This window comes from Limnohabitans planktonicus II-D5 (genome assembly GCF_001270065.2).
Taxonomy (GTDB): Bacteria; Pseudomonadota; Gammaproteobacteria; order Burkholderiales; family Burkholderiaceae_C; genus Limnohabitans_A; species Limnohabitans_A planktonicus.
Genome location: NZ_LFYT02000031.1, coordinates 1 through 49,291 on the forward strand (window position 1 = coordinate 1; position 49,291 = coordinate 49,291).

Consider the following 49,291-nt stretch of genomic DNA (forward strand, 5'->3'; position numbering starts at 1 on the left):
GCAAAGCGCGAGGATGTTTACGCTGCTGCCCGACAGGCCAATCCGAACCGATGGTCCGCAACTGCACGCAATTGGCACCCGGTCAACGAAGTCCACCTCAATCCCCATACCCCTAAACCCACGGAGAACAAAAACTTACGAAAACCAGCCTGAACCACCAAAATAAATGCGACAACTAGCTTGAAAACGGCCGCCCGCAGGCCACCGTCCCGCACCCCTTTGTCCGCCCGGTAGGTCGGCACTCGAAGAGTCCGACGTCGTGTGCAGCGCGCCCACATTGCCTATTCGGGCTTGGGGTGTGTGCGGGCACATGTCGGGGTCTTCGACCACCGACCTACAACATGCCCGCAGTCACCATACCCAGATCTCCGTAGCCCACCGTCCCGTCACCCCGTTGTCATGCCCCGTAGGTCGGCACTCGCAGAGTCCGACGTTGGCTGAAGGCTCAATCGGCGAAGGGGTCTTTGAGCACCACATCGCTGACCGGATAAGCCACGCAAGGCAGGATGCAGCCTTCGGCTTTTTCTTCGGCGGTAAGGCCCGGCCAGTCCATCTCGTAGCGCACCTGGCCGCTGATCAGCTGGCCGATACAGGTGCGGCAGCTGCCCGAGCGGCAGGAACTGGGCCATTGCAAACCGCCTTGCTCCATCGAGTCGAGTAGAGACTGCTCGCGCCAGGCGTCAAAACTGCCGCCGTCGGGCTCAATGCGGGCGTTGAAAAACGGCAAGTCCTGGTGCATGGTCAGGTCGGTCCTTCAAAGATCAGTTTCCAGGCCGCGCCTTCTTTTTGCCAGTAAGTGCGCAGGTATTGGTGGGCCTGCAGGTTCTTCTGGTTGGGGTCTTTCATGGTCACCACCAGCGTGTCCTGCGCATCTTGCCAGCGCAGCACGGACACCAGCTGCAGGGGCTTGTTTTTGTAATGCCCCAGGGACAACTTGACCAATTTGGGCCACCAGTGGTCCAGATCCAATTCTTCGCGCTGAAAGCGGCTGCTGTAGTGCTGCTTCAAGACTTCGGGGTCGAGGCCGTTGCGCGCTTGCAGCCACTGGTCCAGCGTGGGTTTGAAATCCGCATAAAGGCTGGCCGTGCCACCGGCAGGAGCCCATTCGAGCTTGTCGGCAATGATCACGGGGGTCATGCGCAGGCCGGGCAAATTCAGCAGCTTTTCCATTTCAGGGTTGGCCAGCACCACGCAACCATCGGTGGATTCGGGTGCCCGGGTGTATTGCGCGCTGGGTGTGCCGTGCAGCCAGATGCCCGAGCCAGTTTTGTTGCGCATGATGTCGATGGCGCTGGGGTAGTTCAGCGTCAAGGCACCCACGCCAAACAAATCAGGCAAGGTGGCACCGGGCAGGTTTTTCTGAATGAAGTACACGCCCAGTGGGGTCTTGCCATCGCCCTCCTTGAGCTTGCCCACCCCGTTGATGCCTACGGAAACATAGGTTTCCTTGAGCAGTTCGAGCCGGGGCTTGCCGTCGTGCCCGGTGCGGTTGGCAAACCAGTAGAGACGCGAGCGCGAGGCGTCCACGGCGGCCACATAGGCTTGCTGGGGGTCAATATAGGTCAGGGCCGCCGGAATTTGTCCGTGCAGGGTGTGGGCCTCGGGGGGGCTGAGTCTGCGTTTGGCTTCCAGCACCAATTCTTCGAGGCGTTTGAGGGCTGAAGGGCGGGTCTCTTCATCGATCTCCTCGCCGTGAATGGGTTGGCGTGAGCTGATGTTGAGCAAGTCCGCATAGAGCAGCTGCCCGAGCTGGAAATTGGGAAACTGCGCGGCCAGGCTGGCTGCCGTGGCCAGGGCCTGGCTGCGCTCGCCCTGGCCCAATTGGGCGTAGATGCGTCTGACCAGGGTTTCCGGGTCGGGGCTGGCGGCGGCGGGCTGCTCTGGGCCAGGCTCAAATTCAATGCGCCAACGCATGGGGCCTGAGGTGGCTTGGGCGTTGGTCAACTCGATGGTGGCGTCAGGACCACCGTGGCGGGCCGCGACCCACCATGCAGCCAGGGCCAGGGCGCTCACCAGCAAGCTCGGCACAACCCAGCGCAGCAGCTTGGACCAAGCCAAAGCGTATGGCGCGGCACGGCGGCGGCGCTGCTTCAATGCCCTGAGCCAGCTCAATTGATGGTCTCGCGTGCAATCAGCCAGCGTTCACCCTGCTTGACCATCTCCAGCGTTTTGCGGCTGTTGCCCTTGAAGTTGTCTGATTCGTAAATTTGCTGAAATTGTGCCGTGGCCTTGTTGCCGTCGACGTCAATTTTGAGGTTGTTGGCCACCACAGAAATGCTTTTCTTGGACACGATGCGCACCTGACGATCACTTTCCCATTTGGCGCGTGGCTGCCGCTCAGCCCCGGTAAAAGTGCTGGTATAGGCCGCAAAGTAGCGAGGCATGTCTTTTTGGCTCCAGGCCTTGGCCCAGGCTTGCACGGCAGCGCGGACTTCGGCTTCCTCTGTTTTGGCGGCGGGACTGTTTTTGACCGCCACAGGCACCGCCGCAGCCGGGGTGGCTTGCGGTGCGGTGGCGGGGGCGGCTTGTTTGGCGGGTGCTGCCACAGCGGAGGGGGCAGCTTTGGGCTGCGCAGGGGCAGCTGTGGATGCCGTGGGGCTGGGTTTTGCAGGCATCACGCTCGAGGCCTGAGTGGCGACCGGGGCAGTTGCTACCACTGGGGCCACCACCGGAGCCACCCCAGGTGTCTGGGCGGGGGCTGAGGCGGGTAGGGTGGAGGCAGTCGCTGCTGAAGGGCCAGTTGTCTGTACACCGGGTTTTGTTGGCGATGGCGTCACCGTCGCAGGCAGGCTGCTGGCGCTGACTGGGCTGCGTTTGTCTGGCCCGATGCTGCCCAGCAAAGTCAGCTGTGGTGCGCTGATTTTGGCCTTGGGGTCGGCTTGCAAGGCCTTGGCATACGACTGTTTGGCCAACTGGCTGTGCACATCGGACAGGTTGCGGTGCGCGGCGGCATAGCTGGGGTGCGTTTGCAGGGCTTTTTCGAGGAAATTGCGAGACTCTTCCAGACGACCTTTGGCGGCAAACAGCACCCCAAGGTTGTTGTAGGCCTCGGACAGCTCAGGATGCGTTTCTGTGATTTTTTTGAAAGTTTCGATCGCTTTATCGGTTTGACCTTGTTGGGCCTGGATGACCCCTTCCATGAACTGGAACTGAACTTCTTTGGGGTTGGCTTGGCGCTCTTGTTGCACCAGCTTGAGTGCCTGCTCCAGTTGACCTGACTGAATGGCTTGCTTGATGGATTCCTGGCCCAGGGGCACTGCTTGTACCAGTTGTGCACCCATCAGTCCCAAGCCCAGTGCGGACCCGTGCACCCAATACTTTGATGGGCGTGGGATGGCAGATCGAAACTGCAAAAAGTGAAAAAACAACATGACCAAGCCAGCGATTTCTTAAACCAGAGATTTTAGCCAGTGATGACCTGTTCTGATTTGAATACTTTTGAACAACTTCGGCCTTGCGTCTGTTCTTTTTAGAGAGCTTGGGCGAGGGCAGGCCATCAATTTTTCCGAGCCACCCAATAAGTGGCCCCCTGGGGCCCATACCGCTCAGCGTGGGCCACGTTGCGTGCCAGATGAAATGCATCGCCTGGGCGCAAATGCCGGGTCTGCCCGTCTACCGTCAGCCAAAATTCCCCTTCGGTGACCAAGGCTTGCACATCAAAAGGGTGGGTGTGGGTGTCCAGCCAAGTGTTGGCCTCCCAGCGGCGCTCCAGCACTTCGTCAAAACCAGAGGCTTTCGCCGTTGAGGAAAAGGTGTCGAAATCGGGTGAGGTCATGGCCGGATTCTATGCAGCACCCCTGTGCCTGCATGAAACCCGCGTGACAGCCCCGACTTGGGGTGTTCTGCTTTTCAGTGGGCGGGCGCTGCGGACACGAAAGGTGGCTTTGCGGACCAAGCGGTCGGCAAGCTGAAAGACATGGGGGCGGCGCTAAACGGGTGCGCAAATGCCAATTCTTGCGCATGCAGCAGAAGCCGGGGGCTGAGCGCTTTGATGTCGGGCGGCGCATAAAGTGAGTCGCCCAGCATGGGGTGGCCAATGCTTTGCAGGTGTACGCGCAGTTGGTGGGTACGGCCCGTCACCGGCTCCAGTTCGACCAGTGTCGCGGAGGCACTGCTTTGCAAGGCGCGCCAGCGGCTGCGGCTGGGCTTGCCATCGGGGTGGATGATGTGAATGGGGCGGCGCTCCCAGTCGAGCAAGATGGGGCCGTCGATCGTGCGCCAGCCGTCTTCGTCCACAGTGGCCGTGGCCTGCGTTTGCAAGGGCTGTCCTGCGACCACCGCGACATAACGTTTTTTGACCTGCCGTGTCTCGAACAGCCGGCTCAGGCGGCGCTGTGCTTCGATGCCCCGGGCCATCAGCAGCAAGCCTGAGGTGTCCTGGTCCAGGCGGTGCACGATGAGCGCCTCAGGGTAGATGTCTTGAACGCGTTTGGACAGGCAGTCTTGTTTGTCCGGCCCACGGCCAGGCACTGAGAGCAAGCCGCTGGGTTTTTCAAGCACCAGCAGGTGCTCATCGACGTGGATCGGGGTCATGTCAAAAGGATCAGGAAACAACAGGCATGAGCAAGCGACCCACTGAAGGCGGGCGGCCAGACCTTGGCGGACAAATCAGGAGGGTTTTTTGCCGCGAGGCGCCACAAAAGTGGTCGGGGGCATGGGGCGGTCAGACGTCAAAGTCTTTGGCGGGGTGGTGTCTTTTTTTGGCTTTTTGGCCATTTTGTTGCTGCGTTGTTCGCCTTTGGCCATGGTGGCTTCCTCGGTGGATATCCCGGTTTGAGATGCTGTCGATGGTACGCCACAAAGCAAGCGAGTCATTCTTGCCGGGGCAGTATTTGTAGGTCGGCGGCCACAGCGCCAACAGGGGTCTGTGCTGTAGCCCACAATGCCAAGCAGAAGTTGACGACCTACGGGGCTGTGCCAAATTGGCGTCGTGCCAGGGTCCCCCGTAGGTCGGTGGCTTCAGCCCCGACATGCAGCCTGTGCCACGCCCGCTATGTCGGACCTGAAGGCGCCGACCTACGGGGGCGTATTTGGAGGTCGGCGGTCGAAGACCCCGACAAAGGCGTCAGCCCACCGGGTGGGCTGACGGGGCGATCACTTCACCTCGGTGACGAACTGTTCGACGGGACGGCGTACCTTTTTCAGGCCGACCAACCAGTCGCCTTCGGCGCGGTAGCCCAGTGGCACGATGACCACGCTGCGCAAGTTGCGGGCAGCCAGGCCCAGGATCTCGTCCACAGCGGCAGGCTCGAAGCCTTCCATGGGCGTGGCGTCGACTTCTTCAAAAGCAGCCGAGATCAGAGCAGCGCCCAGACCGATGTAGGCCTGACGGGCAGCGTGCTCAAAATTCACCTTGGGGTCGCGGCCGGGGTAATTGGCCAGCAGCATCTTGCGGTAGTTTTCCCAGCCTTCGTTGGTGCCACCGCGCTCGGCGTTGGTGAAGTCAAAGTAAGTGTTGATGCGCTCGGCGGTGTAGTTGTCCCAAGCGGCAAACACCAGCAGGTGCGAACCTTCGGTGACCTGGGCCTGGTTGTAGGCCTTGGGCTGGAGCTGGGCGCGCACGGCGGGGTTGCTGACCACGATCACCTCAAACGGCTGCAGACCGCTCGATGTAGGGGCCAGGCGGGCGGCTTCGACGATGCGGTCTACTTTGTCCTGGGGCACGACCTTGCTGGGGTCCATCTTTTTGCAGGCGTAGCGCCACTGCATTTTGTTCAGCAATTCGGACATTTTTTCCTTTTTGGGTGGGTGAAAACGGACCATTTTGTCGCAAAGATCAATCCACCGTCTGCCATGTGCCTGTTGGCAGGTCACGCAGGTGATACGGGCCAATGGCCGTGCGAATCAGGCGCAGCGTGGGCAGGCCCACGGCGGCCGTCATGCGCCGCACCTGGCGGTTGCGCCCCTCGCGGATGCTCAGTTCTAACCATGATGTGGGGATGTTTTGGCGCTCTCGTATCGGCGGGTTGCGCGGCCAGAGGTCAGCTGGCGGCTCCACGGCCTGGGCACGCGCGGGCAGGGTGGGGCCGTCATTCAGCGTCACGCCCCGGGCCAGGGCGGTCAGGGCTTTGTCGTCCACCAAGCCTTCGACCTGCACCAGATAGGTCTTCTCCATTTTGAAGCGCGGATCGGCAATGCGCGCCTGCAACTGGCCGTCGTCGGTCAGCAGCAGCAAGCCTTCGCTGTCGGCGTCCAGCCGCCCGGCCACGTACACGCCGGGCAGGTCGATGTGGTCCTTGAGCCCGCGCCAGCGCCCCTCGGGGGTGAACTGGCTGAGCACGCCATAAGGCTTGTTGAAACGGATCAGCATGAGGAGAGACAGGGGGGCAGCTTGGAGGGCGTGAGCGTAGCAGGTCGTGTGCTCTGAGGTCTGCAGGGTGGCTTCAATTTGCATCTTGTGGCACAAAGCCCTGCTGGCGATCAGAAGCTGGTTGACCACAATCCTTTCGCTTGCAGGGCAAGCTCCCACAAAATGCGCCCAAGGGGCAACACACTGCTCGGACTGCATCGGGCCGTAGCCATCATGTGTGGGTTAGCATCCCCCGCATGAGCACCCAATACGAATGCCTGAAAAGCGCCGACCTGTATGCCGAAGCCTTTGGCATCGCAGCCCCCCTCAACTTGCTGGACAAAGAAGTCTGGCCGCGCAAGCAGGGCTTTTTCATCCGCAAAGCGGTGTTGTCCAGCCCGGTGACTGATGAGTCGTCGCAGCCCGCCACGCCCGAAGCAGACGCGTCAGCCCCTGCACCCCAAGCAGCGCCGCTGGTCATGGAACTGGCTCAGGGCCAATTTGGCCTGGTGCCCACTTGGGTGAAGTCGACTTCGGACGCCAAACTGCGCTCCACCAAGTTGGCGGTCACTCGCTACGAAACCATGAGCACCTCCACCAACACCCGTGACACATGGCTCAGCGGCCAGCGCTGCATCATCCCCATGCAGGCGTTTTTGGAAGACGACTGGCGCAGCGGCAAAGCCGTGCCCACCCGTATCGCCCGGGTGGACGGCAAACCCATGGGCGTGGCCGGCTTGTGGGAACACTGGGCCAAAGACGGCGAAACCATCACCAGCTTCACCATGCTCACGGTGAACGCCAACAGCCATGCGCTCATGAACCGTTACCAGCAAAACGGCAACGAAAAACGCATGCCCGCCATCCTGAACGAAGGCAGCTGGGCCGCCTGGCTCAGCGCGCCAGTCGACAAGGCGCGCGAGTTCATGCGTGCCTATCCTGCCCACTTGTTGCTGGCCAATCCGGTGCAGAAAAGTAAAACTTAAGAACTGCCTATTCAATGGGCAATGTGTCCCAGGGCAAGCGGGATAAGGGTTTGCGAGGAAATCCCTGTGCTTGTCCACAGCTTCATGCACAGACGCACGGGACAACTTGCCAAGCGTCAGAGGGCTCTTTTTGTTGATCCGGCCCTGTGAAGTTTTCAATGCTCAATGATGTTGCAGGTCGGCGGCTTCAGCCCCGACATGGATCAGCGCCGAAGCGGGCTGTGTCGGACTCTGCGAGTGCCAACCTGCGATGGCCGTGTATTTGTAGGTTGGCGGCTTCAGCCCCGACAGGTATCGGTGCCAAAGCAGTCAGTGTCGGACTCTGCGAGTACCGACCTACAAGGGCCGTGTATTTGTAGGTCGGCGGTCGAAGACTCCGACAGGTATCGCTGCCGAAGCAGGCAGTGTCGGACTCTGCGAGTGCCAACCTGCGAGGGTCGTGTATTTGTAGGTCGGCGGTCGAAGACCCCGACGTGGATCGACGCCGAAGCAGGCAGTGTCGGACTCTGCGAGTACCGACCTACAAGGGCCGTGTATTTGTAGGTCGGCGGTCGAAGACTCCGACAGGTATCGGTGCCGAAGCAGGCAGTGTCGGACTCTGCGAGTACCGACCTACGAGGGGTGTGTATTCGTAGGTCGGCGGCTTCAGCCCCGACATGGATCGGTGCCGAAGCAGGCAGTGTCGGACTCTGCGAGTGCTGACCTGCGAGATGACATGTGTCACGCATTTCAAATTTCAGCGTGCCTGATCAAGAGGGCCTCTCAGAGTGAGGCCGCCAGCGCTGCGAGTTGGTCAGTGGCGATGCCCCAGCCGATGTGAAAGCCCATTTGGTCGTGTGAGGCGCAGTCTTCTGCGCTCCAGTGCCGGGCGCGGGCGGTGTAGCGCGTCTGGCCACCTTCGACTTCAAAAGTCAGCACGCAGGTGAAAAACGGTTTGGCCGAGGGTTGCCAGTCGCCCGTGTAAGCGTCAGTGAACACCAACCTCTCATCGGGCAACACCTCCAAATAAACACCCAGGTTGGGCACCTCGGTGCCGTCTGGGCCTTGCATCGTGATGCAGCTGGCCCCGCCGGGGCGCACATCCATCTCGGCGTGGATGGTTTTCCAGGGCGGCGGCGTGAACCACTGCACGATCAGTTCAGGCTCCGTCCAGCAACGAAACAAGTTGTGGCGCGGCACATCGATCAGCCGCGTGAGCACCAACTCACGGGTATCGGCAGCGGGGGAATTTGCGGTCATGAATGGCATCCTGTAAGGGGTGGAAGGCGGTGGACAGGCGGCTGCCTGTTGAACAGGCACAGTGTGCCAGACCGCATGGAATCAGGGTTTGCGCGGATGTCCACGGCCTTGTCCACAGCTTCATGCACAGACGGACGGGACAACTTTCTTCACAGCGTCTGCCGGTACCGCTCCAACATCTGTGCCTGCGTTTCGGCTTCAATCTCTTCGCCCTTGAAGGCACGAATCTGATCGCGCATCATCTCGCCCATGCTGGGCAATTGCACCCGGTCGGTGTGGCGAGAGGCGTCCCACAGCTGTGATCGCATCAGCGACTTGCCGCAGTGCAGATACACCGACTCCACCGACACGCGAATCGCCAGTGCTGGGGTGCGCCGGGGGTCTGCACACAGCGCCAGGTCGGCCGGGTCGGTGGACAGCACGGCGCGGCCATTGACGCGCAAAGTCTCGTCAAAACCCGGCACCAAGAACAGCAAACCCAGCCGCCCAGTGGCGATGATGTTCTCCAGCGTGTCCAGCCGGTTGTTGCCAGGCGCATCTGGCACCAAGAGCGTCTGCGCGTCGAGCACCTTCACAAAACCCGGCTCACCCCCGCGAGGCGACGCGTCCATGTGCCCGTGCGCATCGCTGCTGGCCAGCACCACAAACGGCGACAAGCCAATGAACTGCATCGCATGTGCGTCGAGTGCCGGGATTTCCTTTTTTAGCGAACGCTCACGGGCGGGGCCGAAGAGCTGGCGCAGGGCGGGGAGGGTGGTGATGTGTGTGGCGGTCATGGGCGGGTGCTGTGTTCAGGCGAAATACCCAAATTGGGTGGGTTCATGCCCAATTTGGGTTGGTTGAGCGCGGGGCACGATCCATAGGTGGTTGCGCTTTTGCGAAATCGTTTTGATCCGGCGGTGGATTTGACGGCATGAGACAGCTCATAAAGCCGAATTGCTGAAAGTTCCAACCCATTGGGCCAGCAGAGTGCACCGGCATCGACAAAACACCTTGAAAAATAAGCCGGGTCACGCAAAGCCTCCAATAATGGGCCTTGATGGTCGGCTAAGTACCGGGCTCCATCAAAAACGCCCTGCGTAGGGTGGCTGAAGGTCAGTTCCAACTGATGGGCTGCAATGGTCTTTACGTCAAGCAACTTCATCACGGTCGGCTTCTTGTATGCGGTCAAGGGCTTCAAAGTGTATGCGCTTTGAGCACTTGCATGAGCACTTTGGGCTGTTGCTCCGCAATCGTGATCAGGGTCTGCGCTGCGCCGCTGGGTTGTCGGCGACCTTGCTCCCAGTCTTGCAAGGTGCGCACAGAAACGCCGAGCAGGCTGGCGAATTGGCTTTGAGAGAGGCCGGATTTCAGCCTGGCCTTGACGACGGGTGGTACGTCAATCTTGGCGACGACTTTGCCTTTGCCAGCTTTGATGTCGCGCACGGCTTGCAACAGCTCCGCGCCAAGGTCACGTTGGGCGTCGCGTTCTTGGAGTTGTTTTTCAGTCAGCGGCATTTTCAAGCTCCTGTTTCAATTGCCTCAAAACATCGGAGGTGATGTTGTCTCGCACCGATTTGCCATAAATGAGCATCAACCAGACTTCCCCGTTGGCCGTACGGTTGAAGTAGATCACGCGGCTTCCGCCGCGTTTGCCCATGCCCGGCCTCGACCAGCGAGTTTTCCGCACGCCACCCGATCTCGGCACCACGTCACCGGCTTCGGGATTGAACGCGATATGCGCGAAGAATTCATCTTTTCTTTTTCTGTCCAATAGTCAGACCATTGGCTTTGGAAGAGAGGCGATTCGACGATGGTGAGCATGCGTGAAATCCTGTGTGATCATACGGCTTTGCCGTATTTTGTGACAACGGTAAGTCGCCATTTTCAGTGAGCTAAAACCCCGACCCCAGCTCACTCAAAAACGCCCGCTCCTCGGGCGTGGACGGGCGGCCGAGGATGGCAAAGATTTGGAATGAAAGGGTGGGGGTAGCGGCCAAAGCGATTGATGATGGCTTGGTGGCGCTGCTCGAAGCGCAGGGTGTCTTCCATGCGCGGTTGCGCAAACAAGAGGGCGGCTTGGGTGTGCACCAGGGCGGATTCGCTGTGCATGTAGGGCATATAGGCAAAGCTGCGCTGCGCCAAAGGCAGGCTGCGGTCTTGCCCACTGGCCACCAGCTCTTGCGCCAGCGCCAAGGCCAGCGCGTCTTGCGCAAAGGCTTGGGGGGTGTCGCGGTACACATTGCGCGAGAACTGGTCGAGCACCAAGACCTCGGCCAAACGCCCCTCGGGCGTGGTGCGCCAGCTCATGCCGTTTTGACTTGGTATTTGGCAATGACTTCATTCAAGAGGATGGCTTGCACCTCACCCCGGCGATAGGCCGAAAGACGTGATTCGGCCTCTTGTGCCCATTGCGCATCCAGGGAGTCGTCCCGCTCTTCCAATGTGTCCAGTATCTGATCGACCATAGCCATGCGCTCCTCGGGGGGCAGTTGTAATCCTTGATCGCAGAATTGTTTGGCGGTTGGCATGTGGGACTCCAAAGGGCGATGGGAAAGTCAGTTTAGCGAAGCTCAGCGCACATGGAAATTTAAGCCGTTATCTGAACCAAGTTACGCAGCATGGTCGCATCACAGCGCGAGGGTTAAAACCCCGACCCCGGCTCACTCAGAGACGAAGGAATCGAGCTGAATTTTCAGTGTGGGCAGGGCTGTTTGCAACGTGTCCCAAACCACGGCCAGGTCGATGTCGAAATAACCGTGTGCAATGCGGTTGCGCATGCCGCGCATGCTTCGCCATGGAATTTCTGCATGCTCTGCGGCAAATTCAGGGTGCTGGTCCATGACCTTTGTGGCCGCTTCACCCAAAACGATCAAGCTCATCACCACCGCCTGCTGGGTGCGCTTGTCCTGCTCGAAATCGGGCTGCGCCATGCCTTCTGTGAAGGCCTGTGCGTCAGCGATCGCTTGGCGCATGTGGCCCAAGTAATCGGGCAAACGGTTGATCTTCATAGCGGGCGGGCTTCTTGCATCACCGCATCCCGAAACTTGGGCGGCAAGTCTTTGGGTGTGAGCACATCCACGGACACACCCAACAAGGTTTGCAATTCGTCTTGCAAGCCACCCAGATCAAACAGCGTGGTGCCGGGCAGAGGGTCTACCAACAAATCCAAGTCGCTGCCATCAATGTCATCGCCGTGTAAAGCCGACCCAAACACGCGCGGGTTCGCCACGCGATAACGGGCTGCGGCTTGGCAGACGGCGTCGCGGTGTTGGCTGAGTGCTTGGGATGGTCGCATGGGGTGTAGTTTAAAGCGATTGACCAGCGCTGCCCATTCAAGGGAGATGGCTCAAAACCCCGACCCCGGTTCACTCAAAAACGCCAACTCCTCGGGCGTGGACGGGCGGCCGAGGATGGCGTTGCGGTGGGGGTAACGGCCGAAGCGATTGAGGATGGCTTGGTGGCGCTGCTCGAAGCGCAGGGTGTCTTCCATGCCTGGTTGCGCAAACAAGAGGGCGGCTTGGGTGTGGACCAGGGTGGACTCGCTGTGCATATAGGGCATGTAGGCAAAGCTGCGCTGCGCCAAGGGCAGGCTGCGGTCTAGCCCACTGGCCACCAGCTCTTGCGCCAGCGCCAAGGCCAGCGCGTCTTGCGCAAAGGCTCCGGAGGTGTCGCGGTACACATTGCGAGAGAACTGGTCGAGCACCAAAACCTCGGCCAAACGCCCCTCGGGCGTGGTGCGCCAGGCAAACAACTCACACCGCGCAGCCGCGGCCAGCGTGGCGCCGAAGCGGGTGCGGATGGCTTCGTCCAAGGCGGGGTCTTTGGCGAAGTGGTGCTTGGGGGTGAGTTCGGTGAACCAGAAGTGGAGGATGGAGTGGGGTTGCATGTGAACAATGCTCCAGCTGCAGGCGGCGCTGTCGAGAACGCCAGCGCTGTCGCGGGCATGGCTGTTCAGTCAGGGGATTGAAGGGCGATCAAAACGCGTTGGGCGGCGGCGATCAGATCGGTGACCAGGCGTGCATCGACATCCATCATGCCTTCGTACTCGCCCAGGTTGCGCTTGTTGTGACACAAGTCCAGCACCCGCCAAACCTCAGGCCCCAGCCCCAGTGTGTGGGGCAATGCCTGAAAGACGATGTAGCGGTTGCTCGGGCGAAAGCCTTTCTTTCGCAATGCAGCCAAACACAAGGCGTGTGCAGCGTTGTAGGCCAGATCAAAGCGGCTTTCCAACGCCAGTGTGGCGCTGGCTGCATCGATCAAGCGGGTGCTGCCCGTTCGCAGCAAGCCTGCGATTTCGGCGGCGTCGGGTGGCTCAGCTTTGAGCGAGCCGCTGGGGCCGCTCAGGTTTTCAAGTGGGGTGGGTGGGCTCATGTTGCGGTGACTCCTCCTGGCCGATCAGCCATATCTTTGGCTGTTGCATCACGCGGTTGATGAAGGCATTGTCACCCAGCTGGCGGGCTTTGAAGTCGGTTGCTGAGTAAATGGCAGGGTTGATTGGGCGCCCAAGTGTTTGGCTGGCGGGCTCCAGCACCGCAAACACATCGCCATAGCCCAGCGTGTCGCTGACCAGCAGCACATCCACATCGCTGGCGCTGGTGTCTTGCTGCTTGGCCATGGAGCCAAACACAAACGCCAGCGAAATTTGCGCCGCAATCGGCAAAAGTGCCGTACGCAGCACATCGGCCAGACCCATGGTTTTGAGCACCAGAGCGCGCAACTCGGCAAACACGGGCGAAGCTGCGTTGGCCTGAAAGTGTTTTTGGTTGCCCTGTTTGCGCACCGTGAGCAAACCCGCTGCAGCCAGATCGGCCAATTCGCGCTGCACGGCCCCTGCGCCCGACTGAGCCAAGCCAATGACTTCGTTGGTGTAGAAGCTGCGGTCCGGCGCAACAAACAGCACGGCCAGCACGCGCTGACGCACCTTTGAAAACAGCGCGTCGGCGATGGAAGAGGTGATTGAAGTGGCATTCATACCCATAATGGGTTTGATCATACCTTATTTGGGTATTTTTTGGAGTGTCAGAGCATTTGAGTTGTTAGGAGCTAAAACCCCGACCGTCTGCGTATAGCGTGTGGGTTTATTGTTTCAAGCCACCCGCTTCAAAGACAGCTTGACGGTGTAACCCAACTTCGCCGCCACATTGACGAGTGCGTCGAGCGTGAATTTGTGGGTGCGGCCCTTCACCAGATCGTTCATGCGCGGTTGGCTGATGCCTGCGCGTTGTGCGGCCTCGGCTTGGGTGATGTCGAGTTTGAGGATGACCTTGCGGATGTGCGAGACCAAATCGGCACGCAGCAGCAGGTTTTGTGCTTCGGGTTCGGCAAAGCCAAGGTCGTGAAAAACGTTGTCGCTGCCAACGACCATTTTCAGTTTGTTGCTCATGACTGTTTGCCTGCCTTTCTTGTGTTCAGCAATGCTTTGTAACGGTTGTGCGCTAACTCCAAATCGGGTGCGGCGGTCTTCTGTGTCTTCTTGACGAAAGCATGAAGCACATAGACCGCCACTGAAAACTTGGCCGCGTAAATCACTCTGTACTGGTTGCCTGATCGCACCCAGATCTCGAAAACGCCAGCGCCCACGGTCGTCATGGGTTTGAAGTCGCTGGGCATCAAACCGTTTTGAATCTGTCGCAACTCCGTACCCACCATGGCCCGAGCTTCATCGGGGAATTCTCTGACCGCATTGAGACTGGTGCCTAGCCAATGGATGCGTTTCATTTTATATCCGTTTTGATAATTTAGGGTGTTGCAATTGTCTTAACAATAAACGATTGGCTTGGGTCCGTCCAAGGCTAAACCCCCGACCCTGGCTCACTCAAAAACGCCAGCTCCTCAGGCGTGGACTCGTCACCAGCGACTTGCGGGCCAAGTCGTCGAGCGAGCGGCTGTGCACATCGCGCCGAAAAATCGACTCGTACAAGGCTGTGTGCTCGCCGTCGGCCAGATAGGCTGTGGCCTCGGACGGCAAGCAAAAACGCCCCGATTGCAAACCGGTGGGTGCCAACAACAGGCCGTTGATTCGCACGCTGGTTTTGCGCGCACGCGTCAGCTGCACGCGGTGAAAGGTCTGGCCCGGGGCCAGCTCAAGAATGGGTGGATGCAGGTCTTTGAATTCCATGGAAAGAGGCAGTCAATGCCCCTCTGCCGTTGCCAGATCGATCACGCGCTGGGCGGGTGTGCCTTGCTCCAATGCGGTGCGGGGTGACTGGCGGTCGAGTGCCGGGTGCGGGCTTTCCAGGAAAGCCAGCAGTTGCCAGCCGTCGGTCGAGGCCAAGGCAGCAGCCATGGGCGCGATGACCGGAAAGATGAACGGCTCGAACTGCCAGCGGGGCAGCTTGTAGCCCCGGCGCAGGTGCGACACGCCAATGCAGCGGCCGCTTTTGATCCAGGCGTTCATGGTCACGCGGGTGGTGCCCGACAGGGTGGCTGCTTCGTCGGTGGTGATCATGTCGGCAGCCTGGATGCGTTGCAGCCGGTACTGCGCCCCAAAGCGCAGCAGCGCCTTGGTTTGTGCCGCTGAGGCGTAATAGTCTTGCCCGTTGTCTTTGTCTTGGGGAATTTCAGGGGCGGCCGAAAGGGGGAAGGTGAGCGTGTTCAAGGTGTTCTTCCTGGTGCACCCGCTTGACCAACAAAACGGGGTCAGCACCCACGATGCTGGCCCCGTGATTTTAGGAAAATTCGTAAAGTTCGTTATCTTGTTGAGATCGTTTCTGATCACGCAGCGGCTTTGACGGCATGAGACAGCTCATACAGGCGAGCGGCTGAAAGTTCCAGCCCGTTGGGCCAGCAGAGTGCACCGGCATCTACAAAGCATCTCGAAAAATAAGCCGTGTCACGCAACGCCTCCAATAATGGGCCTTGGCGGTCGGCCAAGTACCGGGCTCCATCAAAAACGCCCTGCGTATGGTCGCTGAAGGTCAGTTCCAATTGATGGGCTGCAATGGTCTTTACATCAAGCAACTTAATCACGGTCGGCTCCTTGTATGCGGTCTAGAGGTTCGAAGTGTTGGGCTTTTTCCCAATTATTGAGCAGTTCCGTTTGGTGAAGCAGGCACCAGTCTTTCACAATGCTGGCTACTTTTCGTGGAAGCTCGCCTTGCGAGATCAAGCCGGTTTCAATCGCGACCTAAGCCTCAAACCCTTGGTACTCCAGATGGATATGCGGTGGCGGGTGATCATCGTGCCACATGCGCACGATGATTCCGAAGAAGATGGCAATCGTTGGCATGGATCACACTCCTAAGCGCGGGAGGCACGCCGCATCAATCGACTCGGGGTGTTGGGCAATGGCGGGATGCATCGGGCAAGTTTAGCGAGGTTCTGTGGCCAAGGGTATTCAGGCCGATGTCAAAACCATGATGATCTTAAAACCTCGACCCCGACCCCGGCTCCCTCAAAAACGCCAGCTCCTCGGGCGTGGACTCGCTGTGTCAATAACCCGGAAGTAAGCAAAAATCCAAGTCCACTTAGAATGTGCAGAATTCTGCAATGTCATAGGAGCCGGTCATGGGTTTTTCTGCCAGCGATGTCGTGCCATTCACGCAAGCACGCTCCCATCTGTCCGAGCTGGCCGACCAGGCCAAGGCCGGGGCAGAGAAGATCATCACCAAAAACGGCGAGAGCTACGTCGCACTGATCGACTCTGACCGACTCGACTACTACCACCGCCTAGAGCGCGAACGCATTCACCTGCTGCTGATCGACGACGCCAAGCGTGGCTTGGCCGACATCACCGCAGGCCGCACGTTTGAAGCGGACGCCGCGCTGGCCCAGCTGCAACAGCAGCGCAAGACCGCCATCAAACTCCCTGCCAAGCAACGTGGCTGACCCGTTGTACCGGGTCGAGCTGACCGCCAGCTTCCTGGAGCGCCTTGAATCCATTGAGGCGTTCCTGGTGGAGGCTGACGCTGGCTTTGCGTTCGATGACTTGCTGGCCGAGCTTCGCGCCACGGTCATCCCGAACCTGCGGCGCTTTCCGCGCATGGGGCGGCGCTACCTGGCCAACCCGCCCCAGTCGACCGAGGCGCTGGCGCTGCTGGCGGCCATGCCTGCGGGTGCGCCGGATGCGCTGCGCGAATACCTGCATGGCGACTATCTTGTGCTCTACGCAGCCATGGAAGCCCAAGAGACGGTTTACCTGCTGTCCATTCGGCATCACCGGCAACTTTCGTTTGATTTTGCGCGGCTGTGGCCATCGGCACCTGAACGCTAGGGCAGTGTTTTACGATCAGTTGGCATCCATACCGATGACGCCCTGTCGCTTGACCTCGTTCAAAGTCTTGCCCGATGCTGTTTTCCATTCGACCCAGCCATTAGCTGATCGGCCCATGACTGCCATGGCGGCGGTGCTGGGGCTTGAAAACAGATGGTCGCGTGTGAAAACCAGCAGAGATCCAGCACTGCCAGCGATTTCGGTCAGAACGCCTTCCGTAATCAACTGGCTGCGCATGCGCTCGTGAGAAGTTCCCTGAATTGAAGGAACGATCTCTACTCGCCCCTTCGAACCTTTATGCACCACAAAACCTTCTGTGGTGTATTCGCCCACGCCGTCGGCCCCCGAGCCCTTGCAATAGAACAATTCGACGATGCCTTTAGCGGTTGTGGCACTGGTCAAGGGTTCAAAAATGGGCTGGCCCAATGTGGCCAACAAAGTGGCTGCGGTTTCGTGAATCTCATGACAATCCGCTTGCAAAGGAGCAGGTGTGTAGGGCTGCGATCCGGTGTTGCCGTTTTCCAGACCATATCGTCCTGCCTTGGTGGCTTCTGCAATAGCCAGCCATTCCAAAAATAATGCATGCGTTTGCGTCAAGCTGTTGGTCAGCGAGATGACCACGAAAGCGCGGTTCCAGAAATCTTTGTTCTGATGGTGTTGCTCCAAGCGCTTGCCCACACTGCCTGACTGTCCGATATAGGTACGAGGTAAACCCGCCTCAGACAATTCGCCCATCAAAAAGTACACGCCCACTTGCTGGGCCTCTGGCATCTTCAGGAAGTCGGTCAGTTGGCTGCGCGGCACCTCGATCACACGAACAATGCGCGTTGTGATCTCGGCCACGCGCATGCCGCGTGGGTCGCCGGATGGGAGGAAAATTTGGATGGTTTGAGGACGTGAGCTCAATTCACTTGCCCCAACTATCCTTCAACCCCGTAACCCGGCTAAACACCGGTTTGCTCCCCGCCACATGATCTAAGCGGTCCGCCACAAAGTACCCAAAGCGCTCAAACTGGAACTTCTGGTCTGGCTGCGCCCCGGCCAGTGACGGCTCCACATAAGCGGTGACGACCTTCAAGCTGTCCGGGTTGAGCGATTGCAAGAAGTCTTTGCCGCCTGCATCGGGGTGCGCTTCGGCAAACAGGCGGTCGTACAGGCGCACTTCGGCTTGCACGCCGTCGGCCACGCTCACCCAGGTGATGGCGGCTTTGGCTTTGACGCTGTCTGCGCCGGGGGTGCCGCTCTTGGTGCCGGGGATCACTTTGGCGTGCACTTCGGTCACTTGGCCTGCCGCGTCGCGTGCGCAGCCGGTGCATTCGATCACGTAGCCGCCCTTCAGGCGCACCACAGCGCCGGGGGACGTGGACCCGTCAGGGTTCACCTTTGGGGGGCTCAGGCGTTTGTAGCCCTTGGGCGGCACTTCTTCAAAGTCTTCGCGCTCGATCCACACTTCTTTGCCGATCAGGAACGTGCGGTCGGCTGGGGGCGTTTGCCCTTCGGCAATGGCCGAGTGAGGCAGGGCGGGTTGGGTGCAGGCTTCGGTGTAGCCGTCGCTGCCAAAGGCCTCGGCCCAGTTGGTCAGCACGAGCTTGACGGGGTCGAGCACGGCCATGCCGCGGTGGGCTTTGTTTTCCAGGTCTTCGCGCAGGCAACCCTCAAGCGTGCTGTAGTCGATCCAGCTGTCGCTCTTGGTCACGCCAATGCGGTCGGCAAACAGGCGCAGGCTCTCGGGCGTGTAGCCCCGGCGGCGCAGGCCCACTATTGTTGGCATGCGTGGGTCGTCCCAGCCGCTGACGTTGCCTTCATTGACCAGTTGCGCCAGCTTGCGTTTGCTGGTGATCACATAGGTCAGGTTCAGGCGGGCAAATTCGTATTGTTTGGGGCTGGGCGCGGTCAGCAGCTTGCATTCGCACAGGCGCTCCATCAGCCAGTCGTAAAACGGGCGCTGGTCTTCAAACTCCAGCGTGCAGATGCTGTGGGTGATTTGCTCCAGCGCGTCTTCGATGGGGTGGGCAAAGGTGTACATCGGGTAGATGCACCATGTGTCGCCGGTGTGGTGGTGGGTGGCGCGGCGGATGCGGTAGATGGCCGGGTCGCGCAGGTTGATGTTGGGCGAGGCCATGTCGATCTTGGCGCGCAGCACGGCGGCACCGTCGGCCAGCTGGCCGTCACGCATTTCGTGGAATCGCGCCAGGTTTTCTGCCACGGTGCGGCTGCGGAATGGGCTGTCCACGCCGGGTTTGCCAAAGTCGCCCCGGTTGGCACGCATGTCTTCCGCGCTTTGTTCGTCCACATAGGCGTGGCCGGTTTCGATCAGCGCTTCGGCTGCGCGGTACATGAAGTCGAAGTAGTCGCTGGCTTGGTAGGGCGCGGCGCTTCCGGCAGTTTGCCCCAATTGCGCCCAGTCAAAGCCGAGCCATTTCACGGCGTCGATGATGCTGTTGACGTATTCGGTGTCTTCTTTTTCGGGGTTGGTGTCGTCAAAGCGCAGGTGGCACACGCCGCCGTATTCCTTGGCCAGCCCGAAGTTGATGCAGATGCTTTTGGCGTGGCCCACATGCAGGTAGCCGTTGGGCTCGGGCGGAAAGCGAGTGCGGATTTTGGCCGGATCGGGCTGGCCCTTGGCGTGGTGCGCGGCGTCACCGGGGCTGCCTGCCCAGCGGCGGCTGGCGTAGGTGCCAAGTTCCAGGTCTTTTTCGATGATTTGGCGCAGGAAGTTGCTGACTTTGTGGTCGGCGGTGGCGTTGGTGTCGGGAGCTTTGGGGGTGGGGGCGGTCATAGCGCTTGATTTTAGAGGCTTGCCGCAGGTGATCCGTTACGGTTGGACACCAATGTCAAGCGCCGGGTGTGCTCCTCGGGGGCTGGTCAAACGCTAAAGGGGCAGGCGGGAAGTTGCCGCTGTTCATTTTGGAGAATTTGCATGTCCATTCATTTGTTCAACACCTGGGGCCGCAAGCTGGCCTTGTGGGGTGGCCTGGCGCTGGGTTTGGCCCAGGTGGGGTGCGCCCACCCGGTGGTGATGGAGCCGCAGGTGGTGGTGTCTTCGCGCATGGGCTATCCGCCGGTTTATGGCCGGGTGCATGTGCCCGGCCCCGTGGTGGTCATGCCACAGCCTCGGCCCATTTACATGCCACCGCCTCCGCGTGTGGTGTACGCCCCGCCCGTGTATCGACCAGCACCGGGGTGGGCGTATGGAGGGCGCTACGACGAACGGCATGGACACCACCGCCATCAGCATGGACATGGGCGCGGTGATGGGCGTGAGGGATGGCGCCGATGAGGCGCATGCCTGTAGGTCGGTACTCGCAGAGTCCGACGCTTGTCCGCTTCGGCGCAGGCCCCACGTCGGGGTCTTCGACCGCCGACCTACGAATACCGTGGCTCCCGTAGGTCGGCACCTTCAGGTCCGACGCTTGTCCGCTTAGGCGCAGGCCGCATGTCGGGGTCTTCGACCGCCGACCTACCAATACCGTGGCTCCCGTAGGTCGGCACCTTCAGGTCCGACGCTTGTCCGCTTCGGCGCAGGCTGCACGTCGGGGTCTTCGACCGCCGACCTACGAATACCGTGGCTCCCGTAGGTCGGCACCTTCAGGTCCGACGCTTGTCCGCTTAGGCGCAGGCCCCATGTCGGGGCTGAAGCCGCCGACCTGCGGAAACACTTTTATTAATACCCGGGTAATTTAATTTAATCCGGGCATAATTGGTGTTTTTGCGATTGAAAGCATCGTTTGAGCCCGCCGAGTCCTGACACATCCCCTGTTGATTTCATCGCTTTTGAAGGCAGCCGTTGCCTGGCCCGTGGCGGTTTGGCCGAGGTGGCTTTGCGGGTGAAGGCGGCCACTGAAGCGCGGCCTTTGGCGCGCTTCATGGTGTTCAACGCTTGCACCAGCGAAGTGCTGGATTTTGACCTGCGGGGCACGCCCCAAGAGGTGTTGGCGCGGCTGGCCGTGTCCCATCCTGCAGCGCTTGCTTGCGCCGCAAGCCCGGCCGACAGCACGCCCCCCACAGACCTTGCAGGTGCACCGGGTGCAGAGACCCCAAGCGAAGACACCAGCTCGGCCAAGACAGGCCCAGGCCGGCCCAAGCTGGGCGTGGTGGCGCGTGAGGTGACTTTGTTGCCGCGCCACTGGGCCTGGCTGAGCAGCCAGCCCGGCGGGGCTTCGGTGGCTTTGCGCAAGTTGGTCGAGCAAGCCCGCAAAGACAGCCAGTCACAAGACCAGCGCCGCCTGTCGCAAGAGGCCACTTACCGCTTCATGTCGGCCATGGCGGGCTGCCTGGAAGGCTTTGAAGAAGCCGCCCGCGCCTTGTTTGCCTCAGACCGCCCCAGGTTTGAGGCCTTGACGGCGCCTTGGCCGCAAGACATCCAAATCCATTTGCAGCACCTGGCCCAAGCGGCCTGGATGCCTTCCGACGTTCCCCATTCCCCGGAGTTGCCCCATGCGTGAAAAGTTTCGTTCCCGAGAGGCAGCCATGCCTTTCATCATGTTGGCCGTGTTGCTCGACATGGCCGCCATTGGCGTGATCATTCCGGTGCTGCCTGCGCTGGTGGGCAGTTTTTCGGGCAGCCAGGCCGATCAGGCCTATTGGTATGGCGTGGTGGCGGTGGCCTTTGGGCTGTCCAACTTTTTGGCAGCGCCGGTGCTGGGTGCTTTGTCTGACCGATATGGGCGCAGGCCGGTGTTGCTGCTGGGCTTCATGGGCCTGGGCGTGAGCTTTTTTGGCACCGCCATGAGCACCACGCTGTGGGGTTTGATTGCGGTGCGCACGCTGGGCGGTGCCATGCAGGCCAATGCGGCCATTGCCAACGCCTACGTGGCCGACATTTCTGCCCCTGAAGAGCGCGCCAAGCGCTTTGGCTTGCTGGGCGCCATGATGGGCCTGGGCTTCATCGTGGGGCCGGTGATGGGCGGTTTGCTGGGGGCGATTGACCTGCATTTGCCCTTTTATGTAGCCGGTGGCCTCACCTTGCTGAACGGTTTGTATGGCTACTTTGTGTTACCCGAGTCGCTGCCCGCCGCGCAGCGCAAAGCCTTCAGCTGGCGCTCGGCCAATCCGGCCAGCTCATTGCGCAAGCTGGGGCAGCTCAAGGGCGTGGGGCCTCTGGTGGGCGTGGTGGCCTTCAGCGCTTTGGCGCAGTTTGTGCTCTACACGGTTTGGGTGCTGTACAACAGCTTCAAGTTTGGCTGGGGCCCCAGTGAAAACGGCTGGTCACTGGCTGTGGTGGGCATTGTGGCGGTGCTGGTGCAAGGCGTCTTGATGGGCCATTTGCTCAAGCGCTATGCGCCGCCCAAGCTGGCCATCATGGGCCTGGTGTCGTCGGTCATCGCCTACACGCTGTGGGGCGCGGCCACCGAGGGCTGGATGATGTACGCCGTGATTGCCTTCAACTTGCTGGGTGGCACGGTGAATGCCTCGGTGCAAAGCATGATTTCATCGGCCGCCGATAGCAAGAGCCAGGGCCAGACCATGGGCGCGGTCAGTGCGCTCAGCAGCTTGATGGCCGTGGTGGCCCCCATGCTGGGCGCGCCCTTGCTGGCCATGGTCTCGCACTTGCCCCAAGGTGATTGGCGCATTGGTGCGCCGTTCTTCTTTTGTGCAGTCTTGCAGGTGGCGTCGCTGGCGCTGGCGGTGATGCACTTGCGCAGGCATCGACGCCTCCACTTGGCCAGTACCCACGCGGCTTGAGCCTCGGGTGCCATGGATCAAGCGCTGCTGGGCGCTGATCCACGCACCGCGCCGGATTTCAGCGCGGTGTGGTTGGCTTCAAGGCTCCTTGACAAACAAGGGAGAGCGGGGGCCGTACAGCAAACCGTCAACGCGACCTGCTTTGAGCAATCGCTGGCTGGCTAATCCGGCCATGGGGTGACTTTGGTCCGAGACCGTGCCAATCACCTGCTTGACGATGGCCGCAATGAGCAATCCGGCCAAGCCGCCTTGTTGCTGGTTTTGTTGTTCAGCCGAGCTGGCGGTGGCTCTGCCGGTCCACAGCAGTTTGTCTGTTTTCAGGTCAACCAGTCGGGCCTCGGCGGTCACCGTGGTGGCACTGTCCAGCACTTTGTAAACCGTGCCGTATTGGGTCATGGTGATGTAGAGCGCAGCGTCGGCACCAAAGATTTCGCGCAGCTTGGCGCTTGGCAGCGCGTGGGCATCGCTCGCTTCGGTGATGCCGTTTTCCTTGAAGGTTTCATCCACCAGCGTGACGGGCATCACGTAGTAGCCGGACTCTGACAAAGGGTGGGTCACCTGGGCCAGCATGCTGTAGCTGGCTCGAACTTCAGGCGTCTTGTTCAGGGGTGGCAACACCAGAATGGATCTGGGTTTGCTTTCCTTCAAATGGGTGTAGTCGAAAGCCGTTTGGGGTTTGCTGGCGCAGCCACTCAGCAATGCGATGGACATGGCCGTGACCATCAGCCGGATTGAAATTTTCATGCGTATTCCCGGGGCTCAGTTTTTCTTGAATTTGCGAAGCAGAAAATCAATGAAGCTTTCTGACTCCGGGAATTGCTGTTTTTCAGCTTCCAGGTGCATCTGGAATCGGCCCATATCACCTTGTTTGCCATACAGAAGGCCCATGTGGGCTTGGTAGCCAGGCGGTATGGCTTTGCCGCCTGCACGCATTTTTTCCAGATCGTCGGCCATCAACTTGGCTTGGGTGTCCAGGCTTTCGCGGTCACCGCGAAAGTAGGTGTCGATGTTTTTTTCGTAGCCGTTCCAGCCGTAAAGCGGAGGGACGGCCGTTTTGTTGGCACAACCGCCCAAGGCCAATGCGGCCACAAGGAACGTGAGTTTGAAGGTGGTCTGCATGCTGTTTTTCAACGCTCTGGACGCCATGTGCCCTTGTCCATGTTGCCCACGAGGGTGTTCACCGCGTCGCGGATGGCCAGATCCAGAACTTTGCCGTTCAGCGTGGCGTCGTAACCTGCGGTGCCGCCAAAGCCAATGATTTCACGTTCAGACAAGCTGTATTCACCCGCACCTTGTGCCGAATGGACCACCTCGGAGGTGAGGGTGTTGACGATGTTGATGCTGACTTTGGCATAAGCAATTTGTGTTTTGCCACGTCCCAAAATGCCAAACAACTGACGGTCACCCACATCTTTGCGACCAAATTCGGTCACATCGCCTGTGATGACGTAGTCAGCGCCTTTGAGGCTTTGGCTTTGTTTCTTCAGTGCAGCTTCTTGCTTGATTTCAGACATCACACTGCGGTCCAGCACATTGAAGCGCTGCGATTGCTGCAGGTGCGTGACCAAAATCGTTTGTGCCTGGCTGCCCATGCGGTCTTCGCCGTTGGAGAACACGCCGCGCATGAAAGATGAACGGTTGTCAAACTTGCCCACGGACACCGGCACTTTGGCGGCCGTGCTGGGGATGGCTGCAGATTCCACTTTTTGAATGGGCAAGGTGCGAGCGCCTTCTTGAACGCAAGCGGTCAGGCTCAAGGCGGCCAGTGCAATGATGGTGATTTTTTTCATGTGGGGAGGTCCTCGGAAAGATGGAAATTGTAGGAGGGATGAGTTGAATTAAAACTTTAGTGATGATTTATTCTTCAATGATCAAGGCCTTGGTCACTTGCGAGGCGTGGCCTTGCCTTGATGGATCGTCTGCCTGCGCAGCCGATGAGTGCCGTGTGCTTGGGGCGTCAGGGCCGCTGGCGCAGCACCATGTCGTCGCGGCGAATTTCCACGTCAAAGTGCTTCAAAAACGCCTGGCCCAGCAGCGCTTGGTCGGGCTGCAGGCCGCTCAGGCCCACGGTGACGCTGGTGTCGTTGAGCACCAGGTGCCCCGCCCGCACGGGCACGCTGCGCACCAGTTGGCCGGGGCGCTGGCCGTTGGCGGTGTGCAAGGTGATGCTTTGGCCTGCAGGCAGCCCGGCCTGGGTGGCCAGCGCCTGGCTCACGCTCACATGGCTGGCCCCGGTGTCCACCAAAAAGCGCACGGGCTGGCGGTTGACTTCGCCCTCCACATGAAAATGCCCGTCGCGCTGGCGCGGGATGACCAGATCGCCCGAGCTGAGCGCATAGGGCTTGAGGCTGGCTTGGCGGTTTTGCTCGATGCGCTCAAACACCAGATACAACACCCCGGCCACAGCCAGCCACACGGCGGCGATGGCGAAGGCGCCAAGGCGGGCGGTTTGATGAATCGAGGGTGTGGGCATGGGCGGGGTGAGTGAATTTTTTTGGGGCCGTTTTGTTCAGCCCTGAGCGTAACCTGTTCATAGGTGAGCTGCGATGCCCCCCTTATTGATCCGGCACGATGAAGTTTGATTTTTTTGCACCATCAACTCGTAGGTCGGCAGCTTCAGCTCGGACGTTGCTGGGTTCGACGTGGGTACTTGTCGGAGCGGAAGCTGCCGACCTGCAAAACTTATTTGCCGCAAGCCGACTGGCGCATGTGCGCACCATTCTCCTTTTATGCGGTCTTGCAGGTGGCTTCAATGGCGCTGGCGGTGATGCATTTGCGTCGCCACCGCCGGGCGCGTTTGCACCACGCTTGAAGCGCCTTCACTTGATGAAGGGACTGCCAAAGCGTGTGTCGGTGTTGAGTGTGGTGTCGGTCAGTGTTTGCAAAAAGGCCACGATGTCAGCTCGCTCTTGCGCTGTCATGCCGATACCGCCTACGGGCAAGCGGTTGTCTCGCTCAGGCCCCGCTTTGATACCTGTCGCGTAATGCGCCAAGACTTGCTCGAGGGTGCTGAAGCGGCCATCGTGCATGAAGCGTCCTGACAGAGCGACGTTTTTGAGCGAAGGGGATTTGAAAATGATGGTCTCGCCCTGGTCAAGCCCATTGCTTCTCGAATTGGCATCGAGCGCAAATGTCGGTGCTTGGTGACAAGCCGCGCAACCTTTGCCGCCATTGTTGGGGCCCTGAATGAACAAAGCGCGACCTCTGTCTTCAGATGCCGTGAAGCGATCCGCAGCAGGAATGTTGTTGCCTGCCAATGAGCGCACAAAGTTTTGTTGGCTGTTGACATTGCCATTGCTGGCGTACACCACGGCATAGGCGCGGTCCCACTTGCTGTTGGCGGAGATCATGCTGCGCTGAAATTGCGCCAGCGCGTTTTGAATGCGCGTTTCGGTAATGGCGGTATCGCCAAACACCCATTTGAACAATTCGGGGTAATAAGGCAAGGTTTGCATTTTTGAAACCAACGCGCTCAAGCCGCCGTGCGTGGCGTCAAAACCCATCTCTGTGGCGTTTTGAATCGGGTCGGTCGCCTGGTCTTCTATGCTGGTGGCGCGTTTGTCCCAAAACATGCTCTTGCCCTGGTAGAAGGCCACATTGCCCAAACGCATCGCGTGCGCTGTGGTGAGCCCTCCGGCAAACCCGGTGCTGAACTGGGCTTGATCGACGAAACCATTCGCTTGGCTGTGGCAAGAAGCGCAGGATTTGCTGTTGTTGAAACTCAAACGGACATCGTTGAACAACACGCGTCCGAGCGTTGCACCTTTGTCTGTTGTGACATTGGAGGGTGTTTGGTTGCTTGTGGCCAAGAGGTTGGCGTCGTAGTGCGCAAGCAGTGTGGGAGTCGCGTAATTGAGAGGGTTATTCAAATCCAAAGACGTGTAAGCAGTGACGCCTGGGTAGAGATTCTCAGTAGCCGTGTTGTTGCTGGTGCTGGTGCTCCCGCCGCCGCCACAGGCACTGAGCACGAAGCTGGCGATGACACAAAGCCCCCAAGACAAACGCTTGGATGACTTCTGGGATGGTTCAAATGGATTGTTTTTCATTGATGGATATGTCAAATATCATCAAAATGTAAACAATAACAATTCATTGAGTGTGAATGTTTAGTCAATTAATGCAGATTTTTGGTAGTGCTGCCCCATTCATTCATGCAACTGATTGACGCATACAACACGACGGTAGCCCTGACCATGCGCGAACTACCGGGCTTCACATTGCTTTGAACAAATGCGCGTAAAGCCGACTCACGGCCAGTCGGTCTGGCTGACCTTTGAGGCGCAAACTCAGGCGCCCCGATTCGTCTCGGGTGACAGATTCGATGGCGGTGGCGCGGACCACGCTGCCCCGGTGGATTTGCCAGAACACTTGTGGGTCCAGCCGCTGCATGAGTTCCTTGAGTGGGGTGCGCAGCAGCACTTCTGCGCCGTCGGTGGTGAACACGCGCACGTATTTGTCGGCCGCTTCCAGGCGCAGCACATCGTCCACCGGCACCATGCGCAGTTGGTTGCCCACGCTGGCTTGCAGCAGCTGAAGCAGTTGCAGGGGAGGCTCGGGTTTGGTGGCTTCGGTGGACGCGCTCAGTAAGGCGCGCAACTGCTTCAGCACCGGGTCCAGGTTGGCGCTGGTGTCGGGGCCGGGTTGCCGCTGGCTCAGGGCGTTTTGCAGCCGCGACACGGTTTGCGCCAGCCGGTCGGCACGAACGGGCTTGAGCACGTAGTCCACCGCCTGCGCATCAAACGCGGCCAGGGCGTATTGGTCATAGGCCGTCACAAACACCAGCAGCGGAAAGGCTTGGTGTTCGTGCCACTCTTCGGCCAGCTCGGCGGCAGCTTCCAGCCCGCTTTGGCCGGGCATGCGGATGTCAAAAAACAGCACATCGGGGCGGTGTTGCAGTGCCAGCTGCACGGCGCTCAGGCCGTCGCCAGCGGTGGCCACGATGTGGATGTCGGGCCATAAGGCGCGCAATTCATTCGCAAGGGTTTGCGCCAGCAGCGGCTCGTCTTCGGCGATCAGGGCGGTGGGGGTGGTGTTCATGCGATGAAGGTTGTTGCAGTCGTGTAGGTCGGTGGCTTCAGCCCCGACATGAAGCCTTTGCCGAAGCCAGCCATGTCGGACCTGAAGGTGCCGATCTACGAAGGAATGTCTTTTGTCGGACTGAAAGGTGCCAACTGACGAGACAAGGCCTGTTGCAGGTCGGTGGCTTCAGCCCCGACATGAAACTTTTGCCGAAGCCAGCCATGTCGGACCTGAAGGTGCCTGCGAGATGGGTGGGTGCCCACATTTCAGACGTCTGCGTGCGGGGACTCTAAAGGCAAAGTCAGCACCACGCAGGTGCCGCCCGTGGTCACGGGACTGATGTGCATGCCAGCGCGTGTTCCATACTGGGTGTGCAGGCGTTGGCGCACATGGGTCAGGCCCCAGGATGCGGTGGTGCGGTCGGTGGCGGGCGTCAAAGGGCGGGCCGATTCGGCCAGCGCCAGTTCGCTGATGCCCAATCCGTTGTCGCGCACCGTCAGCAGCAGTTGCTGGCCTTCGGCTTGGGCCTGCACTTCAATGCGGCCACCGCTGACCTGAGGCTCCAAGCCGTGGCGAATGGCGTTTTCTACCAGAGGCTGCAAGATAAAGCTGGGCACCGGGGAGGCGGCCAGCCCGGGTGGTAAGTCGAGTTCAAATACCAGTCGCTTCCCCATGCGAATCGCCATCAGGCTCAGGTAATCATCCAGACGCGAAAACTCGTCGACCAGCGGGTGCAGTGGCTGGCGCGATGCATGCAGCGTGGTGCGCAAATAGTCATTCAAGTGGTCCAGCATCGCATGGGCTCGCGCTGTGTCCTGCCCAATAAGAGCCCGCAAATGCGCCAGCGTGTTGAACAGCATGTGCGGCTCCAGCTGCGACTGCAGCAGCATGAGCTGGGCTTGTGTGACTTGGTTGGTCAATGATTCAGTCTTGGCTCGTTGGTAAAAGAAACCCACAAATGCTGCGCTGATGGCCACTGAGCTAGCCACCATGCCCACAAAGCGGTTGCGGTTGAGCTGCCACAAATCCCAGGTGGACCAGCCCGCATAAGCGTCGCCCACCAGCGTGCCCAGCGCATAGCCCAGCGGAATGCCCACCCCCAGCATCAAGCTCGCTTGCAGCGCAGGCGGCCAGCAATAGGGGCCTTGTGCGCGCAGCTGCCGCTTGAACGGATAGCGCACCACATCCGTGAATAACCAGATGAAGGTAGAGATGGCGTAGGAATAGACCAGAGATACGTCAAAGCGGTGCGGCAGTCCATTGCTTTTGTGGCCCATCCAGGTGGTCACTGCAATCGGCAGCGCCACCGCCCACACGATCAGCAGACGTTTCAGCAGAGGTTTGCGTTGATCGGCGGGCAGCCAAGCGAAGAGGTTCTTGAAAAGCATGCTTGTTCCACTTCAGGGTGTGAGCAGGTGTGACTTGAAAAAGTCCGCCACTTTCTGATGCAGCGCAGGCAGTTGGCTGCGGTCAAAACCAGGCGGGTCACTCAGCAGTTGGTACGCGATGCTGTCCGTTGAACCCAAGGGCGGCAAAGGCGACAGCATCATCCCGTGGCCGGCCTGGGGCATATCGGCGATGGTGGTGCAGGTTTCGCAAGTGTGCTGCACTGCTTGGCCGTGGAATCGGGGAATTTGATTGATGTCTTGCCCCGCCAAAATCAGCCCCAAAGGTATCTTGGGCTTGACCAGCGTGGACAGATCAAAGTCCGCAGCAAATGGCACAGCAGCGATGACAGCTCGGATTCTGCGGTCCTCGTGGCGATATGGCGTCGCGTCGCCGAAACGCCAGCGGATCACCACCTTGGCCGTTAGCTTTTTGAGACCGTCCAACCAGCCACCGTTCAGGCGGGTGATGAAGCCGACACAGGAAGAAAAGTCTTCGGCAATATGCGCTTCACAGTGATCGCGAAACCGGGCCGGTGACCACTGTCCTCCCGCCAAACTCAGCGCGGTGTGCCCCCCCGCAGAGCCGCCATACACACCGACTTTTTCCGTGGACGTGACCGGACCCAACAAGGGGTCTTGCGCGATCAGGTCGATGGCCTGCGAGACTTCGGCGGGGCGCAGTTTCCAAGTGCTGGGGCCTGGATCGCTGAAGTCTTTGTAGTTGTCTTGATGGTGTTCGGGCATGACCACCACGAAACCGTTTTCGACCAAGGTGCGTGCCAGATCCACATGCACCCAGGGCGACCCGCCCGAGCCGTGCGAGATGAGCACCAAGGGGTGAGGCCCTGAGTCGGGCTGCGCGTTGACGGCCAGTGAAAAGTCAAACGGCCCTTTTTTCACCGGCTGCTCGGCTTGCGCCGTGGGGTAAAAAACGGTCAGGGGAATGCGGACTGTTTCGCTTGCCCGCTCCACGATGCCCATGCCTGCTTGTGACGCACATGAAAAAGCCAACAGCCATCCGATCGCGATGCGCTTTGCGCGGACTCGATGCAAAAGGTGGTTGACGCGCTGCAGGCTGAAAGGCTTGGGTTTGCGAGTGTGCATGGTGGCAAAGCGGGTGGTGGAAGACCCAGGCGATGGGCTCAAAGACTTTTGGACGGGCGATGAGGGGTGACCCAGACCGTTGCCAAGTTCATGGCGATCCATGAACAGCCGTTGGCAAGGTGGTTTGTGGTCGTTGGGGTCATCCATGTTGTCATCGCAGTGGGCGTTGCCTGTGTGGATGGTTGATTCAATCTTCTTTCAAAGTGGCGCGAAGCTTCTTGCGTTCATGCTCGAGCATTCGTTTTTCCAAGCCATTGCCTGGGGCAAAACCAAAAACAGCCAAGCCGTGCATCAACAGGCCAAACCCCCAACCTGCAGCGGGCCAGATCGACCAGCTTTGGCCCTTGCTCAAAGCCAGAATGGTCAGGCCTGCGTTGACCACCAGATAGATGAAAGCGTGTGTGAAAAATCCCATCTTGGCTTTGGTGCGCTTGCGGGCCAGGTGTTCCAGTTCGTCGGGCAATGGGGTGGGGGTCATGAAGAGTCTCCTGTGGTGACGTTGTAGGCGACAACATGCGTGGGTGGGGTGTGGATGAAGTGTAAGCAATGGCCCAAGTGGGCGCATGGTTGTCACTTCAAATGGTTGGCAAAAAACAGCACGATTTGTGCGTAGCTGTGTTCGCGTTCTGCGGCGCTAAAGGCACCGGTGGGCATGCCGCCGCGCATTTGGGTCGCGGCCACGGGGGTGGCAATGTTGGTCGGCCAAGGAGACAGCCAGTCAAAGTGTCCAGCCTTGGGATGGTCGGACAAGGTGGTGCATGTTTTGCAGTGCTGCAAAACATGCTGGCTGTGAAAGCGGGGTAGCAGCACAAGGTCATTTCCTGCAATGTTCATGCCCACGGGAATGCGCATGCGCGCCAGGCTTTCGGGGGTGAAGATGGCCCCAATGGGTACGGCCAGGCTGACGGCCGCGATGCGGGGGTCTGGGCGGGGGTCGGATGCTTCGATGCCTTGCCCACCATAGGCCACTTTCAAGTTCGCTGGCATGTATTGCTCGGGTGCGCCGCGTGCCATTTCAAATTGGCGTCTGCGCTGGGTTTGCAGTTCAGGAAGCTGTCCCAAGCCGTTCAGACAAAAGCCGATGTCCTCGTCCAGGTTCTGCGCACAGTGCTGGATCAAATTCAGCATGCGCCACTGCGCCCCGGCCAGCACCAAGCCGGTCACACCGCCTGCCGACATGCCGTGCACGCCCACGCGGCGGGTGTCCACCAGCGGTGCCAGCTCGGGGTCACGCGCCACGGCGTCGATGGTCTCGCTCACGTCTTGCGGTCGGGTTTTCCAGCTTTCGGGTCCTGCGCGGCTGAAGTCTTGCCGGTTGTCGCCCCGGTGCTCGGGCTGGGCCACCACAAAACCGGCGCGGGCCAGTGCGGCGGCCAGCGCGTGGTCTGGCAGGGCGCTGCCGGCGGTACCGTGCGATAAGACGATGAGCGACCGTTTGCCCGATGCCGCTGCTGAATCTGCTGGCAAAGGCGCAGCGTTGCTGGCGACTTGTACCGTGAAGGAACCTTGGGTCAGGGGTTGAGCCGCTGTCCCAGTGGGGTAGACCAGGGTGATGGGCATGCCGCCAGACTGGATTTGGCGCATGCCCACGGGGGAGATTTGGGCATGGCTGGCGTTGCCTGCCAGCAAGGTAAAGATGCAGGCCAAGCGGGTAAAAGTCTTGAATGAGAGGGTCATGGGTTTTCTTTCATGGGTTTATGTTGCGGTGGTTCGGTGGCATTCGTTCGTAGGTCGGTACTCGAAGAGTCCGACGTTTGCTTGCTCGGTCACGGCTTCATGAAAAAAGCGTTGCTGCCTGTTCGAACAGTGTCGGGGTCTTCGACCGCCGACCTACGGGTACTGCGGTAGGTTGGCGGCTTCCCTCGTAGGTCGGTACTCGAAGAGTCCGACGTTTGCTTGTTCGGTCACGGCTTCATGAATGAGGCATTGCTGCCTGTTCAACCAACGTCGGGGTCTTCGACCGCCGACCTGCGGGGACTGCGGTAGGTTGGCGGCTTCCCTCGTAGGTCGGTACTCAAAGAGTCCGACGTTTGCTTGCTCGGTCACGGCTGCATGAAACAGGCATTGCTGCCTGTTCAACCAACGTCGGGGTCTTCGACCGCCGACCTACGAGGACTGCGGTAGGTTGGCGGCTTCCCTCGCAGGTCGGTACTCAAAGAGTCCGACGTTTGCTTGCTCGGGCACTGCTTCATGAATAGGCATTGCTGCCTGTTCAACCAACGTCGGGGTCTTCGACCGCCGACCTACGGGGACTGCGGTAGGTTGGCGGCTTCCCTCGCAGGTCGGTACTCAAAGAGTCCGACGTTTGCTTGCTCGGGCTCGGCTTCATGAAACAGGCATTGCTGCCTGTTCAACCAGCGTCGGGGTCTTCGACCGCCGACCTACGGGGGTAAAGGCACGCGTGGGGCCTGGCTTGCGTGCAGTCTCATCAACCGCAGTGCTCTGGCATTGAGCAAACCAGAGAGCACACCATACAAGGCGCTGACGCCGATGGCCGCTTGCACGCTGTGCAACTGCTCGGGCGCTGTCGCGTTGACCATGCCCACCACAAACTTGCAGGCAAAGATGGCCATGAACAAGGTCAGCGGCAACCAGCTGCCAGGCACTGTGAAGCGCCGGGTGCCCACGTCGTAGCTGGCCCCAGCCGGTGCCGCGCCATGGCCCAAGGCCCAGGCCACCCCAGCGCAGCTGACGGCCCAGCTGAGCAGGCCCAGCGGCAGCCAGGGCGTCGGTCGCCATTGCATGACCACGCCCACCAGCGTGACCACGGTCAGCGCGATGTGGATGCCCAAAAGTCGCCGTACCTGGACTTGCCGGGTGCGGGTTTGCAACAGGCCCAGCGCGATCAGGCCGATGAGCAAGGCGAAAACCCAGACGGGAATGTGTTGGAGTGTTTGCATGGTGGTGTTCTTTCTTGCATTCAAAGCCAGCCGAGACATTGGCCCCAGACCAACTGACCGAGGTAGCGCCCGGGGAGCAGGGTGAAGGCCCCCGCCACCATGCAGGCATTGAAATACAGCCATTGCATGGTTTTGCGGTGGCCGGGGATGTTGCCTTGGGCCAAATACCGGAAGGCCCGGAACAGGCTGAACAGGGTCAGCGGAATGAGCAAATGGATGGGCGTGTAGCCCCAAAGGTTGGGCAGCCGGAAGTCGCGGATGAACACGCCCGTGAGCGCGGCCCCCAGCATGCAGGTGACCCAGGCGTAGCCCAGGGCCCGGTGCAGTTGGGGGCGGCTGATGGCACCCAAGCGGGCCCAGAGGACCCAGGGGCCGATGGCGACGGCGCTGAGCGCCAGGCTCATGTGGACGGCGATGGTGGGCGTCAGGGATGACGGTGGTGGCACGTTTTTTCTCTTGAATGGCTTGTGGTGCCTGCACTGTGCCGAGTCAATGGCCCGATTGCCATGCGTTTGCGACGACTGACAGTTCACGCGGCGCGAGATGCCGTGGACGGGTGTGAATGGCGGACGCAAACAGGCGTGTGCGCCTAATTTTTGGAGGCGGCCATGCCCAAGCAACGATAATCCCCCCAGTTTTTCGAGGAGCGTTTGTGGATCTGATCTTGTTGCTGAAAGCCGCCGTGATGGGCGTGGTCGAGGGTTTGACCGAGTTCTTGCCGATCTCGTCGACCGGGCATTTGATTTTGGCGGGGGCTTTGCTGGGCTTTGACGATGACAAGGCCAAGGTGTTCGACATCGCCATCCAGACGGGGGCGATTTTGGCGGTGGTCATTGTGTATTGGCAAAAAATCAGCTCCACCGTGCGTGCCTTGCCGCGCAGCGCCGATGCCCAGCGTTTTGCGCTGAATGTGTTCATCGCTTTTGTGCCCGCCGTCATTTTGGGGTTGCTGTTTGGCAAGGCCATCAAGGCGAACCTGTTCACGCCCGAGGTGGTGGCTACCACCTTCATCATCGGCGGCTTCATCATCTTGTGGGCCGAGCGCAGGCAGGCCGTCGCTGTGCGCATTGGCGAGGTGGAAGACATGCGATGGCAAGACGCCCTGAAGGTCGGGCTGGTGCAGTGCCTGGCCATGATTCCGGGCACGAGCCGCAGCGGCGCGACCATCATCGGCGGCATGCTGCTGGGCATGTCGCGCAAGGCGGCTACTGATTTTTCCTTTTACCTAGCGATCCCCACGCTGATTGGCGCGGGGGCTTACAGCCTCTACAAAGAGCGCGCCTTGCTGAGCATGGCCGACGCGCCGATGTTTGCGGTGGGCCTGGTGTTTTCGTTTTTTAGTGCCTGGGTGTGCGTGCGTTGGCTGCTCAAGTTCATCTCGACCAACAGCTTCGAGGTGTTTGCCTGGTATCGGATCGTTTTCGGTCTGGTGGTGCTGGGCACCAGCTACAGCGGGCTGGTGAAGTGGGCAGCTTGAAGTGTTTGGGGTAGGTCGGCACCGTCCGGTCCGACGATTTTTTGCTTTGGCGCAGGCCCATGTCGGGGTCTTCGACCGCCGACCTACGAATGCACGGTTCCCGTAGGTCGGCACCTTCAGGTCCGACGATTTTTTGCTTTGGCGCAGGCCCATGTCGGGGTCTTCGACCGCCGACCTACGAATGCACGGCCCCCGTAGGTCGGCACCTTCAGGTCCGACGATTTTTTGCTTCGGCGCAGGCCCATGTCGGGGTCTTCGACCGCCGACCTACGAATACATGGCCCCTGTAGGTCGGCACCTTCAGGTCCGACGTTTGCCCGCTTTGGCACAGGCCCATGTCGGGGCTGAAGCCACCGAACTACAAATACACATCCCTTGTAGGTCGGCACCTTCAGGTCCGACGTTTGTCCGCTTCGGCACAGGCCCCATGTCGGGGCTGAAGCCGCCGACCTACAAATACAGATCCCTCGTAGGTCGGCACCTTCAGGTCCGACGTTTGCCCGCTTCGGCACAGGCCCATGTCGGGGCTGAAGCCACCGACCTACAAATACCGTGGCCCTCGTAGGTCGGCACCTTCATATTTGGGCCTGGCGCATTGACGTGGGGACGGTCTTTGTCTAAGGGATGACGGAAATCTCCGTGGGCATCAGCTGAGCGCAAATAACGTGAAGCCTGCCGACTGCATGGTGATTTCTCCAAGCCAGCCCACAGCAATGCCAAAGGCTACGCCAAGGGCGTCGTCCACAAAATGGTTTTTCAGGGGGCGGCTGCTGTGTACCGATGCGGTTGTTTCAGACGCTTCTGGCTGGTGGTGTCGTGCCTGCTGATCGGGTGTCATTTGTTCTCCTGAGATTGCGCAACGCCAGTTCAAGCTTGAATTTAGGCACGCCAGCGCTTGCTGTCTGTGCGCCATCCCACCCCTGCCGACGCATTCGAAATGTCCTGGCCAGACTGCCGCGTGCATGCACTCATGGCTGTCAACGATGCGTTCTGCCGCTGCCTTGCAGGCCCTGCATGCCAAATGGGTCCCCATTCGCAAATTGGGTGCAAGTCACACGCCTTGTCAGTGCGTCAAGAGACGGACTGACTTTGGCGGGCCAAGCAAAATCTTCGGGTGAATATGCCTTTACCCCAATCGATACCCCTGCCCGACAAGGGCGTTACCAGCGCTGTGCAACCCGACATGGCGGAACTTTTACAAACCCTGGACGCGAATGCCACTTTGGTGCAGCGCCATATCTGGCTGATCAATCTGCTGCAGTGGGTGCGTGGTCCGCGCCTGGACACATTGGCCTCGGTTCTTCGGGTGGAATATTTTCTGGATGCGCTGGATGCGCACCCGGAAAAGCGAGCGCAGATGCAGGACTGGTGGCACATGCTCATCACCGATTTGGATGTGGCCAGTCTGCTGTCTGATTACGGCTTTGCGACAGGTAATTCCTTTCTCTCCGAACTGATGGATCGCCTGCATGGCAAGCTCTTGCCTGCTACGCCAGAGACACGCGATGGCAGTGAACTTTTTGCCTTGGCCTTGTCAGGGCCTGCAGATGCGCAATGGATTGCGGCCTTGACTGCGCCCATTGTGCTGCGCCTGGCTGATCTGCTGACTTTTCCCGCTGCTCTGCCCATTGCGTCCACCCAGCGTCCTCTGACGCATTGGCAAAACGCCTTGATCGAAGCCATCACCTTTTGCACGAGTCAAATCCGTGCGGCCGGTTTGTCGCCTGAATTGCGTCTTCGCATGAGTGCCGCTTCTCGGCACAGCAGCCCCTTTCTCACATTGGGAACGGCATTTGAGGCCGTTCGTGACAGTTGGCTGCAAGGGGGCGACAGCATGGCCGAATGGGCGCAGTTTCGTGCCCAACTGGAGCTGTGCCGACAAGCCACCGTCTCGGTATACAGCCATCTGGACGAGCACGGCATCTCTATGGATTTGGTCTTTCGTCTGCGCCAAATTCGTGCACGCGTGCTGCGCATCCGCAGCTTGCTCGATTGCCTGTTGAGCGATGCCGACCATCTGCACAGCGCACGCCTTTTGTCGCAAATGGCCGGATTGGGGCATGAGCAACGCAGCATCGCTGCCCTGTTGAGTGCCAGCAGTTCCCTGCTGTCTGCCAAGGTGGCAGAACGCTGCTCAGAGACCGGTGAGCACTACATCACCCGCACGCGTGCGGAATACCTTGTGATGTTGCGCGATGCTGCGGGAGGGGGGGCCATCACTGCGCTCACGACTGCGGCCAAGTTCGGCGTGATGGCTTTGGCCCTGTCTGCATTTTGGTCTGGATACTGGGCTGGGGCGGTGTATGCCCTCAGCTTTGTGGTGATTCAGTTGCTCCATTTCACCTTGGCCACCAAGCAACCGGCCATGACCGCGCCAGCCATGGCGGCCAAATTACAAGACCTCAAGCAGCCAGGTGCGCTGGCGCTGTTTGTCGATGAGGTCACACATTTGGTGCGTTCCCAAGTGGCCGCTGTCATTGGCAATGTGGTGGTGGTATTTCCGGTGGTCATCTTGTTGTCATGGCTGATGCAACAACTGTGGGGCCAACCCCTGTTGGATGCGCAGTATGCCCAAAAGGTGTTGCAGTCACTCACACTCCTTGGCCCCTCGCTGTTGTTTGCAGCCTTCACGGGGGTGCTGCTGTTTGTCAGCAGCCTGGTGGGAGGGTGGGTTGAAAACTGGTTTGTGCTGCACCGTTTGCAATCAGCCCTGCGCTACAACCCCCGCATCGTGCGTCGCTTGGGCGCAGATCGTGCCATGCGCTGGGCGCATTTCATGCGGCAACATATTTCGGGCTTTGCGTCCAATATTTCACTGGGTTTCATGCTGGGTTTGGTGCCAGCTTTCCTGGGGTTTTTGGGCTTGGCACTGGATGTGCGCCACGTCACGCTGTCCACGGGGCAGCTGGGTGCTGCTGCCGCCAGTTTGGGCTGGGGGGTGTTGCAGCAAAATGCCTGGTGGTGGGCGGTGGCCAGCATTCCCTTGATTGGCATGCTCAATGTGGGTGTGAGTTTTTACTTGGCATTTACGGTGGCCTTGCGTGCGCTGAACGTCAGCCGTGAGGGTCGACAACAAATTTACCAAGCCATTCGGCAGCGACTGCGTCAGGCGCCTATGAGCTTTTTTATGCCCGCTAAAGAAGATGCTGAGGTGAGCAAGCGTGACTGATCAGGGGTGTTGAAGGCGTGAGCAAATGGCGTGTGGCGTGCCTTGTGGGCGTTTGCCTTATGGGTGTTTGCTTTTTGGCCTGTCATCGCGCCTATTTTTAATGCTCGAAAATGTTGCAGGTCGGTGGTCGAAGACTCCGCCATGGGCCTGTGCCGAAACCCATCATGTCGGACCCTGCGAGTGGCGATCTGCGAGATGACATATCTCACACTTTTCAAACTTCAGCGTGCCGGATCAAAAAGTCTGCGTCGGGGCTGAAGCCACCGACCTACGAATACCATGGGTCCTTGTAGGTCGGTAGCTTCAGCTCCGACGTTGCACGATTCGGCCCAAGACCGTATCGGGGCTGAAGCCACCGACCTACGAATACCATGGGTCCTTGTAGGTCGGTAGCTTCAGCTCCGACGTTGCAGGATTCGGCCAAAGACCGTATCGGGCCTGAAGCCGCCGAACTGCAGGGAACTTGGCGCAAGCATTTCAAACTTCAGCATGCCGGATCAATCATGCCTGGGGCTGGCAAAAAAAATGAGCCCATGGGGCTCAGATGAATGCGAGTGCAGCGGGTGCCTTGGCACCCGCTGCAAGTGGCTTACTTGCCAAAGCGTTGCTTGGCATCGGCGATGCAGTTGTTCTTCACGTCACCTGCAAAGGCATCACACTTTTCGATGGCTGTTTTGTAGTTGGCATCCCGGACGTCGGTGTTGGCGCTTTTCTGGGCGCTGGCATTTTTGTCCATGGCGGTCGACTTGGCATCAGTGATTTTTTCGGCAGCTTTCTTGTCGTTTTCGCTGGTTTTTTCCTTCAGCTTGGCCTCTGCCATGGCTGCCGTGTATGCGGCATTGGCTTCTTTTTTGCAGACATCTTTGGCGTTGCCGGTCTGGTCGTCGCATTTTTCCTTGGCCACTTCATGGGCAGCCTTGGCTTTCACCACAAGGATCTCATTTGTGTGCTTGGCAGAGGGTTCGTACTTGGCCTGCAGTTCAGCCCGAGCCACTTTTTCATCCCCTTTGGCTTCCTCAATGCAAATGTCCTTGGCATTGCTCGTGTGAGCACTGCAGGCCTTTTTGGCGGCTTTGTACTTGACGGAAATTTCTTCCTTGGCCGCTTTGTATTCGTCTTTGGTCAGAGGTGCCGCTGTGGCTGCGAATGTGAAGGTCAACAGCAATGCAGACAAAAGTGTGGTGCGTTGAGAGATCATGAGTTTCCTATAAGTGTGATTGAACAGCCCACAGCTTAGGCAGTCTTCAAGTGCGCATCTGTTCGTCATCACACCCATCAAGGACGTGCGCGCCGCATGCTGACAGGCGTTGACTGGCGCACAGACCCGAAGGCGCTCAGAGCCCTAAGCTCCAGTCCACACTCAAAGGAATTTTCGATTGATGCATCGCCTGAAGGCCCTGCGTGCGTCTTGGCTGCGCGCTCTCTTACCTGACTTGTTCCAACCCGCCGCCCCAGCTTCAGCGGCTATTGAGGTGCCACTGCGTGCCGAGCTGTTCAACACCGAGCAGATGGAGCGTCATGGCAAAAACCTGGCGCAGATACACAGCTTGAGCACAGCATCTAGGCGTGACCAGTTGCTGGTGCGTCTGGGTGACAACGAGGATGTTCTGCAATCAGCCTGCACCTTGCTTTTGGAGGCTGTACACCAGACCCGGCGGATCACACCCGCGGGCGAGTGGTTGCTGGACAACTTCTACCTGATCGAAGAACAAATCCTCACTGCACGCGCCCACTTTTCAAAAAGCTATGGCCGTGAACTGCCGGTGCTGGCCAATGGGCCGTCCAAGGGCTTGCCGCGTGTGTATGACATTGCGCTGGAAGTGATTGCACATGGGGATGGTCGCATTGATCCAGAAAATCTGACGCGCTTTGTCGCGGCCTACCAAAGCATGTCAGAGCTCACCTTGGGCGAACTGTGGGCCATCCCCATCATGCTTCGCTTGGCGCTCATCGAAAATTTGCGGCGCATCAGTGCAGGTGTGGCCGAAAGCATGGTCGAGCGCAACCGTGCCGCCGGTTGGGCCGAGCAAATTCTGCATGTGGCCGAACACGACCCCAAAAACCTGATTTTGGTCATCTCGGACATGGCGCGCGCCAGCCCGACACTGGTGAACACTTTTGTGGCCGAACTGGCGCGGCTTTTACAGGGGCACAGCGCTGCCCTGGCGCTGCCGCTGACATGGATTGCGCAGCATCTGTCAGAGCTTGATCAGTCTATCGAGCAGATGGTTCAGTCGGAAACACAAGCCCAGGCCATCAACCAAGTTTGCATCAGCAACAGCATTGCCAGCTTGCGCATGCTCAGCGCTACCGACTGGCGTGAATTTGTGGAGTCTTTGAGCGGCGTGGAGCGCAAACTGCGCGAAGACCCACAGGGCGTCTATGGCCGCATGGACTTCAGCACCCGTGATCGCTATCGGCATGTGGTGGAAAAGACGGCCCGTCACAGTGGTATGAGCGAATTCGACGTGGCCAGCCTGGCGGTGCATTTGGCACAAAGCACCCTCGATATACGCAAAGCACAAGACGACGAGGCGACACCCAACTCGCCAGCAGCGTCAGAGCATGTGGGCCATTACCTGGTGGGCGAAGGCCTGCCTGTGCTGGAGCGAGCAGCACAGGTTCGATACGGCGTGCTGGCTTCGCTGCAGCGCTGGGCTCGCACCATGGCAGTGCCGCTTTATCTGGGTGCCATGGCCTTGTTGACGGTGCTGGTCACCACCTTGCTGCTGCAAGCGTGGTGGGGTCTGGGACTGGAGCCTTGGCTGTGGTGGCTGCTTGTGCCGGTGGCGCTGTTGGCGTCCAGTCAGCTGGCGGTGACGCTGGTGAACTGGGTGTCCACGCAACTGGTCACACCGCATGTGCTGCCGCGCATGGACTTTTCTGACGGGATCGCGCCTGAGGCCCGTACCTTGGTGGTGGTGCCCACGATGCTGGACAGCTTGGCGGGCGTGCAAGCCTTGGTGGAGGCTTTGGAGGTGCGTTTTCTGGCCAACCAAGATCCCCATCTGCACTTTGGTTTGCTGACCGATTGGACGGATTCAGCCACCGAACATGCGCAGGACGATGCCCCCTTGTTGGACCTGGCCATCGAGGGCATCACCGCGCTCAACCGCAAATACCCGGGTGTGACTCAGGACACATTTTTCCTGTTTCATCGAGCGCGCCAATTGAACGTGCAGGAGAAGGTGTGGATGGGCTACGAGCGTAAACGTGGCAAGCTCGGCGCGCTCAACGCGCTGCTGCGTGGCCAGTCTGACGCCGGATTTTTGCGCGTGGTGGGCAACGCCGTGCATTTGCAGCAAGTGCGCTACGTGATCACTTTGGACACCGACACCCAATTGCAGCGCGACACCGCACGCAAGTTCTCCGCCACCATGGCGCATCCGCTGAACCGCCCGCAGCTGGATCCTCGCAGCGCTTGCGTCACGGCAGGGTATGGCATTTTGCAGCCGCGCATGGCCGTCAGCCTGCAAAGCACCAACCGCTCTCGCTACGCGCGCCTCATGGGCAGTGAGGCCGGCGTGGACCCCTACACCCGTGCAGTCTCTGATGTCTACCAAGACCTGTTTCAAGAAGGCTCATTCATCGGCAAGGGCATCTACGATGTGGATGCCTTCGAAGCTGCCTTGAATGGTCGATTTCCGGAGAACCGCATCCTGAGCCACGACTTGCTCGAAGGCTGCTATGTGCGCTCAGGGCTGCTCAGTGATGTGCAGCTCTACGATGACTTTCCGGCACGCTACGACAGCGATGTGAAACGCCGCTCTCGCTGGATACGCGGTGACTGGCAAATCGCTTCGTGGCTGTGGCCACGCGTGCCCGCGCCTGCAGGCAGCAAACGCCCGAAGAACCCTTTGAGCTTGCTGTCTCAATGGAAAATCCTGGACAACCTGCGGCGCAGTTTGGTGGCTGCGGCCTTGGTGGGCTTGCTGGTGCTGGGCTGGACACAGTTGGACAGCACCGTGCCCTGGACCTTGAGTGTGCTGAGCCTGTTGCTGTTGGCGCCAGCGCTCAACAGCCTCGTGGCGCTGGTGCGCAGGCCGCGAGATTTGCCTTGGCACCTGCATGTTCGCAGGGTGCTCCATGGTGTGTTTGAACAATTGGCGCAGGCCGCATTGACCCTTGTGTTGCTCCCACACGAGGCCTGGTTCAGCCTGGACGCCATCGTGCGTACCCACGTCCGCATGTTGTTCACGCACCGCCGCCTGCTGGAGTGGCAAGCCTCAGACGCCCTCGGGGGCGACGCAGCCTTGCACAAAGCGCATTGCAAGCCGGGTGGTTTGCGCGACTTGCTGGCCAGTGCCCAACAACTGGCGGCTGCACCGATATTGGCTATGGCTGCTGCGGTGGGTGTGGCGCTGTTGAATCCGGCCATGCTGGGGCAAGCCGCACCGGTGCTGCTGCTGTGGCTGACCGCGCCACTGCTGGCCTGGTGGATCAGCCGCCCACTGGCCTCACGGCGCGAAGAACTCAGTGTGAGCCAGCGTCATTTTCTGCGCCGCATGGCGCGGCGAACTTGGTCCTTTTTTGAGCAGTTTGTCAACGCAGAAAACCACTGGTTGCCACCTGACAACTTCCAGGAACACCCGGTGGCCGATGTGGACCACCGCACATCGCCGACCAATATGGGCTTGTCGCTGTTGGCCACCCTCACGGCCTATGACCTGGGTTACATCAGCGTTGGCAACTTGCTCGAGCGCAGCAACAACAGCTTGCAAAGCATGCTGCAACTGGAGCGCCATGCAGGCCATTTTTACAACTGGTATGACACCAAGACACTGGAGCCCCTGCTGCCGCGATATGTGTCCTCGGTCGACAGTGGCAATCTGTCCGGGCACCTGCTGACTTTGCGCCCGGCCCTGCTGGCCCTGGCAGATCAGCCCATCTTCCACCCGCATGCCTTCGATGGTTTGCTGGACACCATGAGCAACCTGAACCAGGCCATGCCCAGGCCTGCAGGCCCGCCACTGCGGCACGCATTGGCACATCTGACCCAAAGCCTGGAGGCTGCCCGCGCAGCGCAACCCTTCACGCCAGCAGACGCCCTGCAATGGCTGGTCGGCACCGAGACTTTGTGCACCGCCATGTTGATGCTGCTGGAGGCCGATGCGGCCGTGGCCGGTGATGCCCACCTGCGCCACTGGTCACAAACCCTGCTGGCGCAATGCACAGCAATAAAGGCCGATTGGTTGGGGCTCCAGCCCCAGCCCCATGCTTGGGCAGGGGACCCGCCAGACGCCATCCCCACTTTGCGCGCCCTGGCTGCGGCGGGAAATGTGCTGGCGCAGTCACGCATGGCCTTGATCGAGCAATTGGCACAAACGTGCGCCAGCATGGCCAGTGCTGATTACAGCTTTTTGTATGACAACACGCGGCATCTGATCGCCGTGGGCTACAACCTGGACGAACGCCGCAGAGACAGCGGCCACTATGACCTTCTGGCCAGCGAGGCACGCCTGTGCAGCTTTGTGGCGATTGCGCAGGGCAACATTCCACAGGACAACTGGTTTGCCCTTGGGCGATTGTTGACCACGGCGGGCAACAGCACGGCGCTGTTGTCCTGGAGTGGCTCGATGTTCGAGTACCTGATGCCCAATCTGGTGATGCCCAGCTATGCCAACACTCTGTTGCACCAAACCTGTGAATCGGTGGTGCAGGCGCAGATCGCCTACGGCGAGCTGCACGGCGTGCCCTGGGGCATTTCGGAGTCTGGCTACAACACAATGGACGCTGCGCTCAACTACCAATACCGCGCCTTTGGCGTGCCGGGTCTGGGGCTCAAGCGTGGCCTGTCAGAGGATTTGGTGATTGCGCCCTATGCCACAGCGCTGGCCCTGATGGTGCAGCCCGATGCCGCTTGTCGCAATCTGCAACGTTTGGTGCAAGAAGGCATGGAAGGGCGATATGGCATGTTTGAAGCCATGGACTACACACCCGCGCGGGTGCCGCGCGGCCAAAGCGGCGCTGTGGTGCGCTCGTACATGGCCCACCACCAGGGCATGAGCTTGCTGGCCTTTGCCCATGTGTTGCTGGACCAGCCCATGCAAAAGCGATTTACCAGTGACCCCTTGTTCCAGGCCACCACGCTGCTGCTGCAAGAGCGCATTCCGAATGCCGCCGTGTTTTACGCGCGGGCGCAGGAGTTGCCCGATATCCGCCGCAGCACCATGGGTCAAACCAGTCCCCTGCGCGTGCTGCGCAACCCGGATGCAGCCCCCGAGGTTCATCTGCTCTCGAACGGCCGCTACCACGTCATGGTCAGCCAGTCGGGGGCCGGTTACAGCCGCTGGAAGGACCTGGCCATCACCCGCTGGCGCGAAGATGGCACGCGTGATAGCTGGGGTGCATATTGTTATTTGCGCGACGTTGACAGTGGCCAATTTTGGTCCGCCACACACCAGCCTGCCTTGCAGCACAGCGACAGCTACGAAGCCATCTTTACCGAAGGCCGGGCTGAATTTCGCCGCCGAGACCATGGTTTTGAAACCCACACCGACATGGTGGTTTCGCCTGAAGACGATATTGAATTGCGCCGCACCCGCATCACCAACCATGCACGCACACGCCGTACCATAGAAATCACCAGTTATGCCGAGGTGGTCCTCGCCCCCAGTGCGGGCGACAACTTGCACCAGGCCTTCAGCAATTTGTTTGTGCAGACCGAAATCGTGCAGGAGCGGCAAGCCATTTTGTGCCACCGCAGACCCCGCTCCGAAAACGAATCAGTGGCCTGGATGTTTCACCTCATGGCCGTGCACGGGGCCGATGCTCAAACCATCTCCTACGAGACGGACCGAAAGGCATTTGTGGGTCGAATGAACGGACTGGACGATCCGCAGGCCCTGCGTGCCGGTGCACTTCTGGGCGATTCGCAAGGCCCGGTGCTGGACCCGATTGTGGCCATTCGCCAACGCATCACACTGCAACCACAGCAAACCGTGACGGTGGACATGGTGACGGGTGTGGCCGAGATGCGCGGCCAAGCCTTGTGCCTGATTGACAAATACCGCGACATGCACCTGGCCGATCGTGTGGTTGATTTGGCGACCACGCATGCCTGGGTCAACTTGCAGCAGATCAATGCCTCCGAGGCCGATGCGCAACTGTTTGCACGCCTGGCCAGTTCCGTGATTTACCTGAACCCTGCACAACGCGCGCAGCAGGAAGTGCTGGTGCACAACAAACGCAGTCAGTCCGGCTTGTGGGGGTATGGCGTTTCGGGCGATTTACCCATCGTCTTGCTGCAAATCAGCAGCGTGGACAACATCGAGTTGGTGCGCCAAATGGTGCAGGCCATTGCCTACTGGCGGCTCAAGGGGCTGGAGGTGGATTTGGTCATCTGGAACGAAGACCATGCCGGTTACCGTCAGGCGCTGCAAGAACAAATCATGGGGCTCATCGCCGTGGGTCTGGAGGCCAATCGGACCGACCGACCCGGAGGCATCTTTGTGCGGTCTTCCGAGCACATGCCCGCAGAAGACCGCACCTTGTTTCAGACCGTGGCCCGGGTCATCATCACGGACACGCAGGGCTCGCTCAAGAGTCAGGCAAGCCGTCACATGGCACGCAAGGCGCGGGCCATGCCTTTGCCCCTCACGCCTGAACAGGGCTCCTTGCCCGCAAGCTCCGTCGCGGTTGACGCCCGGCGCAGCGACCGTGCTGCATTGCAGTTTTTCAACGGCCTGGGTGGCTTTTCCGAAGACGGGCGCGAATACGTGATCCACACCACCGTTTCCGACGGCGTGGCGCAGCACTGTACGCCACAACCTTGGGTCAATGTGATCGCCAATGACCAGTTTGGCACCGTCATTTCCGAAAGTGGCAGCGCCTACACCTGGAGCGAAAACGCGCACGAATTTCGCTTCACGCCCTGGAGCAACGACGCCGTGAGTGACTCACCGGGAGAGGCCATCTATCTGCGAGATGAAGCCTCTGGCGTGTTCTGGTCACCCACTGCCTTGCCCTGCGGCGCAGATGGCCTGCATGTCACGCGCCACGGCTTTGGCTACAGCGTTTTCGAACACACGCATGACGGTATAGACACCGAACTTACGGTGTTTGTGGATCTGCAGGCGTCGATCAAGTTCTCGCAATTGCGAGTGCGCAACCACTCCGGTCGCAGCCGAAAACTTTCGGCCACCGGCTATGTGGAGTGGGTGCTGGGTGATTTGCAGCCCAAATCGGCCATGCATGTGAGCACCGAAATCGACCCACACAGCGGCGCAATTTTGGCGCGCAACCCCTACAACACGGTGTTTGGTGATCGCATGGCCTTTTTTGATGCCGACGCTGCCACACGCGCCCACGGTGTCAGTGTCACCGGCGACCGGCGTGAATTTTTGGGGCGCAACGGCACCTTGCACCACCCGGCGGCCATGCACCGTGTGGCCTTGTCCAACCGGATCGGCTCGGGGCTGGACCCCTGTGCGGCGGTGCAAGTGCCCTTTGAGCTGTCCAATGGCCAGGAACGCGTGGTCGTTTTCCGTCTCGGTGCTGCAGGGCGGCGCGGTCAAGACGATGTTGGTGCCATGGTGCAACGCCTGCGCGATGAGCGTGCCATAGAGGCCTCTCTCGAGTCGGTGCATGCCTATTGGCGGCAAACCCTGGGTGTGGTGCAAGTGCAAACGCCAGACGCAGCGCTCAACCTGCTGGCCAATGGCTGGTTGCTGTACCAGACTCTGGCTTGTCGCTTGTGGGCGCGTACCGGGTTTTACCAATCGGGTGGGGCGTTTGGTTTTCGTGATCAGTTGCAAGATGCCATGGCCTTGGTGCATGCCGCGCCACAGCTGCTGCGCGAACATTTGCTGCGCTGTGCGGCGCGTCAGTTCCGCGAGGGTGATGTGCAGCACTGGTGGCACCCACCGCAGGGCAGGGGCGTGCGCACGCGCTGCTCGGACGATTACCTCTGGCTGGTCCAAGCCACCTGCCACTATGTGAATGCCACGGGCGATGCCACTGTGCTGCATGAGACCGCGCCGTTTTTGCAAGGCCGAGAGCTCAATGCTGAAGAAGACTCTTACTACGATCTGCCCGCAGTCACCGACGAACGCGCCACCGTGTATGAGCATTGCGTGCGGGCCATCCGCAACGGTCTTGGCAAAGGTGTGCACGGCCTGCCCTTGATGGGTTCGGGCGACTGGAACGATGGCATGAACCTGGTGGGCATCAAAGGGCAGGGCGAGAGCATCTGGTTGGCCTTCTTCCTGATTGACACGCTCAAACGCTTTGGCCCCCTGGCGCGTGGCATGGGCGATCACAGTTTTGCCGACCAGTGCATGGCTGAGGCTGAGCAATTGCGCCTGGCCATCGACCAGCAAGCCTGGGACGGTGCTTGGTACAGACGTGCTTACTTTGACGATGGCACGCCGCTGGGCTCGACCCAAAATGACGAATGCCAGATTGACTCAGTCACGCAAAGCTGGGCCGTGCTGTCTGGGGCAGGCCAGCCGACACGCAACCGCAGCGCGCTCGATGCGCTGGACTTGCGCTTGGTTCGGCGCGATCTGGGCCTGATCCAGTTGTTGACACCACCGTTTGATCAATCCGCGCTCAATCCGGGCTACATCAAGGGGTATCTGCCCGGCGTGCGGGAAAACGGTGGCCAGTACACGCATGCCGCCATCTGGGCCGTGATGGCTTTTGCAGCGCTGGGTGATCAGCGCCGGGCCTGGGAGTGCTTTGACCTGATCAATCCGCTGCACCATGGCAGCAGCGCACAGCAGGTGGCGCGCTACCAGGTGGAGCCTTATGTCATGGCGGCCGATGTGTATGCGGTGGCGCCCCACGAAGGCCGCGGCGGCTGGACCTGGTACACCGGATCGGCGGGCTGGATGTATCGGCTCATTTTGGAGTCTTTACTGGGGCTTCGCTTGCAAGGTGCATCACTGCATTTCTCACCCTGCCTGCCTGATGCCTGGCCGGGCTTTGCCCTGCAGTACCGCTTTGGTCAAACCGTGTATGCGATAGAAGTGCAGAAACTGACGGGCTCATCTGCGCTGGTGCTTGTGCTGGACGGTGAGCCCCAAGCTGGGCCCGTCTTGCCGCTTCAAGACGACGGCGTTGCACACCGTGTCGTGGTGCAAGTGCCTGCTTGACGCTGTGAAGTTTTCAATGCTCAAACAGGTTGTCGGCGGTCAAAGACCCCGGCATGGACTTCAAAGATCTTGTAGGTCGGCGGTCGAAGACCCCGACATGGGACTGTGCCGAAACCCATAACGTCGGACTCTGCGAGTGCCGACCTACGAATACAAAAAAGGCTCAAAGATGTTGTAGGCCGGCGGTCGAAGACCCCGACATGGGACTGTGCCGAACCCATCATGTCGGACTCTGCGAGTACAGACCTACGAATACAAAAAAGGCTCAAAGATGTTGTAGGCCGGCGGTCGAAGACCCCGACATGGGACTGTGCCGAACCCATCATGTCGGACTCTGCGAGTACAGACCTACGAATACAAAAAAGGCTCAAAGATGTTGTAGGTCGGCGGTCGAAGACCCCGACATGGGCCTGCGCAGAAGCCAGCCATGTCGGACTCTGCGAGTACCGACCTACGAATACAAAAAAGGCTCAAAGATGTTGTAGGTCGGCGGTCGAAGACCCCGACATGGGCCTGTGCAGAAGCCAGCCATGTCGGACTCTGCGACTACCGACCTACGAATACAAAAAAGGCTCAAAGAAGTTGTAGGTCAGCGGTCGAAGACCCCGACATGGGACTGTGCCGAACCCATAACGTCGGACTCTGCGAGTACCGACCTACGAATACAAAAAAGGCTCAAAGAAGTTGTAGGTCGGCGGTCGAAGACCCCGACAAGGGCCTGTGCCGAACCCATCATCTCGGATTCTGCGAGTACCGACCTACGAATACAAAAAAGGCTCAAAGATGTTGTAGGTCGGCGGTCGAAGACCCCGACATGGGACTGTGCCGAACCCATAACGTCGGACTCTGCGAGTACCGACCTACGAATACAAAAAAGGCTCAAAGATGTTGTAGGTCGGCGGTCGAAGACCCCGACAAGGGCCTGTGCAGAAGCCAGCCATGTCGGACTCTGCGAGTACCGACCTAGTGCGCCCGTGAAGGCGCGTACACAGCATGGTGAGAGTCCGTGTCGGGGTAAGCCAAGGCCCCGTAGCCGAAGGTAACTGCGTCGCTGCGAGGCGGGGTGGGGAGCAACCGGAGGCGAACTGGCGGTGCGCAGTAAAGCGAACTCGATTCGGCAGGGTGTGGCGGCGAGCTGGCTAGGTCTCTTGGCGAAGCCTGAAACACATCGCATGCGTTGTTTTGGTGGATAAAACGACATGCGGGCCACCCATGTGGTTGGAGGCGCAACGCTAGGAAGTGTACGTGAGATAAGCGGGGAGAGCTGTGGCCCGAGGTGACGGGCTGCAGCAGTCAGAGCCATCGTAGTAGCGATGGGCTGCCAGAGCAGATAGGGCCAAACCACACTGGAAACGGTGTGTGCAAGCGAGAGTTTGCGATAACCGGGGTACGCCCCTTGAGCCTAAACCGAGCAGACGGCAGCCTGAGAAGTGCGGAATAGGAAAGCCGCATGAGCCAAGGGTGGCAGGAAAGTGGATACGAGAAAGACAGAGATGAACGAGAGCGAAAGTGAAACGGCGGCAGTGCCCCTTGGGGTTAAACAAGCCGAGTCAGGCCCGGCCCAATGGGCGTGGGTGGACCGTGAAGTCTGGACGGATCGTATGTTGGCGGCGCTGGGCAACGGCGTCAAAGGAAACAAGTGGTTCAGTTTGATCGACAAGGTCTGGCGCCTAAGCACCTTGCAAGCGGCTTGGCAACAAGTCAAAGCGAACAAAGGGGCATGGGGCATAGACCGGCAAAGCAT

General features: G+C 59.8%; 49 protein-coding genes and 2 pseudogenes. 10 read left to right on the forward strand and 41 right to left on the reverse strand.

Going from position 1 to position 49,291, the window contains the following annotated elements:
• Positions 1 to 445: 445 nt before the first annotated feature.
• From H663_RS37800 to H663_RS37830, 7 genes are all read right to left on the reverse strand, one after another.
• Complete coding sequence (locus H663_RS37800) at positions 446 to 739, reverse strand: 2Fe-2S iron-sulfur cluster-binding protein (RefSeq protein ID WP_053174436.1); 294 nt, start codon at positions 737 to 739, stop codon at positions 446 to 448.
• Positions 740 to 741: 2 nt separating this feature from the next.
• Positions 742 to 2,112, reverse strand: a complete 1,371-nt coding sequence (locus tag H663_RS37805) for a L,D-transpeptidase family protein (protein WP_133240062.1) — start codon at positions 2,110 to 2,112, stop codon at positions 742 to 744.
• The gene (locus tag H663_RS37810) at positions 2,109 to 3,371 is read right to left on the reverse strand and encodes a nuclear transport factor 2 family protein (RefSeq protein WP_053174441.1); all 1,263 of its coding nucleotides are present in this window, start codon (positions 3,369 to 3,371) and stop codon (positions 2,109 to 2,111) included. The genes H663_RS37805 and H663_RS37810 overlap by 4 nt, the downstream gene beginning before the upstream one ends.
• A 125-nt stretch (positions 3,372 to 3,496) precedes the next feature.
• A complete protein-coding gene (locus H663_RS37815; RefSeq protein ID WP_053174444.1) occupies positions 3,497 to 3,775 on the reverse strand; it encodes a cupin domain-containing protein in 279 nt (92 codons plus the stop codon).
• A 74-nt stretch (positions 3,776 to 3,849) separates the two neighbouring features.
• Entirely contained in the window at positions 3,850 to 4,533 is a 684-nt protein-coding gene (locus H663_RS37820) for an RluA family pseudouridine synthase (RefSeq protein WP_053174447.1), read from the reverse strand.
• A gap of 561 nt (positions 4,534 to 5,094) precedes the next feature.
• Complete coding sequence (locus H663_RS37825) at positions 5,095 to 5,730, reverse strand: NAD(P)H-dependent oxidoreductase (protein ID WP_053176797.1); 636 nt, start codon at positions 5,728 to 5,730, stop codon at positions 5,095 to 5,097.
• A 46-nt stretch (positions 5,731 to 5,776) separates the two neighbouring features.
• Positions 5,777 to 6,310, reverse strand: coding sequence for a pseudouridine synthase (locus H663_RS37830; protein ID WP_053176799.1), 534 nt, complete (start codon positions 6,308 to 6,310; stop codon positions 5,777 to 5,779).
• 236 nt (positions 6,311 to 6,546) lie between these two features.
• On the opposite strand from H663_RS37830, the gene H663_RS37835 reads away from it, so the two are divergent.
• The gene (locus H663_RS37835; protein WP_053174450.1) at positions 6,547 to 7,275 is read left to right on the forward strand and encodes an SOS response-associated peptidase; all 729 of its coding nucleotides are present in this window, start codon (positions 6,547 to 6,549) and stop codon (positions 7,273 to 7,275) included.
• A 762-nt stretch (positions 7,276 to 8,037) separates the two neighbouring features.
• Here the strand turns inward: H663_RS37835 and H663_RS37840 are convergent.
• From H663_RS37840 to H663_RS42550, 18 genes and pseudogenes are all read right to left on the reverse strand, one after another.
• A complete protein-coding gene (locus H663_RS37840) occupies positions 8,038 to 8,514 on the reverse strand; it encodes an SRPBCC family protein (RefSeq protein ID WP_053176801.1) in 477 nt (158 codons plus the stop codon).
• A gap of 149 nt (positions 8,515 to 8,663) precedes the next feature.
• A complete protein-coding gene (locus tag H663_RS37845) occupies positions 8,664 to 9,290 on the reverse strand; it encodes a pyridoxamine 5'-phosphate oxidase family protein (protein ID WP_053174454.1) in 627 nt (208 codons plus the stop codon).
• Positions 9,287 to 9,658: a DUF2442 domain-containing protein gene (locus tag H663_RS37850; RefSeq protein ID WP_116695927.1), complete on the reverse strand. Its 372-nt coding sequence runs from the start codon at positions 9,656 to 9,658 to the stop codon at positions 9,287 to 9,289. Before H663_RS37850 ends, H663_RS37845 begins: the two co-directional genes overlap by 4 nt.
• Before the next feature lie 32 nt (positions 9,659 to 9,690).
• A complete protein-coding gene (locus tag H663_RS37855; protein ID WP_053174462.1) occupies positions 9,691 to 10,011 on the reverse strand; it encodes a helix-turn-helix domain-containing protein in 321 nt (106 codons plus the stop codon).
• A complete protein-coding gene (locus H663_RS37860; protein ID WP_240620565.1) occupies positions 9,998 to 10,267 on the reverse strand; it encodes a type II toxin-antitoxin system RelE/ParE family toxin in 270 nt (89 codons plus the stop codon). Before H663_RS37860 ends, H663_RS37855 begins: the two co-directional genes overlap by 14 nt.
• A gap of 140 nt (positions 10,268 to 10,407) precedes the next feature.
• Positions 10,408 to 10,803 carry a DUF924 family protein gene (locus H663_RS37865; RefSeq protein ID WP_053174463.1) on the reverse strand — a complete coding sequence of 132 codons (396 nt, stop codon included), beginning with the start codon at positions 10,801 to 10,803 and terminating at the stop codon, positions 10,408 to 10,410.
• A complete protein-coding gene (locus tag H663_RS37870) occupies positions 10,800 to 11,024 on the reverse strand; it encodes an addiction module protein (RefSeq protein ID WP_053174464.1) in 225 nt (74 codons plus the stop codon). The genes H663_RS37865 and H663_RS37870 overlap by 4 nt, the downstream gene beginning before the upstream one ends.
• Before the next feature lie 132 nt (positions 11,025 to 11,156).
• Positions 11,157 to 11,504, reverse strand: coding sequence for a HepT-like ribonuclease domain-containing protein (locus H663_RS37875; RefSeq protein ID WP_053174465.1), 348 nt, complete (start codon positions 11,502 to 11,504; stop codon positions 11,157 to 11,159).
• The gene (locus tag H663_RS37880) at positions 11,501 to 11,791 is read right to left on the reverse strand and encodes a nucleotidyltransferase family protein (protein WP_053174467.1); all 291 of its coding nucleotides are present in this window, start codon (positions 11,789 to 11,791) and stop codon (positions 11,501 to 11,503) included. The genes H663_RS37875 and H663_RS37880 overlap by 4 nt, the downstream gene beginning before the upstream one ends.
• Before the next feature lie 51 nt (positions 11,792 to 11,842).
• Entirely contained in the window at positions 11,843 to 12,382 is a 540-nt protein-coding gene (locus H663_RS37885; protein WP_053174469.1) for a DUF924 family protein, read from the reverse strand.
• Between the two features lie 65 nt (positions 12,383 to 12,447).
• A complete protein-coding gene (locus tag H663_RS37890) occupies positions 12,448 to 12,867 on the reverse strand; it encodes a hypothetical protein (protein WP_053174473.1) in 420 nt (139 codons plus the stop codon).
• Positions 12,845 to 13,468 carry a nucleotidyltransferase domain-containing protein gene (locus H663_RS37895; protein ID WP_240620566.1) on the reverse strand — a complete coding sequence of 208 codons (624 nt, stop codon included), beginning with the start codon at positions 13,466 to 13,468 and terminating at the stop codon, positions 12,845 to 12,847. The genes H663_RS37890 and H663_RS37895 overlap by 23 nt, the downstream gene beginning before the upstream one ends.
• Positions 13,469 to 13,582: 114 nt before the next feature.
• A complete protein-coding gene (locus H663_RS37900; RefSeq protein ID WP_053174479.1) occupies positions 13,583 to 13,879 on the reverse strand; it encodes a helix-turn-helix domain-containing protein in 297 nt (98 codons plus the stop codon).
• Positions 13,876 to 14,214 (reverse strand): type II toxin-antitoxin system RelE/ParE family toxin, encoded by a 339-nt coding sequence (locus tag H663_RS37905; RefSeq protein WP_053174486.1) that lies wholly within the window; start codon positions 14,212 to 14,214, stop codon positions 13,876 to 13,878. The genes H663_RS37900 and H663_RS37905 overlap by 4 nt, the downstream gene beginning before the upstream one ends.
• Positions 14,215 to 14,311: 97 nt before the next feature.
• The gene (locus H663_RS37910; RefSeq protein ID WP_053174489.1) at positions 14,312 to 14,614 is read right to left on the reverse strand and encodes a hypothetical protein; all 303 of its coding nucleotides are present in this window, start codon (positions 14,612 to 14,614) and stop codon (positions 14,312 to 14,314) included.
• 12 nt (positions 14,615 to 14,626) lie between these two features.
• The gene (locus H663_RS37915; protein WP_053174492.1) at positions 14,627 to 15,094 is read right to left on the reverse strand and encodes a DNA-binding protein; all 468 of its coding nucleotides are present in this window, start codon (positions 15,092 to 15,094) and stop codon (positions 14,627 to 14,629) included.
• 116 nt (positions 15,095 to 15,210) lie between these two features.
• Positions 15,211 to 15,465, reverse strand: a complete 255-nt coding sequence (locus tag H663_RS37920) for a DUF2442 domain-containing protein (protein ID WP_053174495.1) — start codon at positions 15,463 to 15,465, stop codon at positions 15,211 to 15,213.
• Positions 15,458 to 15,724: pseudogene (locus tag H663_RS42550) on the reverse strand (DUF4160 domain-containing protein). The gene H663_RS37920 and the pseudogene H663_RS42550 overlap by 8 nt, the downstream one beginning before the upstream one ends.
• Positions 15,725 to 16,002: 278 nt before the next feature.
• Here H663_RS42550 and H663_RS37930 point away from each other — a divergent pair.
• Together H663_RS37930 and H663_RS37935 are read left to right on the forward strand one after the other, a co-directional pair.
• Entirely contained in the window at positions 16,003 to 16,323 is a 321-nt protein-coding gene (locus H663_RS37930; RefSeq protein WP_053174497.1) for a type II toxin-antitoxin system Phd/YefM family antitoxin, read from the forward strand.
• A complete protein-coding gene (locus tag H663_RS37935; protein ID WP_053174500.1) occupies positions 16,316 to 16,708 on the forward strand; it encodes a type II toxin-antitoxin system RelE/ParE family toxin in 393 nt (130 codons plus the stop codon). Before H663_RS37930 ends, H663_RS37935 begins: the two co-directional genes overlap by 8 nt.
• 15 nt (positions 16,709 to 16,723) lie before the next feature.
• Here the strand turns inward: H663_RS37935 and H663_RS37940 are convergent, their stop codons facing one another.
• Together H663_RS37940 and H663_RS37945 are read right to left on the reverse strand one after the other, a co-directional pair.
• Entirely contained in the window at positions 16,724 to 17,614 is an 891-nt protein-coding gene (locus tag H663_RS37940; protein WP_053174502.1) for a GIY-YIG nuclease family protein, read from the reverse strand.
• A gap of 1 nt (position 17,615) precedes the next feature.
• Positions 17,616 to 19,487 carry a glutamine--tRNA ligase/YqeY domain fusion protein gene (locus H663_RS37945; RefSeq protein ID WP_053174505.1) on the reverse strand — a complete coding sequence of 624 codons (1,872 nt, stop codon included), beginning with the start codon at positions 19,485 to 19,487 and terminating at the stop codon, positions 17,616 to 17,618.
• A 141-nt stretch (positions 19,488 to 19,628) separates the two neighbouring features.
• Here H663_RS37945 and H663_RS37950 point away from each other — a divergent pair, with 141 nt between their 5' ends.
• The 3 genes from H663_RS37950 to H663_RS37960 all read left to right on the forward strand — a co-directional run bounded on the left by H663_RS37950 (position 19,629) and on the right by H663_RS37960 (position 22,393).
• Positions 19,629 to 19,988, forward strand: a complete 360-nt coding sequence (locus H663_RS37950; protein WP_053174508.1) for a hypothetical protein — start codon at positions 19,629 to 19,631, stop codon at positions 19,986 to 19,988.
• Between the two features lie 448 nt (positions 19,989 to 20,436).
• Positions 20,437 to 21,153, forward strand: a complete 717-nt coding sequence (locus H663_RS37955) for a DUF2239 family protein (RefSeq protein WP_240620567.1) — start codon at positions 20,437 to 20,439, stop codon at positions 21,151 to 21,153.
• On the forward strand, positions 21,146 to 22,393 hold the full coding sequence (locus H663_RS37960; RefSeq protein WP_240620568.1) for an MFS transporter: 1,248 nt from the start codon (positions 21,146 to 21,148) through the stop codon (positions 22,391 to 22,393). Before H663_RS37955 ends, H663_RS37960 begins: the two co-directional genes overlap by 8 nt.
• 78 nt (positions 22,394 to 22,471) lie before the next feature.
• Here H663_RS37960 and H663_RS37965 read toward each other — a convergent pair whose 3' ends face one another.
• The 12 genes from H663_RS37965 to H663_RS38020 form a co-directional block, all read right to left on the reverse strand.
• On the reverse strand, positions 22,472 to 23,137 hold the full coding sequence (locus H663_RS37965) for a DUF799 domain-containing protein (RefSeq protein WP_053174511.1): 666 nt from the start codon (positions 23,135 to 23,137) through the stop codon (positions 22,472 to 22,474).
• A gap of 15 nt (positions 23,138 to 23,152) precedes the next feature.
• Positions 23,153 to 23,512 (reverse strand): DUF4810 domain-containing protein, encoded by a 360-nt coding sequence (locus tag H663_RS37970; protein ID WP_053174513.1) that lies wholly within the window; start codon positions 23,510 to 23,512, stop codon positions 23,153 to 23,155.
• A gap of 8 nt (positions 23,513 to 23,520) precedes the next feature.
• Positions 23,521 to 24,183 carry a CsgG/HfaB family protein gene (locus H663_RS37975; RefSeq protein ID WP_053174515.1) on the reverse strand — a complete coding sequence of 221 codons (663 nt, stop codon included), beginning with the start codon at positions 24,181 to 24,183 and terminating at the stop codon, positions 23,521 to 23,523.
• A gap of 167 nt (positions 24,184 to 24,350) precedes the next feature.
• Positions 24,351 to 24,866, reverse strand: coding sequence for a retropepsin-like aspartic protease family protein (locus tag H663_RS37980; protein WP_053174519.1), 516 nt, complete (start codon positions 24,864 to 24,866; stop codon positions 24,351 to 24,353).
• 346 nt (positions 24,867 to 25,212) lie between these two features.
• The gene (locus H663_RS37985; protein ID WP_053174522.1) at positions 25,213 to 26,439 is read right to left on the reverse strand and encodes a cytochrome-c peroxidase; all 1,227 of its coding nucleotides are present in this window, start codon (positions 26,437 to 26,439) and stop codon (positions 25,213 to 25,215) included.
• Positions 26,440 to 26,605: 166 nt separating this feature from the next.
• Positions 26,606 to 27,430, reverse strand: a complete 825-nt coding sequence (locus H663_RS37990) for a LytR/AlgR family response regulator transcription factor (protein ID WP_053174525.1) — start codon at positions 27,428 to 27,430, stop codon at positions 26,606 to 26,608.
• A 248-nt stretch (positions 27,431 to 27,678) separates the two neighbouring features.
• Complete coding sequence (locus tag H663_RS37995; RefSeq protein ID WP_053174529.1) at positions 27,679 to 28,800, reverse strand: sensor histidine kinase; 1,122 nt, start codon at positions 28,798 to 28,800, stop codon at positions 27,679 to 27,681.
• Between the two features lie 12 nt (positions 28,801 to 28,812).
• Positions 28,813 to 29,904, reverse strand: coding sequence for an alpha/beta hydrolase family protein (locus tag H663_RS38000; protein WP_240620569.1), 1,092 nt, complete (start codon positions 29,902 to 29,904; stop codon positions 28,813 to 28,815).
• 187 nt (positions 29,905 to 30,091) lie between these two features.
• The gene (locus H663_RS38005; protein WP_053174531.1) at positions 30,092 to 30,382 is read right to left on the reverse strand and encodes a 2TM domain-containing protein; all 291 of its coding nucleotides are present in this window, start codon (positions 30,380 to 30,382) and stop codon (positions 30,092 to 30,094) included.
• Positions 30,383 to 30,474: 92 nt separating this feature from the next.
• Positions 30,475 to 31,581 (reverse strand): alpha/beta hydrolase family protein, encoded by a 1,107-nt coding sequence (locus H663_RS38010; protein ID WP_053174534.1) that lies wholly within the window; start codon positions 31,579 to 31,581, stop codon positions 30,475 to 30,477.
• Positions 31,582 to 32,285: 704 nt separating this feature from the next.
• A complete protein-coding gene (locus H663_RS38015; RefSeq protein WP_053174537.1) occupies positions 32,286 to 32,804 on the reverse strand; it encodes a DUF6622 family protein in 519 nt (172 codons plus the stop codon).
• Positions 32,805 to 32,824: 20 nt separating this feature from the next.
• Positions 32,825 to 33,208, reverse strand: a complete 384-nt coding sequence (locus H663_RS38020) for a DUF2306 domain-containing protein (protein WP_053174540.1) — start codon at positions 33,206 to 33,208, stop codon at positions 32,825 to 32,827.
• Positions 33,209 to 33,456: 248 nt separating this feature from the next.
• On the opposite strand from H663_RS38020, the gene H663_RS38025 reads away from it, so the two are divergent.
• Entirely contained in the window at positions 33,457 to 34,281 is an 825-nt protein-coding gene (locus H663_RS38025; RefSeq protein ID WP_053174543.1) for an undecaprenyl-diphosphate phosphatase, read from the forward strand.
• A 646-nt stretch (positions 34,282 to 34,927) separates the two neighbouring features.
• Here the strand turns inward: H663_RS38025 and H663_RS38030 are convergent.
• Complete coding sequence (locus H663_RS38030) at positions 34,928 to 35,119, reverse strand: hypothetical protein (protein ID WP_053175196.1); 192 nt, start codon at positions 35,117 to 35,119, stop codon at positions 34,928 to 34,930.
• Between the two features lie 345 nt (positions 35,120 to 35,464).
• Between H663_RS38030 and H663_RS38040 the strand changes: the two genes are divergently transcribed.
• Positions 35,465 to 37,450, forward strand: a complete 1,986-nt coding sequence (locus H663_RS38040; protein WP_240620570.1) for a site-specific recombinase — start codon at positions 35,465 to 35,467, stop codon at positions 37,448 to 37,450.
• Positions 37,451 to 38,039: 589 nt separating this feature from the next.
• Here the strand turns inward: H663_RS38040 and H663_RS38045 are convergent.
• Positions 38,040 to 38,648 carry a hypothetical protein gene (locus tag H663_RS38045; RefSeq protein WP_053175206.1) on the reverse strand — a complete coding sequence of 203 codons (609 nt, stop codon included), beginning with the start codon at positions 38,646 to 38,648 and terminating at the stop codon, positions 38,040 to 38,042.
• A gap of 181 nt (positions 38,649 to 38,829) precedes the next feature.
• Between H663_RS38045 and H663_RS38050 the strand changes: the two genes are divergently transcribed.
• On the forward strand, positions 38,830 to 47,547 hold the full coding sequence (locus H663_RS38050; RefSeq protein WP_053175210.1) for a glycoside hydrolase family 94 protein: 8,718 nt from the start codon (positions 38,830 to 38,832) through the stop codon (positions 47,545 to 47,547).
• 1,493 nt (positions 47,548 to 49,040) lie between these two features.
• Positions 49,041 to 49,291 (forward strand): annotated as a pseudogene (locus H663_RS42085) (hypothetical protein); the annotation flags it as partial.

What these genes read in the sequence shown, in the direction of transcription:
- H663_RS37800 (WP_053174436.1), bottom strand. Translation starts at nt 739, where the DNA reads ATGCACCAGGACTTGCCGTTTTTCAACGCCCGCATTGAGCCCGACGGC.
- H663_RS37810 (WP_053174441.1), bottom strand. Translation starts at nt 3,371, where the DNA reads ATGTTGTTTTTTCACTTTTTGCAGTTTCGATCTGCCATCCCACGCCCA.
- H663_RS37815 (WP_053174444.1), bottom strand. Translation starts at nt 3,775, where the DNA reads ATGACCTCACCCGATTTCGACACCTTTTCCTCAACGGCGAAAGCCTCT.
- H663_RS37820 (WP_053174447.1), bottom strand. Translation starts at nt 4,533, where the DNA reads ATGACCCCGATCCACGTCGATGAGCACCTGCTGGTGCTTGAAAAACCC.
- H663_RS37825 (WP_053176797.1), bottom strand. Translation starts at nt 5,730, where the DNA reads ATGTCCGAATTGCTGAACAAAATGCAGTGGCGCTACGCCTGCAAAAAG.
- H663_RS37830 (WP_053176799.1), bottom strand. Translation starts at nt 6,310, where the DNA reads ATGCTGATCCGTTTCAACAAGCCTTATGGCGTGCTCAGCCAGTTCACC.
- H663_RS37835 (WP_053174450.1), top strand. Translation starts at nt 6,547, where the DNA reads ATGAGCACCCAATACGAATGCCTGAAAAGCGCCGACCTGTATGCCGAA.
- H663_RS37840 (WP_053176801.1), bottom strand. Translation starts at nt 8,514, where the DNA reads ATGACCGCAAATTCCCCCGCTGCCGATACCCGTGAGTTGGTGCTCACG.
- H663_RS37845 (WP_053174454.1), bottom strand. Translation starts at nt 9,290, where the DNA reads ATGACCGCCACACACATCACCACCCTCCCCGCCCTGCGCCAGCTCTTC.
- H663_RS37850 (WP_116695927.1), bottom strand. Translation starts at nt 9,658, where the DNA reads ATGAAGTTGCTTGACGTAAAGACCATTGCAGCCCATCAGTTGGAACTG.
- H663_RS37855 (WP_053174462.1), bottom strand. Translation starts at nt 10,011, where the DNA reads ATGCCGCTGACTGAAAAACAACTCCAAGAACGCGACGCCCAACGTGAC.
- H663_RS37865 (WP_053174463.1), bottom strand. Translation starts at nt 10,803, where the DNA reads ATGAGCTGGCGCACCACGCCCGAGGGGCGTTTGGCCGAGGTCTTGGTG.
- H663_RS37870 (WP_053174464.1), bottom strand. Translation starts at nt 11,024, where the DNA reads ATGCCAACCGCCAAACAATTCTGCGATCAAGGATTACAACTGCCCCCC.
- H663_RS37875 (WP_053174465.1), bottom strand. Translation starts at nt 11,504, where the DNA reads ATGAAGATCAACCGTTTGCCCGATTACTTGGGCCACATGCGCCAAGCG.
- H663_RS37880 (WP_053174467.1), bottom strand. Translation starts at nt 11,791, where the DNA reads ATGCGACCATCCCAAGCACTCAGCCAACACCGCGACGCCGTCTGCCAA.
- H663_RS37885 (WP_053174469.1), bottom strand. Translation starts at nt 12,382, where the DNA reads ATGCAACCCCACTCCATCCTCCACTTCTGGTTCACCGAACTCACCCCC.
- H663_RS37890 (WP_053174473.1), bottom strand. Translation starts at nt 12,867, where the DNA reads ATGAGCCCACCCACCCCACTTGAAAACCTGAGCGGCCCCAGCGGCTCG.
- H663_RS37895 (WP_240620566.1), bottom strand. Translation starts at nt 13,468, where the DNA reads ATGAATGCCACTTCAATCACCTCTTCCATCGCCGACGCGCTGTTTTCA.
- H663_RS37900 (WP_053174479.1), bottom strand. Translation starts at nt 13,879, where the DNA reads ATGAGCAACAAACTGAAAATGGTCGTTGGCAGCGACAACGTTTTTCAC.
- H663_RS37905 (WP_053174486.1), bottom strand. Translation starts at nt 14,214, where the DNA reads ATGAAACGCATCCATTGGCTAGGCACCAGTCTCAATGCGGTCAGAGAA.
- H663_RS37910 (WP_053174489.1), bottom strand. Translation starts at nt 14,614, where the DNA reads ATGGAATTCAAAGACCTGCATCCACCCATTCTTGAGCTGGCCCCGGGC.
- H663_RS37930 (WP_053174497.1), top strand. Translation starts at nt 16,003, where the DNA reads ATGGGTTTTTCTGCCAGCGATGTCGTGCCATTCACGCAAGCACGCTCC.
- H663_RS37945 (WP_053174505.1), bottom strand. Translation starts at nt 19,487, where the DNA reads ATGACCGCCCCCACCCCCAAAGCTCCCGACACCAACGCCACCGCCGAC.
- H663_RS37950 (WP_053174508.1), top strand. Translation starts at nt 19,629, where the DNA reads ATGTCCATTCATTTGTTCAACACCTGGGGCCGCAAGCTGGCCTTGTGG.
- H663_RS37960 (WP_240620568.1), top strand. Translation starts at nt 21,146, where the DNA reads ATGCGTGAAAAGTTTCGTTCCCGAGAGGCAGCCATGCCTTTCATCATG.
- H663_RS37965 (WP_053174511.1), bottom strand. Translation starts at nt 23,137, where the DNA reads ATGAAAATTTCAATCCGGCTGATGGTCACGGCCATGTCCATCGCATTG.
- H663_RS37970 (WP_053174513.1), bottom strand. Translation starts at nt 23,512, where the DNA reads ATGCAGACCACCTTCAAACTCACGTTCCTTGTGGCCGCATTGGCCTTG.
- H663_RS37975 (WP_053174515.1), bottom strand. Translation starts at nt 24,183, where the DNA reads ATGAAAAAAATCACCATCATTGCACTGGCCGCCTTGAGCCTGACCGCT.
- H663_RS37980 (WP_053174519.1), bottom strand. Translation starts at nt 24,866, where the DNA reads ATGCCCACACCCTCGATTCATCAAACCGCCCGCCTTGGCGCCTTCGCC.
- H663_RS37985 (WP_053174522.1), bottom strand. Translation starts at nt 26,439, where the DNA reads ATGAAAAACAATCCATTTGAACCATCCCAGAAGTCATCCAAGCGTTTG.
- H663_RS37990 (WP_053174525.1), bottom strand. Translation starts at nt 27,430, where the DNA reads ATGAACACCACCCCCACCGCCCTGATCGCCGAAGACGAGCCGCTGCTG.
- H663_RS37995 (WP_053174529.1), bottom strand. Translation starts at nt 28,800, where the DNA reads ATGCTTTTCAAGAACCTCTTCGCTTGGCTGCCCGCCGATCAACGCAAA.
- H663_RS38000 (WP_240620569.1), bottom strand. Translation starts at nt 29,904, where the DNA reads ATGCACACTCGCAAACCCAAGCCTTTCAGCCTGCAGCGCGTCAACCAC.
- H663_RS38005 (WP_053174531.1), bottom strand. Translation starts at nt 30,382, where the DNA reads ATGACCCCCACCCCATTGCCCGACGAACTGGAACACCTGGCCCGCAAG.
- H663_RS38010 (WP_053174534.1), bottom strand. Translation starts at nt 31,581, where the DNA reads ATGACCCTCTCATTCAAGACTTTTACCCGCTTGGCCTGCATCTTTACC.
- H663_RS38015 (WP_053174537.1), bottom strand. Translation starts at nt 32,804, where the DNA reads ATGCAAACACTCCAACACATTCCCGTCTGGGTTTTCGCCTTGCTCATC.
- H663_RS38020 (WP_053174540.1), bottom strand. Translation starts at nt 33,208, where the DNA reads ATGAGCCTGGCGCTCAGCGCCGTCGCCATCGGCCCCTGGGTCCTCTGG.
- H663_RS38030 (WP_053175196.1), bottom strand. Translation starts at nt 35,119, where the DNA reads ATGACACCCGATCAGCAGGCACGACACCACCAGCCAGAAGCGTCTGAA.
- H663_RS38040 (WP_240620570.1), top strand. Translation starts at nt 35,465, where the DNA reads ATGGCGGAACTTTTACAAACCCTGGACGCGAATGCCACTTTGGTGCAG.
- H663_RS38045 (WP_053175206.1), bottom strand. Translation starts at nt 38,648, where the DNA reads ATGATCTCTCAACGCACCACACTTTTGTCTGCATTGCTGTTGACCTTC.
- H663_RS38050 (WP_053175210.1), top strand. Translation starts at nt 38,830, where the DNA reads ATGCATCGCCTGAAGGCCCTGCGTGCGTCTTGGCTGCGCGCTCTCTTA.